Raw genomic sequence first — 57,671 nt, forward strand, 5'->3', positions numbered from 1 at the left:
GATACCACCACGCAACAGAACGCCGCGCTGGTTGAAGAGTCTTCCGCTGCAGCCAGCTCTCTGGAGTCTCAGGCAGATGAACTGGAAAAAACAGTGGCTGTGTTCCGTCTCTCTGCCGTGCAAACCCGGACTCCGGTTCTGACGCCACGTTTAGTACCTGCTGTGCCTGTGGCGGCATCCGCAGACGCCAGCTGGGAGAGTTTTTAACCCGTAGCAACGCGTCAATCTGTTCTGCACGTTAATTCAGCCAGCCTTGTCACAACGAGGCTGGCTGAAATAGTCATTATCTTCAGACAACAAGACAGTCGATAAACAGAAAGCCTACAGCAACGGCCGCCGCAGGCACGACGTGAAGATGTTGAATATGATGGCAGCGATACAATCTGGCTGGACGGCGGGTGCGATGTGTCTCTCGCCTGATTTGTATCAGACTGGCGGTTTGCAGGCAGAAAGGGATCTGGCAGATTGTAGTAGAAAGGGATAATGTCGCGATCACAGGTGCAGTTTTTGAGGGCAGGAGAAGTGTCGTCCCTGACATTATCTCCGGCCGGTATACGCTCTCGCGCAACCGTTGAGGTCGTCCGCTTCGTCGTTTTCCGGCCGGAGCCGGACTACGTCCACTGGCGTCAGTTCTATCGGGGCTAGTTCAGCTCTTCGTTCAGGCCTGCAAGCGTTCGCAGGTACGGCACCTGCTGCTGGGCAACCGCTGGTGACGTAAAACTACTCAGCCAGTTTCTGGCTTTGTCGATTTTCTCCAGTCGATCAGCGTTGCTTTCAGATTTCGCCATCAAACCCAGCTGAGTAAAGAGTGATGCGATACTGATTTCTTTCTCACCCAGGGCAAGGCTTAGTGCCGCTTCGCCAATAATGACGTGGCCTTTCTCGTCGTTTTGAATTAACACAGAAAATCCTCCATTTGGTACGAATTGATGACAACCTCACCAGAGACTGTAGTCGTTAAAGCGAGACTTGCCCGAATAAATCACTAAAAATCGTGCAAGTTGCTGTTCAAATGTACTAAAAGTTTTTTTCCGGATTGTTCTGTTTGTCTCTGTCACCGTTCCTGCCAGACTGACTGCCCTTATCAGCACTGGATGCAGCCATGAAACTTTCTGTTCTTCTCACGTTGTTAGCCGCGACGGTATGCTCAGTATTTGTTGCTCAGGCGGGGTTCGGAACGCATCAGGCCAGCCAGTCGCTCGCCACACAAAGCGGTGAAACCATTACGGGAGAATAAAGACCCGGTGAAGTCTGCCGTCGTCGTCAGTGACCGGGCAATAGGTTATGATCTCCGGCCATTTGTCTGCCGGTTGCACCATGTCTGCCATTATCGATACGTTTATCGCCCCACCCTGCTTTGATGAGATCACATTTCTCTTTCAGGATGCACATCTGCTGGTGATCAACAAACCCGGCGGATTGCTGAGCCTGTCAGGTAAAAATCCTCAAAATCTTGATTCGGTGCATCACCGGCTGGTCAGCCTTTTCCCTGGCTGCACGCTGGTGCATCGGCTCGACTTCGGCACATCCGGCCTGATGGTTGTTGCACGAAACAAGGCGATTAACGCCGCCCTCTGCCAGCAGTTCAGCCAGCGTAGCGTGAGCAAAACCTACCAGGCCCTGCTGTGCGGCCATCTGTCCGATGATGAGGGAGTCATTGATGTTGCCATCGCGAAAGATCCGGCGTTGTTTCCCCGGATGACGATATGCGCCATCAGGGGCAAACCCGCGCGGTCACGCTACCGGGTCACTGAACGCGGTTATTATCAGGGAAGTGAGGGAGACGCGTTGCCGGTCACGCGGGTTGAGCTGACGCCCGAAACCGGACGCACCCACCAGCTTCGTATTCACTGTCAGCAGCGGGGGCACCCGATTCTGGGCTGTGATCTTTACGGTGGGCTGTTGATGCCGGGCGCCCAACAGGCAGAAAGGCTGATGCTGCACGCCAGTGGGCTGACGTTTGTTCATCCTGTCAGCGGCGAGGTAATGCAACTCTCTGCCGCCAGCCCGTTCTGAATGGGTCAGAATACAATTACCACATCAAATCATCAGGGACTTTGAAATCAGCATAAGGATCATCTTCGTCCTGTGCTTCTTCGCTTAATGCGCTGTTTAACACGATGGCGCTGGCATCACGCTGCGCAATTTTATCCGCTACGCTGGCCGGGATGATAGCGTACTGGCTCTCACCACTGGCGTCGGCAGCCAGGCGGGCAATGGCGAGACGACCATTAATCAGCTGCGTCTGCGTAGGCTTATCCACCATGATCTTTTTAATCAGGTTATTGTCGGTAAAGTTGAAGGTGATGTTGCCTTTTGCCACATCAATTTTGTTCATCTCAATCAACTGCTTGACCTGGGCTTTGTACTCTTTCGACAGCACAGCCAGCTTCTGCTGTTCGTTCAGCTGCTTATCCCGCTCAAGCTGCGCCTTTTTGTTGTCTTCCACCGCGGCTCTGGCTTCGCGCGCCTGAACCCGGGATTTTTTGGCTGTGCGCTGAACCTTGTCCATTTTTTTGCTGGATACCAATCCCGCTTTCAGCATCTGCTCTTGCAAGGTGAGTTTTGTCATTGTGGTCTCTGAGTCGTCTCTGAAGCTGTGAAATTCTATCCGGGATTATACCTGCAATCGTCCGGCGTGTGCCAGGTTGCCGCATCTGCTGCGCCTGCGGTTGCAGGCAGCCACTCAACACTGTGCTAACATTCCCCGGTCAGAATCACTTTATTGAGCACCATGTCAGAACTAACAAAACGTAAAAATGACCCTGAAGGGCTGAAAAAACGCATCATTGCCGGCGCACTTAAGACGTTTGCAGAATTTGGTATGCAGGGTGCGCGGCTGGAGCAGATTGCTGAGCATGCGCAGACCACGAAACGCATGGTGGTCTATCACTTTGGCAGTAAAGAACAGCTTTATATCGACGTGCTGGAACAGGTTTATCAGCAGATACGTCAGCATGAAACGGGCCTTAACCTTGCGGCGATGGAGCCAGAGCTGGCTATGACACGGCTGGTGGAAGCCAGTTTTGATTACCATGTCGAGCATCCCGATTTTATCCGGCTGGTGTGCAGTGAGAACCTGCTGCGTGGTCGCTATATTTCCCAGTCGGCGCAGATAAAAGCACTGAACCGCAGTGCGCTGGATCTGCTGGATGATATCCTGGCACGGGGTCAGCAACAGGGCGTGTTTACATCCGGCGTGCAGACCATTGATGTTCATCGCCTGATCAGTAGCATCTGCGTTCACCACGTTTCGAACCGTTATACTTTCAACGCTCTGTTTAGCCCTGATAATAGCGAAGCGGAGAGTATTCGCCGCAATCGTCAGCTGGCTGTCACCGCAACGTTACGTTACATCCGTAAATAATTACCGGCATTCCTGACTGCAATTGGCAATAGTCTACGCTTAGTGATACTTGTCTTTTAAATGCAATAATAAGGAATACTGTTGTGACCAGAGACGCACGCCTCTATCCGCTTCGTCAGACCCATATTAAACCCGATGATGATGCACTGTGGAACTGGGCGCAGAACGCGCAGATCGGTCGTCGTCAGCAGGTTCAGCGTCCCGCCAGTGAAGCGGAATTACAGACACTTCTTCGGGAGTCACGCGGTCAGATTCGGGTGATTGGCAGCAAGCTGTCGCCAGGCCGCATGCTGCACGTCGCTGATGATGATGTGCTGCTTGATCTCAGCGCACTGAGTGGCCAGCTCGCCAGCGATGAAGAGAGCGTGACCTTTGGTGGCGCGACCCCGCTTGAGCAGGTTTATCGCAGCCTGACCGAAATGAACCGCATGCTGGCATCTTCGCCAGGTGTGATAGCGATTCAGACGCTGGCCGGTGCGATGGCGACCGGCACGCACGGCCAGGGTTTGCAGCAGAGTTCGATTGCCGATGAGGCGCTGGCAATCCGGATGGTGCTGGCCGATGGCAGCGTGCGCGAATTTGTTCGTGGTGAAGCTGACTTCCCGGCCGCGCAGGTTTCTCTCGGGGCGCTGGGCATTGTTACTGCGGTAAAACTTCGTACGCAGCCGTTTCGCATTTTCACCTGCCACAAGAATGCCGTGTCCGCCGATACGCTTGAAGAGGATCTGTTGCGCTGGAACAACGACTATCCGCTGAGCAAAGCGTGGTGGTTTGTTGACGACAACCTGATGCACGTCTGGAACGCCCATGAAGCGAGTGCCGAAGAGCGTGAGCACTATGAAGCACAGGGTCGTCAGGTGGTGGAACATGAGGGTGAGGTTGATGAGAGTCTTAACGACACTATCGACCAGACGCTGGCGCATATGCATCGCGATACTCAGATTGAGGGCAAAGGGGGAAAACAGTTCCGCACCGTTACCCGTTTTCGTGATTTCACCGATGTTACCGGTGACATCTACCAGCTCTTCTGCCGTGGTATTGCAGTCCCCCAGATCAATGTGGAAATCGGCGTACCGCTGGCAAAAACGCCGGCCATTATTCGCCGGATCAAGCAGTGGTATGCCGAAAACCGTCCGCATATGCACTACCCGATTATCCTGCGCTGCACCGGCGCATCGTCAGCCTGGCTCAGCCCGGCAACTGACCAGCCCACCTGCTTTTTCGGCTTTGTCGTCTATTACGCCGATGATGGCTCGCTGTCTCAGGAAGGGCTGCACTTCCTGACTGAAGTGGAAAAATTGCTCGCCGAGGAGGGTGGACGCCCGCACTGGGGCAAGTATTACGACGAAGAACGCTACAACTGGCGTGAGATCTATCCGAAGTGGGACGCCTTCCGCGCCCTGCGCAGCCAGCTCGACCCGCAGGGCCGACTGGGTAACGACTACATCACGCCACTTTTTGACTGATTGAGGAAAGCTATGTTTGCCTGGGTAACGCTGTTAACACAACCCGATTATCTGGTGGGCGTGAAAGCGCTGCACCGTTCGCTGAAAGAGAGCCAGAGCCAGTGGCCGCTGGTGGTGATGACGACATCGGCGATTTCAGACGCTGACTGTCAGATTCTGCAAAATGAAGGCTGTGTGATTAAACCGGTCGATCCGCTCTATCCGCGTGACGATCTTGACCAGCATTACGCCTCGGCGCAGTTTGGTGAGGTCTGGACCAAGCTGCGCGCATGGCAGCTCACTGATTATCAGCGCGTGGTGTTCCTGGATGCGGATATGCTGGTGCTTAAAAACATGGATGAGCTGTTTACGCTGGATCTGGGTGAAAACCCGCTGGCTGCCTGTCACGCCTGCCGCTGTAATCCCAACCAGATTGCCTCTTATCCGCCAGAATGGCAGCCAGAGCAGTGTCATTACACCTGGCAGGCACGCGGTGAGCAGGCGCCGGAGAGCGTCGACTATTATCTCAACGGCGGTTTTCTGGTGCTGAAGCCTGACAACGCAATGTTCGACGCACTGGAAAAACGTATTGCCGCCATTGATGATCTTAGCGCTTATCCTTTCTCTGAACAGGATCTGCTGAATGAAGTGTTCGCGGAACGCTGGAAACCGCTCTCTTATATCTACAATGCGTTAAAAACGCTGCCCTTCCAGCACCGTGGCCTCTGGCAGGATGATGAGGTGAAGAACCTGCACTATATTCTGGCGAAGCCGTGGAAACGCGATCTCAATCAGCCGGAGAGCCAGCGTGATCGGTTCTATGCGCTGGACAAGCTGTGGTGGGAAAAAAGCGGCTTGATCTGATTACGTCAGGGCGGGAAACCCAGGTTCCCGCCCTGCCCGACGGCATTCATTGCCGCAGCGGCAATCTCCTCTCACCTGTGACGCTGCATTACACCGCGATCCAGCGACGCTGCTCTGCGGAGTGCGCAATCGCTTCCAGGACTTTCTGCACCTGCAATCCCTCTGCGAAATCGGGCCACATTCGATCACCCGCCGCGATACCGTTGATCAGATCGCGGATTTCCACCGTTTTTTGATCGTTAAATCCGATGCCGTGCCCGGCTGAAACACAGAAGTTCGCGTAGTCTGGATGTGCCGGCCCGGTGAGGATGGTTTTAAATCCCTGACGCCCGGCGGGATCGTCATGCAGATAAAGCTCAAGCTCCGCCATACGCTCCTGGGTATACCGCAGTGTGCCTTTGGTGCCGGTGACGACGTACGTCAGCCCCATTTTTGCGCCACAGGCGATGCGTGAGGTTTCAATCACGCCATGTGCGCCATTCGAGAAGCGCAGCAGCGCGCTGGCCTGATCCTCGTTTTCAACCGGTAACTGCCGTTCAGGTGCTTTCGGGTCGGGCCGTGAGGTAATTACCGTCATCATGTCGCCGCTGACCTCTGCAATGTCACCGACCAGGTAGTGCGCCATATTGACGATATGCGCCGCCAGATCGCCCAGCGCACCCAGACCGGCCAGCGCTTTCTGACAGTGCCAGTCGAGCGGGGTTTCCGGTCTGGCGAGGTAATCTTCGTTGTGGGTGCCGTAGAAATGCACCACATCACCAATTTCGCCATTGGCAATGATCTCTTTTGCCAGCTGGCTGGTGGGGTTTTTCATATAGTTGAAGCCGACCAGCGTTTTTACCCCTGCGGCTTCAGCCGCCGCGACCATCTCCTGCGCGTCCGCCACGCTCAGCGACAGCGGCTTTTCTGAATAGACATGTTTGCCGTGGCGAATCGCCTCCAGCGCCATCTCTTTGTGCAGGAAGTTAGGCGCGCAGATATCCACCACATCAATCGCCGGATCGCTGACCAGCGCGCGCCAGTCACCGGTTGAACGCGCAAAACCAAAGGTTGCTGCCTGTCGGGCCGCCAGCTCAGGATTCACTTCGGCCAGCATCTCCCGCACGATTTCGCCTTTCAGCGCAAAGACGGTGGGGGCCTGGGCGTAGGCAATTGCGTGGCAGCGCCCGATATAGCCGCTGCCGATCATGCCGATTCTGACTTTGTTCATGTCAACTCCGTATATTCTGTTCAGGATTGAAATGAAATCTACGTTTCGTTTCTGTTGCTGACAAAGCGAGAATAGAGACTTTGTGACGGCCGTAAAAAACTATCCGCTTAAATCATGCGCACAGCAGTCTGACAAGCGCTTTGCACCATCGGAACACCTCATAAACACCTCAGTTTTGCGTGCCTCTTTTTCCGCATGAATGCTCCTTGCAGCGCGTTCTGTCACGGCATAACACGCGATAGTGGCGACTATTTCAGCAGTCGCGCGAATTTATGAAAAAGAGCTTTGACATGCTCCGGCGTGGCCGTTACTATGCGCCCCGTTCAAACGATTCCTCTGTAGTTCAGTCGGTAGAACGGCGGACTGTTAATCCGTATGTCACTGGTTCGAGTCCAGTCAGAGGAGCCAAATTAGAAAAGCCTGCTTAGGAAACTAAGCGGGCTTTTTGCTTTTTGGCGTTTGAGTCTGAATAACCCTTCTCTTCAGGCAACCCTGGCTCTGAAAGGATTTTCACCCTAATAAATATTTGAGAGCGGCAGTTGCTGTTATGTGACGGGCTGATAGCAGCAAAGTCATGACATTGAAGAAAGACGGGTTACAACCGTGGACAGTTTTGCGTCAGTGAAGAGGTTCAGAATATCATGACGCCGTTAACGTCGACGATCCGTCCGGCTTGCTTTGAAGTATGTTAATGATTAAGTCGCGTGGAAAAATTGTCTCATTGGTGTGTATCAGCTCTTCTATTGTCCACCAATGATAATCGCGAATGACTTCCTTTTCATTGCTACTCCATCCTGAGCGATCGAGATCGACGGTATTTGCATTTACCATAAAGAACCGCTCATCAGCAAGTACTGTCTCTCCACTGGGTAACATCATTGTGAAAGTTCGGGACGCTATTTCTGGTCCAGTTAATGTTCCTGTCAAACCCGTCTCTTCAAATAATTCGCGTAGAGCGGCCTGCTCGAAAGATTCATTATTTTCAAGCCCTCCTCCCGGCGTTGCCCAGTATGTTTTTCCCCTCAGAGCATCGTCTTCATGACAGAACCTGAAGAGCAGGACATGATTTTCAGGCGAAAGAATGATCAGCCGTGATGATGGTCGAATACGCACATTCCACCCTCTTAAAAATTCTTAGTTACTGATTCTCAAAATTTATATAAACATAAATTGCAGCCTGAATCGCCCTGAATGTCTGAATTATCTTACCGCTTCAGTCTCACTCACTGTCCGTTTCTCGCGCTCAACAGATCTCTCATTCCTGGAGTTTTTCTGCTGCGCTCCATGAGCAGATGTTGCTTAAGGCAGCTTGAATTGATCCACATGGAGCCGATAAGCGGACTCTGCGGTAAGTGCGTCGTTTCCTGGCATTACTGGCAATTGCCTCATCAGCGACCATATTTAAAGTAAGCACCTTGTTTTTGCCCTCTTTTCACACAACCTGAAAGCGAGCCGCACCCGAACAGGGCAGAACCGCCCCTTTTTCCCTGATTTTCAGCCCATTTTGCACCCTGGCACACTTTATGCCTGATCGTCAGTGTTATTGAACGATTCAATTGCAGCCTGTCCTGTTTGTGAGGTGATGATGATCAAGATTGACCTTTCCGATTCACCCTTTTTTGATGAAATGTTGATGGCTGAAGGTAAACACCGCAGCCATTATCAGGACTACTGGCAGTGGTTGCAGAAAGCCGATCAGCAGGCCGTCCAGCGCAAAAAAGAGGAAGCTGCGCTGTTGTTTCACCGGGTGGGGATTACCTTTAATGTTTATGGTGAAGACGATGGCGCGGAACGGCTGATCCCGTTCGACAGCGTGCCACGTATTATTCCGGCCAGCGAATGGCAGATGCTTGATCGCGGGATTCGTCAGCGGGTTCAGGCACTCAATGCGTTTCTGCATGATATTTATCATGACCAGAAGATCCTCAAGGCAGGGATCGTGCCCGCTGAACAGGTGCTGGCCAACGAGCAGTATCAGCCCTGCATGCAGGGTATCGACCTTCACCGTGATACTTACGCCCACATTGCCGGAACCGACATGGTGCGGGGAGGCGATGGCGAATATTACGTGCTGGAAGATAACCTTCGCACGCCCTCTGGTGTCTCTTACATGCTGGAAAACCGCAAAATGATGATGCGGTTATATCCCGAACTGTTTGCCGGGCAGCGTATCGCGCCGGTTTCCCGCTACCCTTCTCACTTACTGCAAACCCTGCGCGAAAGCACGACCGTCAACGATCCCACCGTTGTGGTACTGACACCTGGCCGCTTTAACAGCGCCTATTTCGAGCACAGCTTCCTCGCTCAACAAATGGGCGTTGAACTGGTTGAAAGTGTCGATCTGTTCGTGAAAGACGGCGCGGTGTTTATGCGCACTACCGCAGGTCCCTGCAGGATTGATGTGATCTATCGACGTATCGACGACGCCTTCCTCGACCCGCTGGCGTTTCGCGCCGATTCCATGCTCGGCGTTCCCGGCCTGCTGTCGGTCTACCGATCCGGTGGTGTGGTGCTGGCGAATGCGATAGGCACCGGCGTGGCAGATGATAAATCGATCTATCCGTATGTTCCGGAGATGATCCGCTACTACCTTGCTGAGGATCCCATTCTCAATAACGTGCCGACGTGGCAATGCCGCAAAGAGAGCGATCTCTCTTTCGTACTGGCAAACCTGGAAAAAATGGTGGTGAAAGAGGTTCATGGTGCAGGTGGTTACGGCATGCTGATTGGACCCAAGGCCAGCAAGGCGGAAATCGAACGGTTCCGCGAATTGCTGCGCGCCCGCCCGGAAAATTATATCGCGCAGGAAACTCTGGCGCTTTCCACCTGCCCGACCTTTGTCGATAACGGGCTCGCACCGCGTCACATCGACCTGCGGCCCTTTGCGCTGACTGGCGCCGAAATTCGTCTGGTACCAGGTGGATTAACCCGTGTAGCACTGGAAGAAGGCTCACTGGTGGTGAATTCCTCTCAGGGCGGCGGAACCAAAGATACCTGGGTACTGGAAGAAAATGCGACGGAGGATGACGCATGCTAAGCAGAACAGCCAGCGAACTGTACTGGATGGCACGTTATCTGGAACGCGCCGAGACAATTGCACGCCTGCTGGACGTGACCAATAAGCTGTCGATGATGTCGATCCGTGATGTCCACGCACGCGATGAAAACAATGATTTACTGGTCCCGCTGACCATGACCGGCACGCGGGATCTGTTCGACGAGCACTATCCGCAGGCGTCGATGGGAAATCTGCTTAATTTCTTCGCGCTGGACAGTTTCAACCACAGCAGCATTTTCAGTTGTCTGCAAATGGCCTGGAACAATGCGCATGCGGTGCGTGGCAGCCTTTCCTCTGAAGTCTGGGAAAGCATCAATGCCACGTGGATAGAGATGAAGCTGATCCGCCGTCAGGGCGTCGGTTCTGCCGGTGCAGATGCGTTCTTTGACTGGGTCAAAGAGCGTTCACATCTGTTCCGTGGGGCGATGTTTGGCACCTTGCTGCGCAGTGATGCACAAAACTTCATCCGCCTCGGTACCCTGCTGGAACGCGCAGACAGCACCGCGCGCCTGCTGGATGCTAAAAATCAGCTGTTGAACGCCGATGAGGATCCGGTGCGTGAATACTACCGGATGGACACGCTATTGCGTGCAGTCAGCGCCCGCGAAGCGTTCCACACGCTTTATAAGCAGCAAATCAGCCAAAGAGGTATTGCCGAGCTGTTGATACTGCGCCGCGAGCTACCGCGTTCTCTGCTTTCCTGCATCGAACTTATGGCCCAGGAGCTGGATGAGATCGGTGGCAGCGCGGGTAATCAGCCCCGTCGTCGCGTTCATACCCTTTACGCTCAGCTGCGCTTCACCGAAATGGACGAAATTGTTGAGATGGGTCTCAGTCCCTGGCTGATGCAGTTTCTGGATCAGACCAATGCCATCGCTGAGTGCATTCATCAAACCTATCTGGAGGCTCAATAATGAAACTGAATGTCACGCATCAGACGCATTACAGCTATGCGCAACAGGTTAAACACAGCACGCAATATCTTCGCCTTACGCCGCAGGATTCCAGTCATCAGAAGATATTGTCGTGGGATCTGACCTTGCCGGAATACGCCACCCGCACGCTGGATGCTTACGGCAATATCCTGCATGTTCTGACACTCGACCAGCCCCATCAGGCCATTACCATTGTCGCCAACGGCGTGGTGGAGATTGAAGATAATACGGAAGACGATAATTGCGGGCATCTCTCACCACTGGTGTTTCTGCGCACCAGCCCGCTGACGCTGGCCGATGGCGCGATCCGCGATTTCGCCAGTCGTTACTACCGGCCGCAGGCACAGCATGAGAGTCTGTGCAATCTGATGGGCGAACTGCTGCTGAAAATGCCCTATAACCCCGGCAGCACCACGGTAAAAGACAGCGCTTCCCAGGCCTTTTCCGCACAAACCGGCGTATGTCAGGACCACACGCATGTTTTCCTGGCCTGCTGCCGAAGCCTGGGTATCCCGGCGCGTTACGTCAGCGGTTATCTATACTCGGAAGACTCCGCACATGTGGCCATGCATGCCTGGGCGGAAGCCTGGCTGGATGACCGGTGGCAGAGCTTTGATGTCACCAATAACACCTGCCAACCGAATCAGCATTTGAAACTGGCTATCGGCATAGATTATCTTGATGCATGCCCGGTCCGCGGTATCCGGTTAGGTGGAGGAAGCGAAGACATGCGCACTGTTGCCGCCGTTGCCATGCTCGACGTTCCGCAATGATCCTGAATACCTGAGGAAGCCATTTTATGACTTACTGTGTGGCCATGCGCTTGTCCTCTGGCCTGGTGTTTGTTTCAGATTCACGCACCAATGCCGGAGTGGACCATATTTCCACCTTCCGTAAACTGCATGTTTTTCATCAAAGCGATGAGCGCGTGCTGGTGATTCAGAGTGCCGGAAATCTGGCGACCACACAGAGCATTATCAGTCTGCTGCATCGTCGCTGCGCAGACGATGAGCGGGAAAACCTGCTGAACGTAACGTCCCTGTATGATGCCGCCAGTTTGCTGGGTGAAACGGTGCGTGAAGTGATCGCCCGGGACAGCGGCGCAAATCAGGGCGGTAATACAGATTTCAGCTGCAACCTGTTGCTCGGCGGACAGATTAAAGGGGAAGGTCTGCGGCTGTTCCACATCTATCCGCAGGGGAACTTCATTGAAGCCACGCACGACACGCCCTATTTCCAGGTAGGTGAGAGTAAGTATGGTAAGCCGATTATTGATCGCGTGCTGAACTACGACACCGCTCTGGATCAGGCGATGCAATGTGCACTGATTTCGATGGACTCCACACTGCGCAGTAATCTTTCCGTGGGCCTGCCGCTGGATGTGATGACCTACCCCAAAGACAGCTTTAGTGCCGCGCAGCAGCATCGAATTACCGAAACGCACCCCTATTTCGACATGATACGCAAGGGCTGGGGCGAAGGGCTGCTGAGCATTTTTGCGCAGTTGCCGCCGCTGAAACTGGACGAGTAATTATCTGCCACACCAGGTCTGAGTAAAAAGGATCGCCTCAGACCTGCCATCAGAAGCATAGCGCGCAAAAAATAACTGCACCCTACTCAGTTGGATTACCAACTTTTGGGGGGCAGTCACTTGTCAGCGTTTTACCGCGTTAACACCAGTCAGATATCAAACCGATCCAGATTCATCACTTTGGTCCAGGCGGCCACAAAGTCTTTGACGAATTTTTCACGGGCATCACTGCTGGCATAGACTTCCGCCGAGGCACGTAACACCGCGTTAGAACCGAATACCAGGTCGGCGCGGGTGGCGGTGAAACGGGTTTCCCCATTAACACGATCACGTCCGGTAAAGTGCTCGTTGCTGCTATCAGTCGCTTTCCATTCGGTACGCATATCCAGCAGATTGACGAAGAAATCTGTGTTCAGCGATCCCACATGGTGCGTGAAGATACCGTGCTGGCTGCCATCAAAGTTAGCACCCAGTGCACGCATCCCGCCCACCAGCACCGTTAACTCCGGCACAGTCAGCGTCAGCTGTTGCGCTTTATCGATCAGCAGACTTTCAGTGGTGGTTTTGCCAAAGCCAGTGCCGTAGTTGCGGAAACCATCAGCACGCGGTTTCAGCAGATCGAACGACTCGATGTCGGTCTGATCCTGACGCGCATCAACGCGGCCCGGCGTGAACGGAACCTCAATCGCGACGCCAGCCGCTTTCGCCGCCTGCTCAACGCCCACAACACCCGCCAGCACGATCACATCCGCCAGTGAAGCCTTGTGTGCTTCGCGCTGGATCGCTTCCAGCGTCGGCAACACGCGTGCCGCGATGGCATTGACCTGCCATTCACGTTGCGGCAGCAGCGCCAGTCGGGCACCGTTGGCACCACCACGCTTGTCGCCACCACGGAAGGTGGATGCCGAGGCCCACGCAACTGACACCAGCTCGCTGACGCTGAGACCGGATGCTGCAATCTTCTCTTTCAGCTGGGCGATATCTGCCACGGTTGGATGATAAACCGGTGCAGGCAGCGGATCCTGCCAGATCAGATCTTCCTGCGGCACTTCCGGACCGATGTAACGCGCTTTTGGCCCCATATCACGGTGCGTCAGCTTAAACCAGGCACGGGCAAAGGCTTCGTTGAACGCCTGCGGATCGTTGTGGAATCGACGCGAAATTTTTTCAAATTCCGGGTCAAAACGCAGCGTCAGGTCAGTGACCAGCATGGTCGGTTTGTGTTTCTTCGTGGAATCAAACGCATCCGGGATGATTTCCGGTGCATCAGCCGCTTCAAACTGAATAGCGCCCGCCGGACTGCGCGTCTGGACCCACTCATATTTGAACAGGTTCTCGAAGAAGTAGTTGCTCCACTGGGTAGGCGTCTGAGACCAGATGACTTCCAGGCCAGAGGTAATCGCATCTGCACCGACACCCGTGCCGTGGCTGTTAACCCAGCCCAGGCCCTGCGCTTCAATGGGCGCGGTTTCGGGATCGACACCGACGTGGCTGGCGGGTGCGGCACCGTGGGTTTTACCCAGCGTATGACCACCTGCAATCAGCGCGACGATCTCTTCGTCGTTCATGCCCATGTTGCCGAAGGTGGCACGAATAGCCGGGGCCGCAGAAGCAGGATCACCGCTGTGTTCCGGACCTTCCGGGTTCACGTAGATCAGACCCATTTCAGTGGCACCCAGTGGTGACTGCGCCAGAGATTCCGGATGACGGTGTTCCAGCCAGGCCGCTTCTTCGCCCCAGTTCACATCCATATCCGGTTCCCAGACATCGTCACGGCCGGCACCAAAACCAAAGGTGCGGAACCCGGAGTTTTCCAGCGCAACGTTACCCGCCAGAATATAGAGGTCGGCCCAGGAGATTTTCTGACCATATTTCTGTTTGATTGGCCACAGTAAACGGCGCGCTTTATCCAGGCTGACGTTATCAGGCCAGGAGTTTAACGGGGCGAAACGTTGCTGACCACGGCCCGAACCACCGCGTCCGTCCACGGAGCGATAGGTTCCGGCGCTGTGCCAGGCCATGCGAATAAACAGACCGATATAGCTGCCCCAGTCAGCGGGCCACCAGGATTGTGATTCGGTGAGCAACCCTTTGATGTCAGCTTTCAGCGCAGAGTAATCTAATTTGGCAAATTCTTTACGGTAATCGAAGGATTCATCAAGCGGGTTCGAACGGGATGAGTGCTGGTTCAGCAGGTCAACCCGGAGTTGATTCGGCCACCAGTCACGGTTGGTTGTTCCGCCACCCGGCGCCTGATTTGACTGAGGTGGTTTGCCCGCGTGAAAAGGACATTTGCCCTCAGGCGCTTCGCGATCGGCTTCGACAATAGGCTTTGCATCTTTTGCATCTTCATCAACGGAATTGCTCATGGTCACACCTCTTTTTTGTATTTTCATCGCTACTCTATAGAGGATTTTCAGGATCGCACACCTGTCTCATCCTATATGTTTGATAGCTTTTACCTTTTTATGCACCTTCTTCAAAAGATTAAGGCAATGAACCGACGGCCGCCGCTGTGCTTAAAAAAAGCAGCGAAGCGGCAACCGCCACCCTGAGACTATTCCGACAGCGCCGGTTTCACAACTGCCGTTTTACTCTGTGGCAGACGAATACGGAACCAGATCGCATACATCGCGGGCAGGAAAACCAGCGTGATTAGGGTACCGCCCAGCGTGCCGCCAATCAGCGTGTAGGCCAGCGTTCCCCAGAACACCGAGTGGGTGAGTGGAATAAACGCCAGCACTGCTGCCATCGCCGTCAGTAACACAGGACGCGCACGCTGTACGGTCGCTTCTACCACCGCAGCAAAAGGTGCCAGCCCCTGCTGTTCGTTATGGTGGATCTGACCTATCAGGATCAGCGTGTTACGCATCAGGATACCCGACAGGGCAATCAGCCCGACCAGCGCATTGATACCAAACGGCTGACCGAACAGCAGCAGCGTCGGCACAACACCTATCAGCCCGAGAGGTGCGGTGAGAAAGACCATCACCATCGCCGACAGAGAACGCACCTGCAAAATGATGATTAAAAGTGTGATCGCAATCATGATTGGGAACAGCGGCGCCATCGCCTGTGTCGCTTTACCGGACTCCTCTATTGCACCGGCCAGTTCAATGCGATAGCCCGCAGGCAGCGTTGCGATGATCGGTTGCAACGCTTTGTTCAGCGCCGTGGAGACATCCGGCGGCTGCAGGGAGTCAGCAATATCTCCGCGAACAGTAATGGTCGGTGTACGGTCGCGCCGCCTCAGCAGGGGATCTTCCATTTTCACCTGCACCTCACCAATCTGCGACAGTGGGATACGTTGCCCCGCCGCACCTGCCAGCGTGAAGTCAGCAATCTTAGCCGGATCGAGCCGGATATCTCCGGCGGCACGGCCCACGACCTGGACCGCGCGGATATCTTCCCGCACGGTGGTGACCGGCACGCCCGTCAACAGAAATTGCAACTGCCGGGCGACTTCACTGGAGGTCAGCCCAACGGCCTGCAGTCGGTTTTGATCCAGCGAGAAATGCAGTGTCGGCACGGGTGCGCCCCAGTCGGTGTTCACCGTCCTCATCATCGGGCTGGCACGCAGTACGGCTTCCACCTGATTAGCGATAACATGCAGGCGTACCGGGTCCGGCCCCATCACGCGCCACGCCACCGGATAAGGTGAATAAGGGCCAAATACCAGTTGCGTCACGCGAACCTGCGCTTCAGGCACCAGGCCGCGAGCGATCGCAGTGCGCAACTGCACTTTTAACGCCTCGCGTGCATCCTGACTGTCGGTCAGTATGACCAGCTTGGCAAAGGCGGGATCGGGCAGTTCGGGCGCCATCGCCAGGTAAAAACGCGGCGGTCCCTGACCAATGTAGGTGGTGACGATTTTTGCCTCACGCTGCTGTTTAAGCCAGGTCTCAATCTTTTCAGCCGCAGCCGCTGTCTGTTCAATGGCGCTGCCGTAGGGAAGCTGAACTTCAACCAGCACTTCAGGCCGATCTGAGGTCGGGAAAAACTGTTTTTTCACCAGCGTCATCCCGAGCACTGCGATAATAAATAGCGCAATGACCACGCCTGCTACCCAGCCTTTACGCGCAATCACGCCGGTCAGTAGCTGGCGAAAGCGATTGTAGTTGCGGGTGTTGTAGATGGCTGCGTGACCGCCTTCCACCGTTTTGATGTCAGGCAGCAGCTTTACCCCAAGGTAAGGCGTAAATACCACGGCCACAATCCAGGAGGCGATCAGGGCGATGCCCACTATCCAGAACATATTGCTGGTGTATTCACCCGCCGTGGACTGCGCAAAACCATTGGGCATAAAGCCCACGGCGGTGACCAGGGTTCCGGCCAGCATCGGTGCCGCCGTATGACTCCAGGCATACGCAGACGCCTTGATGCGGTCGTAGCCCTCCTCCATCTTCACGACCATCATCTCAATGGCAATAATGGCATCATCCACCAGCAGGCCCAGCGCCAGAATCAACGATCCCAGCGTGATGCGGTCAAAGTTTTTGCCGGAGGCTTCCATCACCACAAATACTACCGCCAGGGTGAGCGGAACGGCCGCCGCCACCACTACTCCGACACGCCAGCCCATGCTGACGAAGCAGACCACCATCACCACCAGTAATGCCACGACGAACTTAATCATAAATTCATCGACCGCTGAGCGGATATTCACGGACTGATCGGTGACCTGAGTCAGTGACATCCCTAACGGCATCGCCTGATTAATGCTGACGGTTTCAGCAGCCAGAGCCTTGCCCAACGCCAGACCGTTCCAGCCATCACGCATCACAATACCGAGCAGCAATGCGGGTTCACCCTGATGACGAACCTTAAACGTGGCGGGATCTTCATATCCCCGCGTCACGGTAGCCACGTCTGCCAGCTTGAGGCTTCTCCCCTGCGCCACAATCGGTGTCTCTCGAATTTTTTCCAGCTTATCAAAAGCGCCCTCCAGCCGGATAAACACCTGCGGTCCCTGAGTATCGATCGAGCCCGCAGGCGTCAGGACATTCTGGTCGTTCAGTGCCGCAAAAATTTCCTGTGGGGTAATACCGAGCGTCGCCAGCCGATCGTGTGAAAACGAAACATAGATGCGCTCACTCTGCTCGCCGATGATATTGACCTTTTTCACACCCGGCAGATGCAGCAATTGCTGACGCAGTGATTCCGCCTCACGCACCAGCAGGCGCTGCGGCTCTCCTTTTGCCTTCAGCGCCAGCAGCGCAAAGGTCACGTCAGAGAACTCGTCGTTGATCATCGGCCCGATGACCCCGGCGGGCAGATTTCTGCTCTCATCGCCCAGCTTCTTACGAGCCTGGTAAAACTCCTCCTGAACCTGGGAGGGCGGCGTTTTGTCCTGCAGGGAGAGCATGGTGAACGCCAGGCCAGGCCGCGTATAAGTTTCGCTGCGGTCATACCACCGCAGCTCCTGAAGCCGCTTCTCCAGCGGTTCGGCCACCTGATCCTGCATCTCCTGCGCCGTCGCACCTGGCCACGCGGAGATAATCGTCATCTGTTTAACAGTGAACGGCGGATCTTCTGCCCGTCCCAGTTCGAAAAAGGACAGGATGCCCGCCACGGTAATCAGGATGATCAGAAACAGGGTGATGGCGCGTTCGCGCACGGCCAGTGCTGACAGATTAAAGCGTCCGTGGCTCATGGCTGGCTCCCTGCAACCGCAGCGTCATCGGGTCGCACGCGCTCGCCCTGCTGCAACAGATGTGCCCCGAGAGCCACGATCCGATCGCCTGCATTCAGCTGCCCCGTCACGGTCGCCGCCTCGTCACCGATCGCGATCACCGTGACCGGCCGCCAGGCAACAGTGGCAGGCAGACCCGTAATATCCCAGACGCCTGGCCCTTTACCGGCATCATAGATCGCAGCCAGCGGCACCTTCAGCTGCGTTTGCATGGGTTTATTGGTTAACGAAATTGTGACGGTAGCACCCAGTGGCGCGCTGGCCAGTGCGCCCTCCAGCACATATCTCGCCTCATAGGTGCGCGTCATCGGATCGGCTGCATCCGCCAGTTGCCGAAGCCGGGCTGACACGGGCGCACTGCCCGCACCATAAAGCGTTGCCTGCGCCTCGCTGCCCACTGCGGGACGAAGCGTCTCCGGCAACTGAACGCTCGCCTCACGCTGCCCGGCTCTGGCCAGTCTGACAACCGCCTCACCGGCGCTCACTACCTGGCCAGGCTCCGCCAGTGTTGCCATCACCACACCGTCGTCATCCGCCAGTAACAGCGCATATCCGCTGGCATTAGTCGCCACGCTGGCCTGCGCCTGCGCGGCTTTCAGATCGGCCAGCGCGGTAGCCGCAGCGGCCCGAATCTGGTCATAGGCCGACACGGAAACCGCGCCGGTTGCCATCAGTGTGTGGTAACGCGCTTCATCGGCACGGGTCTGTCTGACGCGTGCCTGCGCAGCGGCAACACTCTGCTGTGCGGCCTGGGCCTGCAGTCGCAGATCGACCGGATCAAGCCGCATCAGCGGCTGACCACGCTTCACACGCTGACCGCTGTCCACCAGCCTTTCGAGGATTTTGCCCGATATCCGAAAGCCGAGGTCGCTCTGAACCCGGGCAACGACGATGCCGCTAAATGCGCGACTGTCATCCGCAGCGCTGAGAACTTTCGTGACCCTGACCAGCGGCGGCTGGGTGCGCGGATCCGCTTTGGACGCGTTGTCCCGGCAGCCCACCAGCGCCAGTGGCAGCAGACAAACAACCAGGGTGGCGGGAATAAACCTGAGCATAGATGACCTTCAACAGTAAGCAGGAGAGTGCCGCCATTTTGTTATCATGTGACCAATATTGTCAATGGTCACTAGTTACGGAAAGGCATTAACCGTTGAGCCGATCTTTAAAGAGCAACGAGCAGCAAAGGCTTAAGCAGAAGATTTGCTGAAACGCTGACTAAGTGGATGTAACTCCCTTCCAGTCGCAGGCGTGACTAAAATAGGGAAAAGTCACCACTCCAGAAATCGCAGGTATTAACTAAGAGTGAGTGAGTGAGCGAGAAATACCCTGTCAGCTCGGGAATGACCTGCCAGCGATAAACGCAGAGGGGAAAAGCTAAAGAATCAGAAAGTGATGACACGCACAGGCTGCAGAGACATTACAACGAACGCGCATCATTTGCGGGCAAGGTAAACCAGATAGCGCCCTGCTTATCCAGGGCGCTGGGTCACTTAACGCCAGCCGAGTTCCGGGGCGACATACTTCAGGATCGCCTCAATAACATGGGCGTTATAGGCGACACCGAGCTGGTTAGGCACGGTGAGCAGCAGCGTATCCGCTTCGGCAATGGCTTCATCCTGTGCCAGCTGCTTAATGAGCACTTCAGGCTCTGCGGCGTAGCTGCGGCCAAAGATGGCTCGGGTTTTCTCATCCAGAAAACCGACCGAATCCTGGTCGTTACCGCTGCGGCCAAAATAGGCGCGGTCCATATCATTCACCAGCGCAAAGATACTGCGGCTGACAGAGACGCGTGGCGCATGCTGATGCCCGGCTGCTTTCCAGGCCTCACGATAGGCGCGAATCTGTTTCGCCTGCTGAATGTGGAACGGCTCACCCGTTTCATCATCTTTCAGGGTTGAGCTTTGCAGGTTCATGCCCATTTTTGCTGCCCACTCTGCGGTGGCATTGGATCCGGAGCCCCACCAGATGCGGTCGCGCAGCCCTTCAGAAAGCGGCTCAGGGCGCAGCAGGCCAGGCGGATTCGGGAACATCGGCTGCGGATTCGGCTTCGCAAACCCTTCGCCGCGCAGCACCTCCAGGAACTCTTCGGTGTGACGACGTCCCATATCCGCATCGCTTTCACCCGCTTTGGGTTCAAAGCCAAAGTAGCGCCAGCCATCAATCACCTGCTCCGGTGAACCGCGGCTCAGACCCAGTTGCAGACGACCATTGGAGATCAGGTCTGCTGAACTGGCGTCTTCCACCATGTAGAGTGGGTTTTCATAGCGCATGTCGATGACGCCGGTGCCAATCTCAATCTTTTTGGTGCGCGCGGCCACGGCAGCCAGCAGCGGAAACGGCGAGCTCAGCTGGCGGGCAAAATGGTGGACCCGGAAGTAAGCGCCATCTGCGCCCAGTTCTTCGGCGGCGACCGCCAGGTCGATCGACTGCAATAAGACATCCTGCGCGGTACGGGTGGCAGACTGAGACGAAGGCGTCCAGTGACCAAAAGATAAGAAGCCAATATTTTTCATCTGTAGTTCTCCTGACAGGCGTTAAACGCCTGTGAGCATAAGGCGATATTCGATAGGGAAAGGTTACGCCCTCCGCGCCGCCACTGATAGTCAATATCTTTCAGCGCTATATTCAGGATTTTCGACATAGCCTGCAGCGTATCCACGTTACTTTTGACCAACCTGGCTTTCACTCTTCGGGTTTCTGCGGGTTTCTGCTGTCAGGCACTGGCGCACCCAATAGATTGCCGGGGCGCCGGTTGCTGCTGAATCTGAACTACCCTTGAGTGCATTACGCGCCACCGGAAAACACAGCGGAGAACACACATGAATACCCTGCTCGCTTTGCCGATGTATGCGATTCATCCGCCTGCTACGCAGGCGCTGATGCAGGCGATGGTTACCCTGCTGGCGCAGCAGGGTATGGCCGCGCAACCGGTCTGGCCTGAGGATTTGCTGACACACTGGCAGAATGATCGGTTGCTGCTGAGCCAGACCTGCGGCTATCCGCTGGTCAGTCAATTGCCTGCAGTACAACTGGTCGGTGCATTTCACTATCGGGCACCGGGCTGCAACGGTTACGCATATCGCAGCTGGCTGGTGGCGCGGGATAAAAAGGCAACGCTCGCCGATTTCAACGGTCAGCGGGCCGTGGCAAACAGCCTGGACTCGCACTCCGGCTATAACACGCTGCGGCGGTTAGCAGCGCTTCAGGGCATAACGTTTTCGCAGCTGTTGCTGAGCGGCGGGCACCGTCAGTCGCTGGCAGCACTGCGTGATTCACAGGCGGATATCGCGGCGATCGACTGCGTCAGCTGGGCGCTGCTGGCGCGCCATGCGCCTGAGGAACTGCGCGGCCTGCATATCATCGGAGAGTCACCAGCCGCACCCGGATTACCGCTGATCACGGCAGCCTCAACGTCAGCGGCCCGGCTGGAGACGTTACGCACAATACTGCTTCAGCTGGTGAGCGACCCTGCGTTTCGCGCCATCTGCGACGATAATCTGATCGGCGGATTCAGCCCGGTGCATCGGGACAATTATCAGGTCGTGCTGGCATGGGAGCAGCAGGCCGCCGCGCTGGGCGTCACCCGGCTGTAACGCACCATGCTGGCTTAATCGTTTAACCGGAACAGAGGGAGACTCTGCGTTGCCGCCTCCCTGCCGACGCTTTCCCGACCTGGCATTTTATGCTCCTCAATGCGCTCTGACCTTGCTAAGACTGGTAAGCCCGGCTGCGGCGTTCTAAGGTAGAGGTTTTCAGAAAGGGAGAGTGGGATGCGTATTCTGATGGCAGGTGCCGGGGCGACCGGTGGGTATTTTGGCGCACGACTGATTCAGGCAGGTCAGGATGTCACGTTTCTGGTACGTGAACGGCGTTATCAGCAGCTTCAGACCCACGGTCTGGTATTACAGACGCCGCAGGGCACTGAAAAGTTTCAGCCGCAGCTAATCCAGGCCAGCACGCTGAAAAGCCACTATGACCTGATTATCGTGACGGTGAAGAGCTTTGCCCTTGATCAGGTCATGGATGACATTACGCCTGCGGTCGGCCCGGCAACCCTGATCATGCCGATTCTCAACGGAATGCGGCACATCGCAACACTACAACAGCGTTTCGGCGAAGATAAGGTGATTGGCGGCCTGTGTAAAATCAATGCCACGCTGGGTGACCAGGGTGAAGTGATCCAGATGACGCCGCTGCATCAGCTCTTATACGGTGCGCTGAACGGTAACAACGACGCGCGGCTGCAGCGGGTTGATGCCGCACTGCGCGACTGTCAGGTTGATACCCTGTTCAGTGACAACATCATGGATGAACTGTGGGAAAAGTGGCTGCTGCTGAGCACGCTGGGCGCGGTCTGCTGCCTGGCACGCGGCAATACTCAGCAAATTCTCACCTCGCGCGGCGGTGAAGCGCTGTTACAGGGGGTTTTCACTGAGATTCTGTCCGTCATCACTGCCGAAGGCTATCAGCCGCGCCCGGCGGTCACCGCCCGCATTTTTGAGCTGCTGAACAATCCGGCGACGCCCATGACCTCCTCTATGTATCGCGATCTCACCCAGGGCTCTGATATCGAAGCGGATCAGGTGATAGGCGATCTGCTGCTGCGGGCGAAACGAAATGGCCTCGCGACGCCGCTGTTGAACGCAGTGGATGTGAATCTGCAGGTCTATCTGCAACAGCGTTAACCAGGGCCGACTGCGCTGACCGGGTGCGGGAATGGCCCCGGCAGTGTGGCGGTGAAAGTGTGGTCAGCAGCAGCAGCGCAGCAGGAAAATTTGCTACACTCATCGCTTCATATTTTGGAGAGTTCAATGACTTCCCGCTCCGTGACCCTCGATGATGTCGCTCAACTGGCTGGCGTCTCATATCAAACCGTTTCACGTGTTTTAAATCGTTCTGAACAGGTGTCAGCCCGCACGCGGCAAAGGGTTGAGGCGGCAATGCAGCAGCTCAATTATGTGCCTAATCGCGTGGCGCAGCAGCTGGCGGGCAAAGCGACGCGCACGCTCGGTCTGGCTACCAGCGATCTGGCGCTGATGGCACCGGCGCAGATCGCCTCGGCGATTCAGCAGCGTGCTGCGAGGGCGGGATATCATCTGGTGATCGCGATGGACAGCGGTAACGATGCGGCCGCCACCGTGAATGAACTGCTGGCACAGCGGGTCGATGGGCTGCTGATCAATCTGCCGCTGGAGGCGGACGAGGCGCAGCAGATCCAGTTGCTGTGTGGCAGTAAACCGGTGCTGTTTCTGGATGTTGAACCCAGGGCCGCGGTGGCGCAGTGTCAGTACCCGAATGAGTCTGGCGCGCGCGCTGCCGTTGAACATCTCGTGGCGCTGGGTCACCGTCAGATTGGCCTGCTAAATGGACCGCTGCGCTCGGTGTCCGCCCGTCAGCGTGAAAACGCATGGCGTCAGGCGCTGGCCGATCATCAGTTAACGCCGCACTGTTCCCTGCGGGGCGACTGGAGCGCACAGTCCGGCTACCAGGCGCTGCTGGCGCAGTTGCCCGACGATCTGCCACAGGCGCTGCTGGTCGCAAACGATCAGATGGCGCTGGGTGCGATGCGGGCGCTGCATCAGTATGGCGTGGCGATTCCCGGTGAGATATCAGTGATTGGTTATGATGATACCGCCGAGAGCGCATGGTATCAGCCGCCGCTGACCACGGTGCGGCAGGATTTACACTTTCTTGGCGCACAGAGCGTCGAGCGGATGCTGGCGCGGCTTCAGGGTGAAGAAGCTTCACACATCGCGCTGGAAACCACGCTGGTGATCCGCGAGACCACCGCCCCGCCCGCAGATAAGCAGGTCGATTTAGTGGCGCTGTCACAGCAGCTACAGGGGATTGCGCGAAGGCTGGCGGGTAAATAAATCTGCGGTTATGCGGGCAATAAAAAACCCGCTCCACCAGAGTGGAAGCGGGTTCGCATGGGAGCTCAGTCGCATTAGCGCTCAGCTATAGGCCCTTACGCTTTCGGGTGTTCGCCCACGCCCATCGCTTTGATCTTTTTAGACAGCTCGCGACGCTCTTTCGACAGGTCGGCGTTTTTGATGATGTACTCATCGACGCGATCTTCATAATCCACACGCATGCTGGCGATGATTTCCTGAATAGCCTCAACGCTCATGCCCGGTTTGATATATTCGCTCAGGTTGTCGAGCAGCAGAACGCGCTTCTGGTTGTCGCGAATTTTCTTCTCGTTGTCGACGATTTCACGCTGCAGTTTGTTTTTGCGGCGGAACATACGCACGAACTCCAGTACGTCCTGAAATGACTGCTTGGCATTTTCCATGATGGCACCTTTCTTTGAGCCTGCTGACGCAGGGAGAGAGTCAAAACGATCAGCTTAGCGGCTAGCCCGCCAGGTAAGCAATTTTCACAGCTAAATTCAGACTGGCTCTTATCTTAGCGCAAAGAAACCCGGTTTCACATTAAGTCATTGTCTGAGGTGATTATTTGCGCAGCGCCATTCGCATCAGATCGGTCATCCGCTCCAGCTGTTTCGCCAGTTCCAGCGTCAGCCAGACGTAGCCGTAGATGGGCGTCTCTTCCAGACCATCGCTGCCCGCGTCGGCGATCAGCCGTCGCAGTTCGCCGCTGATTTCAGTCAGCTCATGGCTGTTGGCAATCACCTCTTCCGTTTCCCCCTCAATCGCCATCACCGACAGCGCCCGCAGCGTGTTCTCGGTCATCTGCTGGGTGCGGCGAAGTGCGGGTGCGTTAAGCATAATCAGATGGCTTTCACGCGATGCCCACCAGGCATTAATCTGCATCTCAATGGTGTTAACCATATTACGGTTAATGGTCTGAATGGCTTCAAGCACCGACTTCGGGATGCGCGTCTCTTTGCTCGACGGCTCCAGCAGCGCTCGCATCTTAATGACGCTGCTCAGCAATTTGCTCAGCGGCTTGTTGAGACGCGGCTTTTCAACCAGGTTGGGCGAAAAACCGGCGTGATAGATCTTCGCCATTTCCGCCAGCGCGTCAGAGAGCTGAATACGCCAGTGGATGTAGGCCCGCTGCGCCCAGATCGCGGTAAACAGCAGCGCCATCAGCGATCCCAGAATCACATCACCGCCCCGCCACAATGCCATGGTGAAATCGCCGGTTGGCGCACCCACCACCACACTCAGCGTAATTCCGATCAACAGCGCCATGTAGGGATGTTTGCCCAGCGTCAGATAGCCGCTGATCACCATGATGACACCGCACCAGGCCAGCATCACCGGCATCGAGATCAGTTCCAGCTTCAGAGCAATCAGACCGGAGATGGAGCCCGCCACCGTGCCGCTGATACGCTGCAGCGCGCGCGGAAAGACATTTCCCCAGGTGGAGATCGGCCCCATCACCACCACCAGCGTAATCAGCGGCCAGGTGCCTTCAGGAATCCCGGTAGCCCGGACAAAGATGAAGCAGAGCAAAAAGGCGATGGCAATGCGCACGCCGTGAACGGAGCGGTAATGGCGATAAAACCAGAACTCCAGTTTTGATATGGGCTTATCAGGACGCAAGGTGGCTTTCCGGTTGCGGGAACATAATGTGGCTATCTTAACTCTGAACGCGGCTCAGACTTAGCGCAGGCGGGATATTTCAAACAGTTTTGACGTTCGCTTACAATTATCAACATCCGTCTCACATACCTGCCCGGAAGTTAAAAACAACTGGCTACGGCTCTGTAACTTTTATCGATACGCAGTCACAGAGCATCAATGTGAAAACGGGCAGCCCGCAGGCTACCCGTTTTAGTGCTGACAATCGGCTAATCAGAACTTCTGCTTCAGATAATCCGTCACGCGGGTAATGACACCGGCCGGTTCAACCGCACTGAGCGCCACCAGCGGATAGTGAGCAATCTGCTGATCTTTATCGATCACCTGAATTTCACCCACCACTTCATTGGCTTTCAGCGGGGCTTCCAGATCTTTGCGATTAATGACGTACTTCGCCTTCACGTTCTGCACTTCACTGCGCGGCAGCGACAGATACACATCATCTGCGGTTCCGACATCGACCTGATGAGGATTACCGTACCAGACATTTTCAGTGCCAATCTTCTTACCGGCGTGGAACAGCTGAACAGTATCAAAGGTGTTCTGGCCCCAGACCAGCAATTTACGCGCCTGCTCTTCACGGCCTTTTGAACTTTTACCCCCCATCACAACGGCGATGAGGCGATGCTTGCCCACCACATTCGAGGCAATAATGTTAAAGCCTGCCGTCTCAGTGTGACCGGTTTTCAGTCCATCAACGTGAAGATTATTGTCCCACAGCAGGCCATTACGGTTGTTCTGAGTGATGCCGTTCCAGGTCAGGGTTTTCTCACTGTACATGGCATAAAAGTCCGGCTCACCATCAATAATAGCGCGTGACAGTTTTGCCATATCAAGCGCACTGGAGAACTGACCGGGTGCATCCAGTCCATGCACTGTTTCAAAATGGGTATTCTGCAGACCCAGTTTTTCGACATAGTGGTTCATCATGCCGACAAAGTTTGCTTCGCTGCCCGCCACGTAATCCGCCAGCGCAACGCAGGCGTCGTTACCGGAATCGATGATGACGCCACGGCTTAAGTCCCGGACGCTCAGTTTATCGCCTGGCTTCAGGAACATCAGCGATGAGCCTTTAAACACCGGATTACCCGCTCCCCAGGCATCTTTACCCACCGTGACCATATCGTCGCGGCTGATTTTTTTCTGGTCGATGGCGCGATCCACCACGTAACCGGTCATCAGCTTGGTCAGGCTGGCGGGATTGCGGCGTTCATCGGGATTACCCGCCGTCAGGAGCTGCCCGGTGGTGGCATCCATCAGCACCCAGGAAGCGGCATCAATTGCCGGAGGCGTCACAGGAAAGGGGATCGCATCAGCCTGTGCCAGCGAGGCCCAAAATAGAGTAGCGGTAACGGTGAACAGCAGACGCCTTTTCAACACTTCATCCTTAATTACACGGGAGAGAAAATTTCTAAAACGAAACGGAAACAGCCGCACGTTTTACGTTAAAAGCGTTGTGAAGGTTTGAATAAATTGAAAAAAAGTATGAACTGATGACGGGGTTTGACCTGCCAGGTGCCGGATTACCGCCAGTGATCCGCGTCATCCCACAGGTAAAGAGCAGATTTCATAGGGCGACCTGCACCGCGAGCGCCGGGCATGACGCAGTAAGAACAGGCGAAACAGCGTCCGGTCTGGGAGCGTGACCAACGACACCAACAGGGTCTTATTCGTCTGACGCTGCGGTTCTTGCTGCGGTGCAGCTAAAAATCAATGTGAAGCGGGTTAAACCCTTAACTTCTGGCGTGCCGGATTATGGTTTACCATACAGGTAAAGCCCCATCGGCTGTATTGGCCCACTATAATGGCACGACACGGCTGGACCACAATCAGCGCACATCAGACACAACGAACATCATTCAGCCTGCTGTGCGCAGACAAATTCAGAGCGAACAGAGAGCCGTTTTCTCGCTTTCTGTTTATAAAGTCAGTGAACGCAATGAACGGATATGAAATTTGAATAACGACCGCGTACAGCCTACTTTCCTCTTCCACGATTATGAAACCTTTGGCACCAGCCCCTCTCGCGACCGGCCCGCCCAGTTTGCCGGCCTGCGCACCGACAGCGAGTTTAATCCGGTTGGTGAGCCCGACGTGTTCTACTGCCGTCCGCCTGATGATTACCTGCCACAGCCCGAAGCCGTGATGATTACCGGCATTACCCCACAGATTGCGATGAGTCGCGGCGTGATCGAAGCAGAGTTTGCCGAACGCATTCATACGCTGTTCACTACCGAACAAACCTGTGTGGTGGGCTACAACAACGTGCGTTTCGATGATGAAGTGACACGCAATATCTTCTATCGCAACTTCTATGACCCTTATGGCTGGGCCTGGCAAAATGGCAACTCACGCTGGGACCTCCTGGACGTGATGCGTGCCTGTTACGCATTGCGCCCTGACGGGATCATCTGGCCGGAGAATGAAGAAGGCTTCCCCAGCTTCCGGCTGGAGCATCTGACCAAAGCCAATGGCGTAGCCCATGAAAATGCCCATGATGCGATGTCTGATGTGTACGCCACGCTGGCGATGGCGAAGCTGGTAAAAGAGAAGCAGCCAAAACTGTTTGAGTTTTTGTTTACTCATCGAAACAAAAACAAGCTGATGAACCTGATCGACATCCCGCAGATGAAGCCGCTGGTCCATGTCTCCGGCATGTTTGGCGCCGCGCGCGGTAACACCAGCTGGATCGTGCCGCTGGCCTGGCATCCCGATAACCGCAATGCACTGATCGTCGTGGATCTGGCGGGTGACATGTCGCCACTGTTGCAGCTGGATGCCGACACACTTCGTGAGCGTCTTTTTACGCCGAAAAACGACCTTGGCGATCTGCCACCGGTGCCGGTAAAACTGGTGCACATTAACAAGTGTCCGGTGCTGGCCCCTGCCAGTACGCTGCGCCCGGAAGATGCGGCCCGTCTGGGCATTGACCGTCAGCACTGTCTGGCGAATCTGGCGCTGCTGCGTCAGCAGCCTGACGTGCGGGAAAAACTGGTCACGCTGTTTGCGGAAGCGGAGCCGTTTACGCCGTCAGACGATGTAGACACGCAACTTTATGATGGCTTCTTCAGTGATGCCGACCGCGCCGGGATGAATATCATTCGTCAGACCGCGCCCGCGAATCTGCCCGCGCTCGATCTGAGCTTTGAAAGTGCACGGGTGGCAAAACTGCTGTTCCGCTACCGGGCGCGTAACTTCCCCGGCACGCTGGATGATGCCGAGCAGCAACGCTGGTTGCAGCATCGCCGTGAAGTGCTGAATGCTGAGCGCGTGTCGGCCTTTATGCAGGAGCTGGAGGGACTGGCCAATCTGCATGAAGCGGATGCAGAAAAGGTTGGGCAGCTGAAAGCGCTCTATCTCTATGCGCAGGAGCTGGTTTCCTGACGTACTGAGACACTCAGACCCGGCATCACCTGCCGGGTCTGAGTGTCTGATATTGCTGAATCAGAGTACGGTCCACGCCAGCCAGGTCAGTGCAAAACCGCTTAATCCCATTATTGTCGTCAGCACGGTCCAGGTGCGTAAACCATCGGCGACGGATAATCCAAGATAACGTGTCACCACCCAGAATCCCGCATCGTTGACATGCGACAGTCCCAGGCCGCCAAAACAGGCTGCGAGGGTGACCAGTACCCGCTGCATATCCGTCACACCAGTTACCGCCTGCGTCAGCAAACCGCTGGTGGTCAGGATGGCCACCGTGGCTGAACCCTGTGATGCACGCAGTGCCAGCGACAGGATAAACGCAGCCGGGACCAGCGGCAGATGCAGCGTTTCAAGCGTGACCGCCAGCGCTTTACCCACGCCCGACTCCACCAGCACTTTACCGAATGCCCCACCCGCACCGGCCACCAGAATCACGCTGGCTGAGGTAGGAATGGCGCGACCGGTCAGATCTTCCAGCTTGTCTTTGCTCCAGCCCCGTCGCACGCCCAGCAGCCACGCCGCCAGACCTAAAGCAATCAGCAGGGCAATCGGCGGCGTGCCAATCACGGTCATCACATTTCGCAGCAGGCTCCCTTCTGTCAGGAGTGTGTGGGACAGCGTTCCCAGCACAATTAACACAATCGGAACCACAATCAGACCGCTGATGGTCAGCGCGCCGGGTGGAGCTGGCTCATTTTTCTTTTCCTGTCCCTCCGGCTTCGCCATCTGCAACTGTTCCAGCACCTCCACCGACAGATGGTAATGGCGACGGTTCATGACCTTCGCCACGTAGTAGCCGATGATGCCGACCGGCACTGAAATCGCAATACCCAGCATCATCAGCCAACCCATATCGGTGTGCAGGATGCCCGCCGCAGCGGCTGCTCCCGGATGGGTCGGCAGCGCCACGTGCACTGTCAGCATCACACCCGCCATCGGCAGACCAAATTTCAAAGGTGAGACGCGTGCCACCTTAGTGAAGCCATAAATCAGCGGGATGACGATAATAAAGCCCACTTCGAAAAACACCGGAATGCCCAGGATAAAGGCCGCCATGGTCAGGGCCGCGACGGTTCGCTTTAGCCCCAGCGTTTTACTGAAGCGTTGCGCCAGCGATTCAGCACCGCCCGAGGCTTCAATAATCGCCCCAAGCATGGCACCCAAAACGATAATGATGGTGATATGACCGAGCAGTCCACCCATCCCGGTGATAATCGTCTCCATGATTTTTTCAGCCGGAATGCCGGTCGCGATAGCCACCAGCAGACTGACAATTAACAGGGCGACAAACGGATGAACTTTGGCTTTGATGACCAGCAGCAGCAGGATCACGATGCTGGCGGTCGCTATGGCTAACAGCAGTGCGGTGGACATAGTAAACCTCAGAAATTGTTATATTTTTTGGGTTATCGGCGTACAGAAATAGCAGGTACAGGGCCAGAAAAAAGGCAAGCCTCTCCCTACCGGTGCCGAAACACCGGTTTTAAAGCACGTTAAATCAGGTTCTTATCTTCCAGGTTTTAAACCAGCCAAGCCCCTCGGTCGTTTTTCCGCGCGGGATATACTCGCAGCCGATCCAGCCGGTATAGCCAACCTCATCCAGCAGCGCGAAGAGGTACGGATAATTAATTTCACCCTCATCCGGCTCATGGCGATCCGGTGCCGACGCAATCTGTACGTGACGATAGCGTCCGGCATAGTGGCGAATCAGATGGCTGAGGTTGCCGTCAACGCGCTGCGCATGGAACAGGTCAAGCTGAGTAAACACATTAGGCCGGTCGATCTGTTCAGCCATCTCCAGCGTCTGATACTGGCTGGCGTAGAGATAGTTGGGTTTGGTTGTCGGGTTAAGTGCTTCTATCAGCAGGGTGATGCCGTGCGGCGCAAAGCACTCAGCCGCATAACGCATGTTGCTGATAAAGGTCTCGACGTAGCGCTGGCGGTCGGCACCAGGCGGCACCGTCGCGGCCATGATATGAACCTGCGGGCAGTTCAGCGCAATCGCATAACTCAGGGCGCGATCGATATCCGCCTTAGCTTCCGCTTCCCGTCCGGGAATGGCAGAGACGCCCCACTCACCCGCCGCAATGTTGCCGGGAGCCGTGTTGAACAGCACCAGCTCCAGATGATTATCATCAAGCCACTGTTTTATCTGCGCGGCGGGATAGTCATAAGGAAACAGAAATTCCACCGCAGTAAAACCGGCTTCAGCTGCTGCCGCGAAGCGTTCAGCAAAGGGGTATTCTGTAAACTGCGTCGAGAGGTTAGCAGCAAACTTCGGCATTATCGTCTCCTTAATTCCGCCACTTCGCCATCATTGAGATAACGAATCGGGCGGTCGCCCAGGGTAAAGATCAGCCGGGCAGTCTCTTCCAGCTCTTCGGTGTTATCTGCCGCTTCCTGTAATGATTTACCTACCACCACCGGACCGTGATTCGCCAGCAGAAAGGCACGGTAGCGCGGTGCCAGCGTTGCCAGATCCTCGGCCAGTCGTTCATCGCCCGGCTTGTAGTAAGGCACGACCGGCACATCACCTACGCGCATCACGACATAAGGCGTAAACGGGCGAATGCAGTTTTTCTTGTCCAGACCCTGTAAACACGACAGCGCTGTGAGGTAGTGGCTATGCAGATGCACCACTGCCCTGCAGTCGGGATTATTCAGGTAGAGCGCGCGATGAAACGCGATTTCCTTGGAGGGTTTATCACCGGAGAGCCATTCCCCCTCAGGCGTGACTTTTGACAGCCGATCGCCCTGTAATTCCCCGAGGCAGGAACCGGTGGGTGTCGCCAGCAGATTGCCATCGGTCAGCAACATGGAGAGGTTACCCGCCGAGCCGGTGGCATAGCCACGCTGAAAGAACGACGCGCCAAGACGCACCATTTCGTCACGCGCCTGCTGCTCCGCGAAAGAGAAAGATTCAGACATAAGTAAACTCCGTTTGCGCGCGGCGGAAAAAGTCTTCATCGCCAAAATTGCCTGATTTCAGGGCCAGTGAGAGCGGCTGATGGATATCGCGAACCCAGGGTACGCCAGGTGAAATGGTCGGGCCGATGTGAAAGGCCGTTACGCCCAGGCTCTGCGCAACCACACCAGAGGTTTCACCGCCCGCCACGATAAAGCGCTGCCAGCCGCGCTGTTTCAGCTCACGGGTGACGGCGGTGAACAGCTGCTCAACGGCTTCACTGCTGCGCTGCGCACCATAGCGCTGCTGAATGACCTGCAACTGTTGCGCGTCCGCAGTGGCAAACAGCAGCGGTGCCAGCGCCTGATGGCGATGTGCTTCTACCCAGTCGCACAGCTGTCGGGCATACCCTTCGGCATCTTCCAGGCAGTGTTCAATCTCAACTTCGCAGGCCGGTGCCAGCTGGCGATACGCGGCAACCTGCCGGTTGGTCATCTGCGAGCAGGAGCCGGAAAGCACCACGGCGCGATCGCCCTGCGGACGACCTGCCTGCTCCGCCTCAGCGTCGGTCTCAGCCGTCGCCCACTGCCGTGCCAGACCGATAGCCAGCCCCGAACCGCCGGTGACCAGCCGCATATCGCTTAGCGCTGCGCCCAGCGTCACCAGATGATCCTGATGCAGAGCATCGGTCACGACGTAGTTGATCCCCTGTGCCGCCAGCTGGCCCAGCGCCTGACGCACTGACTCTGCGCCCTGCCCGACCTGCGCCGCTGCGATCAGCCCGGCTTTTCCCGACGCCTGCGATGTCATCAGACGCAGCAGGTTGCTGTCGTGCATCGGTGTGACCGGATGATGACGCATCCCGGAATCTGACAGCAGCTGATCACCGACAAACAGATAGCCCTGATAGACGGTACGGCCATTGACAGGCAGCGCCGGACAGATGACCGTCTGCGTTTCACCCAGTGCGTTCAGCAGCGCATCGGTCACCGGACCGATATTGCCCTGCGCTGTGCTGTCGAAAGTAGAGCAATATTTGAAGTAGAAGCGCTCGCAGCCCTGTTGCTGCAGCCAGGCCAGCGCCGCCAGCGACTGGGCAACCGCCTGCTCTGCCGGACAAGAGCGGCTTTTCAGGCTGACCACTATCGCCTGCGCCCCGGTGATTTCTTCGCTGGCGGGAATGCCGTTGAACTGAATAGTGCTCAGGCCGTTCTGCACCAGAAAACTGGCGATGTCCGTTGCACCGGTGAAATCGTCCGCTATGACCCCAAGACGCATCAGTTTTTCTCCCCGGCCTGTGGCAGCGTGATGCCGCTGAAGATTTTAATTACCGCGCTGTCATCTTCGCGGCCATATCCCGCGTTGCTGGCTTCGGTGAACATGTTGAGGGCGGTTGAGGCCAGCGGCAGCGGGAAGTGCAGCGATTTGGCAGTATCGGCGACCAGGTTAAGATCTTTCACAAAGATATCGACGGCTGATTTCGGGCTGTAATCCCCGTCTACTACATGCTTCATACGGTTCTCGAACATCCACGAATTGCCCGCCGCATTGGTGACGACTTCATACATGGTGTCCAGCGGGATACCGGCCCGCGCCGCCAGCGCCATCGCTTCTGCACCCACTGCGATATGAACACCCGCCAGCAGCTGATGGATAATTTTGACGGTAGACCCAAGGCCGATTTCACTGCCCACGCGGTACACTTTGGCCGCGACCGCATCCAGCACCGGCTGCAGGTACGCAAAGGCTGCGTCGCTGCCGGAGGCCATTACAGTCATTTCACCGCTGGCCGCTTTGGCGGCACCGCCGGAAACCGGGGCATCCAGCATCAGCAACTGGTGTTCGGCCAGCCGCTGTTCAATCTGCTGCGCATCGTGCGCGGAAAGCGTGGATGAAACCATGACTGCGGTGCCGGGACGCAGTTTTGCAGCCAGGCCCGCTTCACCGAACAGAATGGCGTTTACCTGCTGCGCGTTCACCACCAGCAGCAATACGGCATCAAGTTGGTCTGCAAAGGCAGAGGCGGATGGCTGCGCATCACGTGCGCCGGCCTGACGTAAGCTCTCCAGCGCAGCGGGGTTTAAATCGACACCCCAGGTGTTTAAACCGGCACGCAGACAGGATTTCGCGGCACCCATGCCCATAGAACCTAACCCGATAACACAGATATTTTCAGCTGGCACGTTACGCCTCCACTGTTAAATTAAGTGATTATTTGTTTGTTACTGTTAATCCTGCCAGCTTACTCCCGGTAAAAATGTGTCGCCCCTCACAAAAAAACATCACACTTGTGAACAGGAACAATTTTTAACATGGCATACTTGTCCGCAATCAGGCCATTAAACGGCGTTTAAGCACGGTATCATGGGGTGCATGCTGTTATTTTTTGTTCTGGATAAGCGGCAGATACTTTATAGTGTGAAAAAATGATAATTATCAGGGAGCAGATATGATTCCGGTTGAACGTCATCAACAGATTCTGGCGCTGGTCGCCGATCGTGGCGTGGTCAGTATTGCAGAACTCACTGAGCGGCTGGGTGTGTCACACATGACCATACGTCGTGATGTGCAGAAACTGGAGGAACAAGGTGCGGTGCTGTCCGTTTCTGGCGGCGTGCGATCGGCCGATCGGCTGGCGGCTGAACCCTCACATCTGACGAAAAGCGCCCTCTACAACGATGAAAAGTGCGCTATCGGCCGCACCGCGGCCCGGCACATTCCGCGTAACAGCTGCATCTATCTGGATGCCGGCACCACGACACTAGCGCTGGCTCGAGAGCTGGTGGATCGGGATGATGTGCTGGTGGTGACCAATGATTTTATGGTGGCGAATCTGCTGATGGAAGCGAGTCAGTGCCGGGTTATTCATACCGGCGGCACCGTATGCCGGGAGAACCGCTCCTGTGTCGGCGAGTCGGCGGCACGAAGCCTGCGTCATCTGGCTATCGATATTGCCTTTATTTCCGCCTCCTGCTGGGGGCCGCGCGGCTTGTTTACGCCGGATGAAGATAAAGTGATGGTGAAACAGGCGGTGAGTGAGGTGAGCAGTAAGCGGGTGCTGCTGAGTGACAGTTCAAAGTACAACAGGATTGCGACGTTTCTGGCGTTACCGCTGGAGAGGTTTGATGTGGTTATAACCGATAAAAAACTGAGTGATGCAGGGCGGGAGTTGTTAAGTACGGGTAACTGGGAGCTGGTGCTGGCCAGTTAAACCGTTGCCGCCTTCCCACAAGATCGGAAAGGCGGCAACGTTAGCGCGATTAGACTTCTTCGCTGAACTGCGGCACCGGATTACGGAAGCTGCGGGTCACAAAGGCCAGGTAGATAATCCCGATGGCGGCCCAGATCAGGCCCAGCTCCATAGAACTCTCTTCCAGGTTTACCCACAGCGCACCCACCGTCAGTGCACCCAGCAGCGGCAGCAGCAGATACTGAACGTGATCTTTCAGCGTGCGGTTACGCTTCTCACGGACCCAGAACTGCGCGATCACCGACAGGTTAACGAAGGTAAACGCCACCAGCGCACCAAAGTTAATCAGCGCGGTAGCCGTAACCAGATCAAAGTTAATCGCCATCAGCGCAATCGCACCGACCAGCAGCACGTTGAGCGATGGGGTACGCCATTTTGGATGGATGTAACCGAAGAAACGCTCCGGGAACACGCCATCGCGGCCCATCACATACATCAGACGCGATACGCCAGCGTGCGCTGCCATACCGGATGCCAGCACCGTGACCACCGAGAAGATCAGGATGCCAACCTGCAACGCTTTACCGGCGACAAACAGCATGATTTCAGGCTGTGAGGAGTCCGGGTGCTGGAAGCGGGTGATGTCCGGGAAGTAAAGCTGCAGGAAGTAAGACGCAGCGATAAAGATCACACCACCAATCAGCGCAGTCAGGAAAATAGCGCGAGGAATCGTGCGTTCTGCATCTTTGGTCTCTTCCGACAGCGAACTGATGCCATCAAAGCCGAGGAACGAGAAGCAGAGTATGGTCGCACCGGTAATCATCGGCACCACATGGGCATTCTCAGACCAAAACGGACGGCTGCTTACCAGCGTACCGGAACCGACGCCGCTGGCCACACCGTAGATCACCATCGCAGTGATCCCGACCATGACAACCACCTGCAGCACCACAATCACACTGTTGAAGTTCGCAACAGTTTTGATGCCCTTGAGGTTAGAGAGCGTCATAAACCCAACCAGCAGCACAACAAAAATCCACGACGGAATGCCCGGCACCAGCGATTCGAAATAGTTTTTAGCCAGCAGGATGTTGATCATCGGCATGAACAGGTAGTCCAGCAGAGATGACCAGCCGACCATAAAGCCGACGTGCGGACTGATTGCCTTCTGAGCATAGGTATAAGCGGAGCCCGCAGAGGGGAAGCGGCGTACCAGCTTACCGTAACTCACAGCAGTAAACAGAATCGCAACCAGCGCGAAAGCATAAGCGGTGGCGACGTGACCGTCGGTCAGCCCGGAAACGATGCCAAAGGTATCGAACAGGGTCATAGGCTGCATGTAGGCTAAGCCCATCATGACGACCGGAAGTAACGTGAGTGTTTTTTTGAGTTGCGCACGCTGCGGTGCGGCGGAGGTATTAAGCGACATGCTTCAGTCCCCCATGTGCAACAACCTGGCTGGGCTGGGTCACAGGGCAACTGCGCATTAAGCGACAGGGAGAAAGGTTAGCGGTTGACGCGGCGCCGTAGTCATCACGAAAACGCGTACCAGCGTTAGCTGGCAGAGTGTAAAACATCCCCATCTTTGTAATCCTCAATCTCACGCTTACGCGTGTTTTCAGTGTTTATCTATCCGGGTGCGTGCCCGGCCTCGGTTAAGTCAGCAAAAACGCTCTATTAAAACCTGATGCAAAAAAAATAACCGGCGCGTTAAGCGTCGGTTATCATCTGATTTTGCAGGCCGCGTATTCTGCCCCAACCCGTGGCAGAAATACAAGCCATCGGGGCATCATATGCGAAAATAACGCACGGAATTGCTGGTAAACCGGCGTTTCAGGCGTTTTTCAGCATCCAGTCAATTTCCGTAGAGGTAATCAGCCGTTCAAACTGCATCAGTTCATAATTTTTGCAGCTGTGCCAGACACTGGCAAAACGTTCGCCCAGTAACTTCTGCAACGGATAACTGTTGTCAAATTCATACAGCGCATCGCTCTGACGAATCGGCAGTGCCAGCCCCTCGGCATGATGACCGTTGCCAGTGACCGGATGCGGCAACGGCAACTGAGTATCGAGTCCATGGAGCATCCCGGCCAGGATAGCCGACACCACCAGATAAGGGTTAGCATCGGCACCGGCCACGCGATACTCGATACGATGGTTATCAATATCGCCACAGGGAACGCGCAGCGCAACCGTCCGGTTGTTATGGCCCCATGAGGCCTGTAACGGCACATAGGCATCCGGAACAAAGCGGCGATAGGCATTCACGTTAGGTGCCAGCAGCGCCATTGACGCGGGCATCAGGTCGATCATGCCGGCCAGCGCGCGTTTCATCAGTGGCGAATCACTGCCGTCATCGCAGGCGAAGGCGTTGTGATCGGCCGCATCCAGCATGCTGATATGCACATGCATGCCGCTGCCCGCATATTCCTCATACGGCTTGGCCATAAATGTTGCGGTCATACCGTGATTTTCCGCCACCTGACGAATCAGACGCTTGAGCTGCACCGCATGGTCGCAGGCGCGCAGCACGTCGCGCGTGTGGTGAAGGTTAATTTCAAACTGTCCGGGCGAGGCCTCCGCCAGTGCGCCGTCGGCCGGTATACCCTGCTGACGCGCCAGATCGTCAATGTCTCGAAGCACATCGGCGAAGTGATCGAGGTTATCTACCGAGTAGACCTGGCTCTGCATATTGCGTTCATCACTACCAGGCGAACACGGCGGCTGGATAAAGCCTTCTGCATCACGCTTTTTGTCCACCAGATAGAACTCCAGCTCTACCGCTACCACCGGAAACAGCCCTCGGTTACGCAGCTGTTGCCACAGCCGGTTAAGGACATTTCGGGGTTCAACGTCAAAGGGAGTGCCATCTTGGTTGCACATGGTTAACAACAGCTGCGCAATGTGTTGAGGGTCAGACGCGGAGGGAACTAACGTACCGGTGACGGGCAGACAGAGGTTATCAGGTTCGCCCAGTGACTGGCCGAGTCCCGCTTCTTCCACCGTGTTGCCGAGGATATCCATGGCAAACACCGAGGCGGGGAAATAACACCCTTTTTCCAGTTTAGACAGCGCAGAGACCGGAATGCGCTTGCCGCGGAACACACCATTTAGATCATTTAACAGGATGTCGACATACTGCGTTTCAGGATGGCGCTCCAGCCAGGTTTTCACCTCAAGCTGGAACGCGCTGGTTCGTTTCTCTTCACTGTGAAGCATGAAGTCTTCCACTTCTACCAGGTTAGTCATGATCTCACCCGCCCCTATTAGGTTTGCGTAATGCTCAAAATAACAGCCACACCACTAACATAGCGCCAACATAAAAAGTGTGCAAATGTAACAATTCTGTTTGAAGAACAAACAGCAGGTTGTTAGATTGAAAAAATATTGCACACTTAGTCACCAGACGTGCCTTTTCGGTAGATATTTCGAACAGCGATGCGAGGACGGGAGATGGGCATTATTTTTGACAAGCCGTTGATTGGCGTAGTGATGTGTCAGAAAGATTTGGGCGGCCATCTGACCCAGACGGTTCACAACAAATATATCGACGCGATTGTTCTTGCGGGCGGTGTGCCGCTGGCACTTCCCCACAGTCTGATGAATGCCCCTCATCTATTAGAAAACGCTATGGCTGTTCTGGATGGCCTGCTGCTAACCGGCAGCCCAAGTAATATCGAACCCTGGCATTATGGCGAGCCGGGCGAAGAGCCCCATGCCGATCCGGGGCGGGACCATCTTGCCTTTCAGCTGATCACCTGGGCCACCAGCCATAAAATGCCGATATTCGGCATCTGCCGTGGCATGCAGGAGCTGGTGGTGGCGAATGGCGGCGCGCTGTGGAGAGAAGTCAGCGGGCAGCCGCCGTTTCAGCGTCATCATGAAGATGAGACGCTGCCACTGGATCAACAGTATGCACCGGCGCATCAGGTCACTATCGAACCGGATGGCGTGCTGGCAACATTACTCGACAGTGATAGCCCACTGAGGGTCAATTCACTGCATCATCAGGGCGTACGCGAACCGGGCCCGCAACTGCGCGTTGAAGCGCGCGCGCCGGATGGCCTGATTGAGGCCGTCAGTCTGCGTCATCATCCCTTCGCCCTGGCGGTACAGTGGCATCCCGAGTGGCAGCCAGAAAGCACGGCGGGATCACAGGCGCTGTTCAGCGGCTTTATTCAGGCCGCCATTCGCTATCACAGGGGAAAAGCAGATGAGTGATGCCACGCTGGCACCAGGACGACGGCTGGCGCAGATTCGCCAGACGCTGGGGCTGTCGCAACGCCGGGTTGCCGAACAGGCCGGGCTGACTCACAGCGCCATCAGTACCATTGAGCAGGATAAAGTCAGCCCGGCAGTCAGCACGCTGCAGAAGCTGCTGAAGGTTTATGGGCTATCGCTGTCAGAATTCTTTTCGGAACCCAAACCGGACGCAGAACCCAAAGTGATTGTCCGTCCCGGCGACCTGGTGGAGATTGGCAGCCAGGGTGTTTCGCTGAAGCTCATCGACAACGGTGGTGCGCAGCGCTCGCTGGGCATGCTGCTGGAAACGTATCAACCCGGCGCCAGTACCGGCGAGAAGCTGCGTCATCCGGGCGAGGAAACCGGCACGCTGCTGGAAGGCGAAATTACGCTGGTGATTAACGGACAAGCGTTTCATCTCTCCGCCGGAGAGAGCTACGTGATTGATACCGGCTTACCGCACAGCTTTACCAACAGTGCAGACTTCCCGTGCCGCATTGTCAGTGCCCACACGCCAGCAAATTTCTAGGCGCATTCCGGAGGTTGTTATGAATTATGTGGAGAGTTATTACGCTGCGACCGCCAATACGCATGCGCCCTGGCCGACGCTGCAGGAGAGCATTCAGTGTGACGTCTGCATTATTGGCGGTGGTTTCACCGGTCTTTCGGCGGCACTGCATCTGACCGAGGTGGGTTACGACGTGGTCGTGCTGGAAGCAGCACGCGTCGGCTTTGGTGCCAGCGGTCGTAATGGCGGTCAGGTGGTGAACTCCTACAGCCGCGACGTGGATGTGATTGAACAGCGCTACGGCAAAGAGAGCGCCCGCATGCTGGGCGGCATGATGTTTGAAGGCGCTGAGATTATCCGCGACCGCATTAAGCGGTATGCAATTGAGTGCGACTACCGTCCTGGCGGCATCTTTGCGGCCCTGAATGCGCGCCAGATGGCGCATCTGCAGAAACAGAAAGCGTTATGGCAGCAGTATGGCAATTACGATCTGGAGCTGCTGGACGAACGCGCCATTCGCCGCGAAGTCGCCACCGAACGCTACGTCGGTGGACTGCTGGATCGGCGTGGCGGTCATCTGCATCCGCTGAACCTGGCACTGGGTGAAGCAGAAGCCATCCGGCGACATGGCGGGCGCATCTATGAACAGTCCGCGGCAACCAATGTGGTTTATGGCACACCTAATCGGGTGAAAACGGCTCAGGGCGAGGTGAGCGCAACGTTTGTGATCTTCGCCGGTAACGCCTATCTGTCACCGCAACTGGAGCCGCGCCTGAGCAGGAAAAGCATGCCGTGTGGATCGCAGATTGTCGCGACCGAGCCGCTGACACCCGACCAGGCGTTATCGCTGATGCCGAACAACTACTGTGTGGAAGATTGTAACTATCTGCTGGATTACTTCCGACTGACCGCAGATAACCGGCTACTTTATGGCGGCGGTGTGGTCTATGGCGCACGTGAACCGGCGGATATCGAAGCGTTAATACGACCCAAACTGGCGCGCACGTTCACGCAGTTGCAGAATGTGAAGCTGGACTTCAGCTGGAGCGGCAATTTCCTGCTGACGCTGTCGCGCATGCCGCAGTTTGGCCGGCTGGAGAACAATGTCTATTTCATGCAGGGCGACAGCGGCCATGGTGTGACCAGCACGCATCTCTCCGGCAAGCTAATCAGCGAAGTGTTACGCGGCGACGCCGAACGGTTCGATGCTTTTGCGCGTCTGCCTCACCTGCCCTTTCCCGGCGGACGGCGGTTTAAAGTGCCGCTGACGGCGATGGGCGCGGTGTGGTACGCGCTGAGGGACCGATTGGGGGTGTAGTCGATTATTTTATTGTGCAGCCCGGCCAGAGGCTCTTTCCGTCAGAAGTTTGGACTTTATCGATTTCTGGCGATCGCCAGGTTGATGAGTTTTAAGGGGTACACTCATCAACCTCTACTGCAACATTCCGATGCTGCTGATGCCCGACTCATGGCTTTCCATCTATTTTAGAGCACCAATGCCACGGGATTTTCATAAGAACAGACAGGGTCACTAATTTTTTTGCTGAGTGCGGACTGATCTTGCACTTCCTGATTCACATCATTAGAAATCGCTGGCCTCTGTATAGGCCTTTTTCATTCAATAGACCACCTTAACGGATTTCCCCGAGTAACTCACTTAACCCCCTTTAACAATTTCTTGATCCTGACGCTGGCAAGTGTCAGGATTTGCCCCTCACTTTTTACAGAATTTTGCCATGCTGAAACTTTTTGCAAGATACATGTCAGTTGGTGTCATTAACACGCTAATTCATTGGACCACCTTCGCTATCTGTGTCACGAGTGGGCTACAGCAATCACTCTCCAACTTTATTGCGTTCTGTGTTGCCGTCACCTTCTCTTTCTTTGCTAACGCAAAATGGACGTTTGGTTCTGAAGCCACTACTACGCGATACATCATGTATGTGGTTTTCATGGGGATGGTGGCCGTCATGATTGGTGCATACGCCGATCGCATGAAGGTGAATCCGATCATCACCCTCGTCGTCTTCTCAGCAATAAGTCTGGTGTGTGGTTTTATCTATTCAAAATATATTATTTTCAGAGATAAGAAATGAAGATATCGCTTGTTGTTCCCGTTTTAAACGAACAGGAAGCACTTCCTGTTTTCTATCAGACCGTAAGAAATTACATGCCGCTTGCAGATGATGAGATTGAGATTGTTTTCGTCAACGATGGTAGCACTGACAACACAGAATCTCTGATTCAGGCGATCATGAAAAATGACGTCTTGGTAAAATATGTCAGCTTTACACGAAATTTTGGTAAAGAACCTGCTCTTTTTGCAGGTCTTGAAGCATCAACTGGAGATGTTGTTATTCCTATAGATGTTGACCTGCAGGACCCAATCGATGTTATTCCTCTTCTGCTTTCGAAATGGAAAGAAGGTGCAGAAGTTGTACTTGCGAAGCGTGTGGACCGTTCATCAGATAGCCGTCTTAAGCGTAAAAGCGCTGAATGGTTCTATAAGTTGCACAACATGATTAGCAAACCGCAGATTGAAGAAAATGTGGGCGATTTCAGGCTAATGTCCCGCCATGTTGTCGATAACATTAAGCTTTTGCCTGAGCGAAATCTGTTCATGAAAGGCATTCTTTCATGGGTGGGTGGTAGAACAGAGGTGGTTGAATACACTCGAGCTGAACGCGTTGCTGGTTCGACAAAATTTAATGGATGGAAACTCTGGAACCTGGCACTAGAGGGTATAACGTCATTCTCTACGTTTCCTTTGCGCATGTGGACTTATATCGGTTTTTTTGTAGCCGGTCTCTCTTTCTTATACGGCGTATGGATGATTGCCGACAAACTAATCTGGGGAAACCCAGTGGCTGGTTATCCGTCAATCCTGGTTTCGATTTTATTCCTTGGAGGCATTCAGCTAATAGGGATAGGCGTGCTGGGTGAGTATATAGGTAGAATTTATATTGAGACCAAACAACGTCCTAAATATATAATCAAAAAAGAGCATCGCTGCATTAGGCAATTAAATGAAGATTAGGATAGATTAGTGCTATGCCCCCCTGAATTTTACCTAACTTGATAAGATTGGTATCAATTCTTTCCAGACCTCAGGGGGAATAATTAATGAGCATCAAAAAGAAAGGGAGATAATAAAAGTCTCGCATTTATTCCAATCTGTAAATTCAAGGTAATATTATATGAACGAAACTTGCACCTTTACTCTAATTTTAGGATTGAGTGACTTTCTCTCAGTTGATTGGTACCGCCTATTTCAATAATGTCTTCATAAGCCACATGAGGCCCCTCAAGAAGAAGCTTTTTTTACAACAAACAGATCAACAGTATTCTCCACGAGGCCTAAGCCGGAGTTTCCGCCAATAAGTCCTACCGTAAGCACGCCATTTTCAACGCCACGTTTTACACCCTACGTAAGAAGGATAGCGGTATAGAGGCATTTCAGGTGGTTCTGGGCCGAAAGTTCTGACGACAGATCAGAAGCGGGAAGCCGTGGAGGTCATGTGTGATGCAATTTTTTTTTCGCAACGCCGTGTCTGCAGTCTGACAGGTCTGCCACTTTCAACCTGCCGTTATTCGACTCAGCTTCCGGCTGCTGACGCGTAGCTGCATTTACCTGGCACTTGAACGCCGCCGCTTTGATTACCGGCGCACCTGGCAATTATTGCACCGGGGAGGCCTTTACATCAACCACAAGCGGGTATACCGACATCTATCAGTTCAACGGCTTGGGAGTAAAGCGCAAGCGGCGCCATAAGAGTCTGGCGACTGAGCGGCTTCCGCTTTTTCGCCCGGATGCGCCGAACCTGACATGGTCGATGGATCTTGTCATGAATGCACTTGCCAGCGGCCGCGGATTAGGTGCCTGACATGTGTGGACGACTTAACGAAGGAGTGTCCAACGTTTACCACTGCATTCGAAATTTCAGATGTTCAGGTCATGCGCATTTTGGAAAGTATTGCACTTTTTTGGGGCTATCCAGCGACGATGAAAACTGACAAGAGGCCGGGATTCGCATGCCGCGCACTGGTTCAATGGTCCTTTGAGCATGGCGTTGAGTTGCGACTTATCCAGCCAGGCAAGCTAACATAGAACGGATTGATTGAGAGTTTTAACGGACGAATTTAGCGATGAATGTCTGAATGAGCACTGGTTCACCGATATCGTTTACAACAGGAGAATTATTAATGACTGGCGGCAGAATTATGACGAGTGTCGTTTACATTTAACACTTAATTATCAGACACAATCAGCGTTTGCAGCACGGTGGCGAAATGGAAAATGTGAAGTTAAACAAACCGACATTGCTAACTGACGGTTGTATCTGATACTGGGACAATTTAGGAATAAAGACTAAATCGCGATTTCTGCAAAATCTTAGTTAAAAAGCAGAAGTAAGTTATGATTTAATTAAAATTAACTGAGTAGGATTTATAAATAATTACATTGAGCCTAAGTCCGATGACATACCGCCTGGTTGTTTATCGATTGAAAATCTGGACATACATGTTACACCCTAAAAAAGTGGAATTAGACTTCAAATTATTAGGCTACAAAAAATAATGCAGCCCAATCTGTTGATATATAAAAATACTATACTAATAATAAATTAAACATATAGTGCCTCGTAAATTTATTAATACTAACCTTTCAAAATGCAACTATAAAAATAATTTGGCTTGTTAGTCATATTAAACATAAACCAATCATCTCTATTGTTTATATACCTGTATCCCGCATCTGTATTCAGGTGTGACACCTTCACTCCAGTTTCACACTCCTTTGTTCCATATGCAGAAAGAATTTTAGCTTCACGCTCATTCGATTTAAAGCTAACTTCAGAATATATATTAAAAGTATACAAACCAAAGAAAAGAGACAAAATAAAGGGTGCTACTAAAATATTTTTTGTCTTAACGGGTTGGATTAATTCACTTATCGCGTAAGCCACAAAAGAAAACATAACACACCACGCGAACAGGAAACCTCTTGGCTCTGTATAAGGTGATGCCATCATAGATCCGACGACCAAAATGGAGGCCGCAATCATTGAGTAATGGTAAGCAGTAAGTTTTCCTTTTTTCTGAAGGTAACAACAGGCGGCAATAGCGATGACCAGCATAACAGACGTTGTTTCAAAAAATTTGGCACACACATCTACAAACCTGGATATGTAATAGGCTGCGAAGTCAGATCCCTTGTTTATCGTTGAGTCATAATATGCCTTCCTAATCTTTGTCGAGGGAGCGAGCATCAATATAGTCCAGCCTGTCATAATGGATATGATCGGAAGGTAGTTGGAGATGCCTTTCCGATTTTCAACCACACAAAGCAGAAGGAGCGCAACGGACAGAGCAAGTGGGACGTTTTCGAAACTTAAACCAGAAAGTAGACAAACAACAAGATATGTGCCGAACGTTAACTTTCTTGATTTCAATCGTTCGAGTCTTTCCTTTTTGGAATATGCAAAAGCAGTAGCCATAACAAGTATCATGGGCTGCAAATACTCTGAATTCGCTGTTTTCCAGAAAAAAACTTCCATACCTGGCCAAAGAACAAAAAGCATTACCATGCAGATAAGTGCTACTAGAATTCGCTGTCCTTTTTCTTGGGCTCCTGATAATAGTGACAAACAATACATAAATGGTATCACTGATAGGGAGTAAAACATCACTGACATCCAGTGCGGGAGACTTAGCTCGAATATAGCTATTTGCTCTCCCAATCTGGCATTCCATCCTGATATCTGCATACTAGATTTCGCAGCGGCAAAACTGAGCCTTTGAATAAGCCCCCCATCTATGAAGTGCTTGGTCAAGCCATAATCTTCGCCCATTCTTGGCGCTATGAAAACAATCGACAAATAGATTGAATATATAACAAGAGAAAATATAGCCATATCTCTTTTCAAGTATGAGCTACATTCAAAATTCTTATCCATACTATACTAACTCTCTCTTTATAATGAATAACAAATTGATGACAAAAAAATCCACACAAATAAACTATTGCTGTAAATACAAAAGCTTCGATGGCATGACTTTTATTGTGCCTGCGGCATTGGGGTCAGTGTCGGACGCCATTCCACCCCTGGAAGAAATGCAGAAAATCGCTAATAATACTGGTTTACGAATTAAGTATCTATATGACATTAGTAAAAAAAGAAAACATCTCGGACAGAAAAAATGCTTCGAAGTAAACGAAAGCTTTCCATTGCTCTTCAACAAGAAAACAGCTAAAACCAGCAACTGAATAACCGTATATATCACGTTAAAAAATATGTAACGTGCTAAGATAAGGAGCATTAAAATTTCCTCATTAACAATGATGGCACGGATCTTGTCATTAGAACACGAACAACGCAAGAATTGTTAAGCATTATTGAGCGTTCAAAAGCCAAGTCATCGGATAATGACTCAAGATCTGCTGTCTGGACAGGCTGCGCAGTGTATAATTTTAGCTTAGTTACTTGCCATATCAAGCATCAATCAAATCCCCCTTCCCGTTGAAGAGCTGAATCGTCACGCATAATCTAAATAGCTGCGTGGAATAGTAGTTCACTTAACGGGAACTTATCCCGGATGGCGCGATCTTATCATTCGCCAACCATCAAAAAAACCAACAATCGTACTGAACGATGCCGATCATAGTATCCATTTCCCGCGGCGAACGACGCGTGTTGCAGAAAGTAGCCCATAAAACGCGTTAAAAAAATCATGCCTGCAGACTAACTAATATGCTCATGCTGTATCGGGACGATCGCGTCAGCGACGTTGGTCGAACGCTCTGCTGCCCCCGTTCATCTTAGGGTAGCTGGATTAACTGTTTTACTTTATCGGGTGTTGAAGGCCTGAAATCCTTACACGCAGGACGCTCCCGATACTAGCCCTTTGAACTTGTCTGCACATTGTTACGTGAGCCGATAAAACTCTCTCCCGGCGTTTTTGGTTTTCAACACTTCTGTTGGATCGCGGAATTAATGTTGAAATGATTAGTAATATAATCGAATTTCAGTTGCATTCGGAACGATACGTTGCTGGTTGCCATCTGCTGAGATTGGTCTGGCTCAGGGCTGCACATTCGTTGTATATCCGCGCCCCGTATAAAGAAGAAAAACTGGCTGCTATCCATAATGCACTAAAAAATGTAGCGCAGCCCATCTGGTCTTTTATGAAGATGAGGTGGGCATTTACCCATTTACCCATTTACCCATTTACCCATTTACCTCAATCCTAAAATCGGTGCAGCTTTGCAGGCAACAAAATTGCGAAGTCACACTGGAACAAAAGGAAAATACTATCTGGCCAGGGCGTTACATTGTGGCAATTGAAAATTCAGCTACATTGATGGCAACAGTAAAAGATTAGTACTGTTTATTAGCCTGCTCAAACTCTTTAAGGCCGCATATTGACGGAAAAAAACCATAATCTTTATGTGTAGATAACTAAATTATCAACAAGCCATTAAACAAAGCGCTAGCTGAAAGCGACCCCAAAACTCAGCGTTATTTCCAACCGATTCAGTCGACCTGATTGAATGACGTTGAGCTGTTATGACAGGCACGTCATGACACGACAACTCGCCACTATTAATACCGTTCAATGCGGCAACTGCTGAAAAAGGTAAGCCACTTTATGAAAAAATCAGGCCATTTCCCGAGGAAAAATATAGTCTGACAAAACCGAAGCGGTATTAGGCGCAGATGTTTAACAATGTAACTATATTTGAAGCCAAACTTGGTCAATAATCAGAAATTTGTATTAATGGCGTGCCTTCAAGAAGAGATCCTATCAGATGCCCGTAAAGCATAAAGCCCTTTAGAGCTCGTGACTCAGAACTTAAACTATCTTACTCAATACAATAATTAACTAAACGAAGCACACGTAATTGTGAGCGGGGTAATAAAATCTATTACCCACTTAAAATATGAATATGTCTTATAATAATTTGCAGACACGCCTTTCCTTGTAAGATATCTATAGGAAAACGATCAAGTGTAGAGGCTGAATTTTTTCATCCCCGACACATGTATGAAGTAAATTTACGAAGCCCTTTTGCCTCAAACATAATCTATTTGGAGACATCTGTTACTCCAGCGGCATCTTCACCGGATCGTCATAGCGATACTCAAAACCGAGTTCGCTACAGATGCGCGATCCATCAATCAGCTTGCCGCTGTCTTTTACGGCCTCTGGCGCGAACTGCGGCGGCTGCAGCCCAAGCTGGCGCGTAACCGCTGGATAGAATGTGTCACGCGACGGATGTTTTGATGCACTCAGATTATACACCCGGCCGCCTTTCGGCGACTGCAGCAGCAGCGCAATCGCCTCGACCACATCATCCAGATGCACCAGATTCACGCCCTGCGAGCCATTTGCCACATCCTGCTTACCCGCCAGGAAGCGACCTGGATGGCGTTTTGGCCCGACCAGACCGGACAGACGCAGAATATCCACGCTGGTCCCAGGCAGATCGTGCAGCCAGCTTTCCAGTTTCACCAGCGTCTTTCCGGCTACCGTTTCTGCAGCCAGCGGACTGTTTTCCCGCTTAACACCTGAACTGCCGCCATAAACTGACGTTGAGCTGGTAAAGATGATGCGCGGCACTTTGTAGACCAGCGCGGTATCGACCACATTCTGCACCGCCTGCAGATAGGCCTCGCCACCTTCTGCGGTGCGGCTGGCGGGCAGCGTAACGATCAGCGCATCAACGTTGAACAGCGGCTCAATATCGGCGGCATCACAGAGCAGTTCCGGCGTCAGTTCCAGCTGGAACGCCTCAATCCCGCAGCGACGTGCGGCTTCAACACCGTCTGGCGTGGTTTTGCTGCCGGTAACCTGCCAGCCTCGCGCGGTTAACGCCGTGGCCAGCGGCATGCCCAACCAGCCCAGTCCCACAATCGCGACCTTCTTCATTTTGACTCCTGACGTAAAACATCAACCCCGACTTCACCGTAGTTTGCCCCCGGATTGCAAACCAGAACAACCTGTTTCAGTGCTTTCCGAATCACCTGTTTAAAAAAGTGTTGCCAAGCGCAGCCATCTTCGTTAGGTTAAACCCCACAAATGAATACTCATTCATCGACGAGATTATTATGACACGCGTTCAGTTCAACCATCATCATCACCATCATCCTGACTAGTCTTTCAGGCGATTGGTGCTGGAAGACTTTCAAGATCTTCCAGTGGTGTGAACGCAAGAGAACCCCCGGAAGATCGTCTTCCGGGGGTTTTTTTATGGGCTGACGTAACCACACATTCAGGACAGGAAAAGGACAGGAACCATGTTAGATAACACCCGTTTACGCATAGCTATGCAGAAATCTGGCCGTTTAAGTGATGATTCACGCGAACTGCTGGCGCGCTGCGGCGTTAAAATCAACCTTCAGCAACAGCGCCTGATTGCGTTTGCGGAGAACATGCCGATCGACATCCTGCGTGTGCGCGATGACGATATCCCTGGCCTGGTGATGGATGGCGTGGTCGATTTAGGCATCATCGGTGAGAACGTGCTGGAAGAAGAACTGCTCTCACGTCGTGCTCAGGGTGAAGATCCGCGCTATTTCACGCTGCGCCGCCTGGATTTCGGCGGCTGCCGCCTGTCACTGGCGATGGCGACTGACGCCGAGTACACCGGTCCGGAATGCCTTGATAAGTCCCGTATCGCCACCTCCTATCCTCACCTGCTCAAACAGTACCTCGACAAAAAAGGCGTCAGCTTCAAAACCTGTTTACTGAACGGTTCCGTGGAAGTGGCGACCCGTGCGGGTCTGGCGGATGCCATCTGCGATCTGGTCTCCACCGGTGCAACCCTGGAAGCCAATGGCCTGCGCGAAGTTGAAGTCATCTATCGTTCCAAAGCCGTATTAATTCAGCGTGACGGCGAGATGCCTGCCGCCAAGCAGGAGTTGATCGACAAAATGATGACCCGTATTCAGGGCGTGATTAAAGCGCGTGAATCGAAGTACATCATGCTGCACGCGCCGAGTGAGCGTCTGGAAGAAGTCATTAGCCTGCTGCCTGGCGCAGAGCGCCCGACCGTTCTGCCACTGGCAGGTGATGTCAGCCGCGTAGCGATGCACATGGTCAGCAGCGAAACCCTGTTCTGGGAAACGATGGAAAAACTGAAAGCACTGGGTGCCAGTTCCATTCTGGTGCTGCCTATTGAGAAGATGATGGAGTAAGCCATGGCCTTTTCTACCCCGATTGAGTGGCAGCAGTGCACCCCCGAACAGCAGCAGGCGCTGCTGTTACGTCCCGCCATCGCCGCCTCTGAAAACGTCACGCTGACGGTGCGCAACGTGCTGGAACAGGTAAAGCTGAACGGCGATGACGCTCTGCGCGAGTTCAGTGCCCGCTTCGACAAAGCGCAGGTGGAAAACCTGCGCGTGACGCCGCAGCAGATAGCAGAAGCCAGCGCCCGTTTAAGTGACGAACTGAAGCAGGCGATGGCCGTCGCGGTGGGGAATATCGAAACCTTCCACAACGCGCAGATTCTGCCACCGGTGGATGTTGAAACACAGCCTGGCGTACGCTGCCAGCAGATCACCCGGCCGGTGAAATCGGTCGGGCTCTATATTCCTGGTGGTTCCGCCCCGCTCTTCTCTACCGTGCTGATGCTGGCGACACCTGCCCGTATCGCCGGTTGTGGCCGCGTAGTGCTCTGTTCGCCGCCGCCGATTGCCGATGAGATTCTTTATGCCGCGCAGTTGTGTGGCGTAGAAGAGGTGTTCCAGGTGGGAGGCGCGCAGGCTATCGCCGCGCTGGCCTTCGGTACGGAAACCGTGCCGCGCGTCGACAAGATTTTTGGTCCGGGCAATGCCTGGGTCACAGAAGCAAAACGTCAGGTGAGTCAGCGTCTTGATGGCGCCGCGATTGATATGCCAGCCGGGCCTTCAGAAGTGCTGGTGATTGCTGATGAAGGTGCCACCCCCGCGTTTGTTGCGTCTGATCTGCTCTCACAGGCCGAACATGGTCCTGACTCGCAGGTGATTCTGCTGACGCCGTCACTTAAGCTGGCCGAAGCGGTCGCGGTCGCCGTTGAGCAGCAGCTGGCGCAGTTGCCGCGTGCGGCCACGGCGCGTCAGGCGCTGGAAAGCAGCCGCCTGATCGTGGCGCGCGACCTTGAGCAATGCGTTGAGATTTCCAATCTTTACGGCCCGGAGCACCTGATTCTGCAGACCCGCCAGCCACGCGATCTGGTGGAGTCCATCACCAGCGCCGGTTCGGTATTTTTAGGCGACTGGTCACCGGAGTCCGCAGGCGATTACGCCTCAGGCACCAATCACGTGTTACCGACCTACGGTTATACTTCGACCTGTTCCAGCCTGGGTCTGGCTGATTTTCAGAAACGCATGACGGTGCAGGAGCTGACGCCACAGGGCTTCCTGAATCTGGCCGCGACCATTGAAACCCTGGCCGCCGCCGAGCAGCTGGATGCCCACAAAAATGCCGTCACCCTGCGCGTTGCCGCACTAAAGGAGCAAGCATGAGTCAGGATATTGAGCAGCTGGCGCGCGCCAATGTACGCGCTCTCACGCCTTATATGTCGGCGCGTCGTCTGGGTGGCAATGGCGATGTCTGGCTTAACGCCAACGAGTTTCCGTTGCCGGTGCCGTTTGAACTGTCACAGCAGACACTGAACCGCTATCCGGAGTGTCAGCCGAAAATCGTGATTGAGCGCTATGCGGCCTACGCGGGTTTAACGCCGGAGCAGGTGCTGGTGAGCCGTGGGGCGGATGAAGCGATTGAACTGATCATGCGCGCTTTTTGTGAGCCGGGGCAGGATGCGATTCTGTTCTGTCCACCGACTTATGGCATGTACAGCGTCAGCGCCGAAACCATCGGCATTGAATACCGTACCGTCCCGGCGCTCAGCGACTGGCAGCTGAATCTGCCTGCTATCGCGGAACAGCTGGACGGCGTGAAAGTCGTTTATCTTTGCAGCCCGAACAACCCGACCGGCAACCTGATTAATCAGGAGGATATCCGTCAATTGCTGACGATGACTGCCGGTAAAGCGCTGGTGGTGGCCGATGAAGCCTATATTGAATTTTGTCCTCAGGCGACGCTGACTGGCTGGCTGAAGGATTATCCGCACCTGGTGGTCCTGCGTACCCTCTCGAAAGCCTTTGCGCTGGCGGGCCTGCGTTGCGGCTTTGCGCTGGCCAATAAGCCCGTTATCGACCTGCTGATGAAAGTGATTGCGCCCTACCCGCTGGCGACCCCGGTGGCCGATGTGGCCGGTCAGGCATTAAGTGAACAGGGTATTGCGCTGATGCGTGAACATGTTGCGGAGCTGAATGCAAACCGCAGCTGGCTTCTGGCCGAACTGCCTCAGCTGGCCTGCGTTGAGCAGGTTTTCCCCAGCGAAACTAACTATGTTCTGGCGCGCTTTACCGATTCACCAAAAGTCTTCAAAACCTTATGGGATCAGGGCATTATCCTGCGTGATCAGAACAAAAATCCGGGCCTGTCGGGATGTCTGCGCATCTCCATCGGCACGCGTGAAGAGTGCGCACGAGTGATCGCCGCGCTGCAAGCCTTTTCTGTGGAGCAAGCATGAGCCAGAAGACCCTTTTTATTGACCGCGACGGTACATTAATCTCTGAGCCGCCTGAAGATTATCAGGTGGACCGACTGGATAAGCTGGCGTTTGAGCCAGACGTTATCCCGGCGCTGCTGGCGCTGCAGGCCGCCGGTTATCGCCTGGTGATGATCACCAATCAGGATGGTCTGGGCACCGCCCGTTTTCCGCAAGCCGATTTCGATGGTCCGCACAATCTGATGATGCAGGTTCTGACCTCGCAGGGCATTGCGTTTGACGATGTACTGATCTGTCCGCACATGCCGGACGACCACTGCGACTGCCGCAAGCCCAAAACTAAAATGGTGGAAGCCTGGCTGACAGAGGGCGCGCTGGATACCGCCAACAGTTACGTGATTGGCGATCGCCTGACCGATGTTCAGCTGGCGGAGAACATGGGTATTCAGCCTATCCGTTACGGCGCTGACGGCGAGAACTGGCAGACCATCCAGCAGCGTCTGACCCAGCGAGATCGCCATGCGCTGGTGCAGCGCAACACCAAAGAGACGCAGGTGCGGGTTGAACTGTGGCTGGACCGCGAAGGCGGCAGCAAAATTAATACTGGCGTGGGTTTCTTTGACCATATGCTGGATCAGATTGCGGTGCACGGCGGATTCCGCATGCATATTGAAGTGAAAGGCGATCTCTACATCGACGATCACCACACAGTGGAAGATACCGGTCTGGCCCTCGGTGAAGCACTGCTGAAAGCGCTGGGCGATAAACGCGGCATTGGTCGTTTTGGCTTTGTGCTGCCGATGGATGAATGTCTGGCGCGCTGTGCGCTGGATATCTCCGGCCGACCGCACATCGAGTTCAAAGCAGAGTTCAACTATCAGCGCGTGGGCGATCTCAGCACCGAGATGGTCGAGCATTTCTTCAGCTCACTCTCCTACGCCATGATGAGCACCCTGCATCTGAAAACCAAAGGCAAGAACGACCATCACCGCGTCGAGAGCCTGTTTAAAGCCTTTGGTCGCACGTTGCGCCAGGCGATCCGCGTTGAGGGCAATACGCTGCCAAGCTCGAAGGGAGTGCTGTGATGAACGTGGTGATCATGGATACCGGTTGCGCCAACCTCTCGTCGGTAAAGTGGGCGATTGAACGTCTGGGTTACACCCCGGACGTCAGCCGCGATCCCGATGTGGTGCTGCGCGCCGACAAACTCTTTCTGCCCGGCGTCGGCACCGCACAGGCTGCAATGAATCAGCTGCAGGAGCGTGACCTGATCGATCTGGTGAAAGCCTGTACCCAGCCGGTGCTGGGGATCTGTCTGGGTATGCAGCTGCTGGGACGCGGCAGCGATGAAAATGGCGGCGTGCCGACCCTGGGTATTATCGATGAGCCAGTGTCTTTGATGGACACCCACGGCCTGCCGTTACCGCACATGGGCTGGAACCAGATTACCGCGCAGGCGGGCAATCATCTGTTCCGTGGCATCGACGAAGGATGCTACTTCTACTTCGTCCACAGCTACGCCATGCCCGTTAACGCCAGCACCATCGCCCAGTGTCACTACGGTGAAGCCTTCACTGCCGCGGTGCAGAAAGATAACTTCTTCGGCGTCCAGTTCCATCCGGAACGCTCGGGCAAAGCGGGCGCGCAGCTGCTGAAAAACTTCCTGGAGATGTAATGATTATCCCCGCGTTAGATTTAATTGACGGAAAAGTGGTTCGTCTGCATCAGGGCGATTATGGTCAGCAGCGCGATTACGGCAGCGATCCGCTGCCCCGTCTGCAGGATTACGTAAGCCAGGGCGCGACCGTGCTGCATCTGGTGGACTTAACCGGCGCGAAAGATCCGGCGAAACGCCAGATTGCGCTGCTGAAAACTCTGCTCAACGGTGTTGATGTCACGGTGCAGGTCGGTGGCGGCATTCGCAGCCGGGACGATGTTCACGCGCTGCTGGAAGCCGGAGCCAGTCGTGTGGTGGTCGGTTCCACCGCGGTGAAACAGCCTGAAGAGGTAAAGCGCTGGTTTGCGGAGTTTGGCGCAGAGGCGATTGTGCTCGCGTTAGACGTGCGCATTGATGCCAGTAACCGCAAAGAAGTCGCAATCAGTGGCTGGCAGGAAGCGGCAGGCGTGACGCTGGAGGAGGTCATTACCGATTTTCAGCAGGTGGGTCTGAAGCACGTGCTGTGCACCGACATTTCGCGCGACGGCACCCTCAGCGGCTCCAACGTTGCGCTCTATCAGGAAGTCACGGCGCGCTTCCCGACGATTGCTTTCCAGTCTTCGGGTGGCATTGGCGACCTCAATGATATCGCCGCCCTGCGCGGTAGCGGTGTTCAGGGCGTAATTGTCGGACGTGCGCTGCTGGAAGATAAATTCACTGTTTCGGAGGCGATTGCATGCTGGCAAAACGGATAATTCCCTGCCTGGACGTACGTGACGGCCAGGTGGTCAAAGGCGTACAGTTTCGCAATCACGAGATCATCGGTGACATCGTGCCGCTGGCGCAGCGCTACGCCGCTGAAGGTGCCGATGAACTGGTGTTCTATGACATCACCGCCTCATCTGATGGCCGCGTCGTCGACAAAAGCTGGGTGTCGCGCGTGGCTGAGGTGATTGATATTCCGTTCTGCGTAGCAGGCGGGATTAAAACCCCGGAAGACGCGGCGCGCATTCTGGAGTTTGGTGCGGATAAGATTTCGATTAACTCACCAGCGCTGGCTGATCCTTCGCTGATCACCCGCCTCGCTGACCGTTTCGGTGTTCAGTGTATTGTGGTCGGCATTGATACCTGGTTTGATGAAGCCAGCGGTAAGTATCAGGTGAATCAGTACACCGGTGACGAGGCGCGTACCCGCGTGACACAGTGGGAAACGCTGGAGTGGGTGCAGGAAGTCCAGAAACTGGGCGCAGGCGAAATCGTGCTGAACATGATGAACCAGGATGGCGTGCGAAACGGCTATGACCTGGTGCAGCTGAAGAAAATGCGTCAAGTCTGCCATGTGCCCCTGATCGCCTCTGGCGGTGCCGGCACGATGCAGCACTTCCTCAACGCGTTTACTGAGGCGAATGTGGATGGTGCTTTAGCGGCCTCGGTATTCCATAAGCAGATTATTAATATTGGTGAGCTGAAAAGCTTCCTGATCGACAACGGAGTGGAGATTCGCGCGTGCTAACCGAACAACAACTGTCCCAGCTCGACTGGGACAAAACACAGGGCATGATGCCGGTCATCGTTCAGCATAACGTCTCAGGCGAAGTGCTGATGCACGGCTATATGAACCCAGAGGCGCTGGAAAAAACGCTGGCAGAAGGCAATGTCACCTTTTTCTCCCGCACCAAAAACCGGTTGTGGACCAAAGGCGAGACCTCCGGCAATTTTCTGCAGGTCGTAAGCATTACGCCCGACTGCGACAACGACACGCTGCTGGTGCTGGCAAACCCGATTGGCCCGACCTGCCATCTGGGCACCACCAGCTGCTTCTCGCCGGCTGTGCCTGAGTGGACTTTCCTCTATCAGCTGGAAGAACTGCTGGCGTCTCGCAAAACGGCCGATCCTGAAAGCTCCTACACTGCCCGGCTTTACGCCAGCGGCACCAAGCGCATTGCGCAGAAAGTGGGCGAAGAAGGGGTTGAGACCGCGCTGGCGGCCACCGTCAACGATCGGGATGAGCTGACCAATGAAGCGTCTGACCTGGTCTATCACCTGATGGTGTTGTTACAGGATCAGGATCTGGACTTCAGTGCCGTGATCAACAACCTGCGCACCCGCCATAAATAATTGTGCAATATGCTGCTCAGAATTTTGCTTTTATGGGGATTCTGAGCAGAATCCTTCTCAATCCTCACCCCCATCCCGCACAATAATGGCGACTCAAACCTCGGGGAGAGAGCCGTGACGACCCATGAAAAATTAATCGCCCTGCTCGACCAGCATCAGGCTCGCTATCGTCTGATGGAACATGAAGCAACAGGCAAATGTGAAGCCGTTGCGGCGATACGCGGCACCGAAATCGGCCAGGGCGCGAAAGCGCTGGTCTGTCATGTGAAAGGCAATGGCGTGAAACAGCACGTGCTGGCGGTGTTACCGGCTGATCAGCAGGCCGACCTGAGTAAAGTCGCAGCGGCGGTCGGTGGACGGCGCGCCTCACTCGCCAGCCCGACAGAGACCGAACTGCTGACCGGTTGTGTATTCGGGGCTATCCCGCCGTTCAGCTTTCATCCTGACCTCAGACTGGTCGTTGACCCCACGCTGTTTGATCGTTATCCGGAGATCGCGTTTAACGCCGGTCTGCTGGAGCGCTCAGTGATCCTGAACACCGAAGATTACCGGTCGCTGTGCGCGGCTGACGTGGTGAAGATAACGCAGTAATTGCCATCCCGGCAGCCCGGCGATACTCTGCATAAACATTCATCACGACAGAATAAGAGCAAAATCATGAACATTTTCACTCAACGCCTGCGTCAGACGCTGGCAGTGGCGGTTATGGCTGGTTGTGCGTTTGGCGCGCAGGCGAAAATCGAACAGGTGCGTTTCGCGGTCGACCCGACCTATCCACCGTTTGAATCGAAAACACCACAGGGCAAGCTGGTCGGCTTTGATATTGATCTGGGCAATGCGCTCTGTACCCAGATGCAGGCGAAATGCGTCTGGGTTGAAAGCCAGTTTGACGGCATGATCCCGGCGCTGAAAGCGCGTAAATTCGATGCCATTCTCTCTGACATGGGCATTACCGAAGAGCGCCTTAAACAGATCGATTTCACCATGCCGCTCTATGACACCCACACCCAGCTAATCGCCCGTAAGGGTTCTGGCATATTGCCAACGGTTGAATCCCTGAAAGGGAAAACAGTCGGCGTGGAACAGGGAACGGTACAGGAGCGCTATGCGCTGGCGAAATGGCAGCCGCATGGTGTGACCGTAGTGCCTTATGGCGATCAGGCCCAGGTTGAAAGCGATCTGGTTTCAGGCCGGCTGGATGCGGTATTCACTGATGCGGCACAAGCGGCCATTGGCTTCCTGAAGCATCCGCAGGGTAAAGACTTTGAACTGGCTGGCCCGATTATTCAGGATCCGATTATCGGCCCCGGCACGGCAATTGGCCTGCGCAAAGGCGATACTGAGCTGAAAACGGCGCTGGATAATGCCTTTACCGAAATCAAAAAGAACGGCACGTTTGACCAGATTCAGA

General features: G+C 54.4%; 51 protein-coding genes, 1 tRNA gene, 2 pseudogenes and 1 other annotated feature (2 of these 55 only partly in view). Of the genes and pseudogenes, 34 read left to right on the forward strand and 20 right to left on the reverse strand.

Annotation, left to right across the window (positions count from 1 at the left end):
• Positions 1 to 207, forward strand: the end of a protein-coding gene (locus Q7C21_RS00805; protein WP_004571362.1) for a methyl-accepting chemotaxis protein. The gene continues 1,704 nt to the left of window position 1, outside the view; the window shows 207 of its 1,911 coding nt (coding positions 1,705-1,911); its start codon lies off the left edge, out of view; the stop codon is at positions 205 to 207.
• Positions 208 to 641: 434 nt separating this feature from the next.
• Here the strand turns inward: Q7C21_RS00805 and Q7C21_RS00810 are convergent, their stop codons facing one another.
• Positions 642 to 902 carry a hypothetical protein gene (locus Q7C21_RS00810; protein WP_004571361.1) on the reverse strand — a complete coding sequence of 87 codons (261 nt, stop codon included), beginning with the start codon at positions 900 to 902 and terminating at the stop codon, positions 642 to 644.
• A gap of 200 nt (positions 903 to 1,102) precedes the next feature.
• Here Q7C21_RS00810 and Q7C21_RS00815 point away from each other — a divergent pair, with 200 nt between their 5' ends.
• Both Q7C21_RS00815 and Q7C21_RS00820 read left to right on the forward strand, forming a co-directional pair.
• Positions 1,103 to 1,237, forward strand: a complete 135-nt coding sequence (locus Q7C21_RS00815; RefSeq protein ID WP_255348850.1) for a hypothetical protein — start codon at positions 1,103 to 1,105, stop codon at positions 1,235 to 1,237.
• A gap of 80 nt (positions 1,238 to 1,317) precedes the next feature.
• The gene (locus tag Q7C21_RS00820) at positions 1,318 to 2,016 is read left to right on the forward strand and encodes an RluA family pseudouridine synthase (RefSeq protein ID WP_182629518.1); all 699 of its coding nucleotides are present in this window, start codon (positions 1,318 to 1,320) and stop codon (positions 2,014 to 2,016) included.
• Positions 2,017 to 2,032: 16 nt separating this feature from the next.
• Here the strand turns inward: Q7C21_RS00820 and Q7C21_RS00825 are convergent, their stop codons facing one another.
• Positions 2,033 to 2,572 carry a DUF2058 domain-containing protein gene (locus Q7C21_RS00825; protein ID WP_078804538.1) on the reverse strand — a complete coding sequence of 180 codons (540 nt, stop codon included), beginning with the start codon at positions 2,570 to 2,572 and terminating at the stop codon, positions 2,033 to 2,035.
• Between the two features lie 162 nt (positions 2,573 to 2,734).
• Here Q7C21_RS00825 and Q7C21_RS00830 point away from each other — a divergent pair, with 162 nt between their 5' ends.
• The 3 genes from Q7C21_RS00830 to Q7C21_RS00840 all read left to right on the forward strand — a co-directional run bounded on the left by Q7C21_RS00830 (position 2,735) and on the right by Q7C21_RS00840 (position 5,676).
• The gene (locus Q7C21_RS00830; RefSeq protein WP_008926027.1) at positions 2,735 to 3,367 is read left to right on the forward strand and encodes a TetR family transcriptional regulator; all 633 of its coding nucleotides are present in this window, start codon (positions 2,735 to 2,737) and stop codon (positions 3,365 to 3,367) included.
• 83 nt (positions 3,368 to 3,450) lie between these two features.
• Positions 3,451 to 4,833, forward strand: a complete 1,383-nt coding sequence (locus Q7C21_RS00835) for a D-arabinono-1,4-lactone oxidase (protein WP_004571357.1) — start codon at positions 3,451 to 3,453, stop codon at positions 4,831 to 4,833.
• 12 nt (positions 4,834 to 4,845) lie between these two features.
• Positions 4,846 to 5,676, forward strand: a complete 831-nt coding sequence (locus Q7C21_RS00840; RefSeq protein ID WP_004571356.1) for a glycosyltransferase family 8 protein — start codon at positions 4,846 to 4,848, stop codon at positions 5,674 to 5,676.
• A gap of 88 nt (positions 5,677 to 5,764) precedes the next feature.
• Here Q7C21_RS00840 and Q7C21_RS00845 read toward each other — a convergent pair whose 3' ends face one another.
• Positions 5,765 to 6,886, reverse strand: a complete 1,122-nt coding sequence (locus tag Q7C21_RS00845; protein ID WP_187513315.1) for a Gfo/Idh/MocA family protein — start codon at positions 6,884 to 6,886, stop codon at positions 5,765 to 5,767.
• A 332-nt stretch (positions 6,887 to 7,218) separates the two neighbouring features.
• On the opposite strand from Q7C21_RS00845, the gene Q7C21_RS00850 reads away from it, so the two are divergent.
• Positions 7,219 to 7,294: transfer RNA gene (locus Q7C21_RS00850), tRNA-Asn, on the forward strand.
• Between the two features lie 231 nt (positions 7,295 to 7,525).
• Here the strand turns inward: Q7C21_RS00850 and Q7C21_RS00855 are convergent.
• A complete protein-coding gene (locus tag Q7C21_RS00855) occupies positions 7,526 to 7,999 on the reverse strand; it encodes an NUDIX hydrolase (protein ID WP_033762056.1) in 474 nt (157 codons plus the stop codon).
• Positions 8,000 to 8,471: 472 nt separating this feature from the next.
• On the opposite strand from Q7C21_RS00855, the gene Q7C21_RS00860 reads away from it, so the two are divergent.
• From Q7C21_RS00860 to Q7C21_RS00875, 4 genes are read left to right on the forward strand one after another with little or no spacing between them, the layout of a single operon-like run.
• Entirely contained in the window at positions 8,472 to 9,923 is a 1,452-nt protein-coding gene (locus Q7C21_RS00860) for a circularly permuted type 2 ATP-grasp protein (protein ID WP_004571354.1), read from the forward strand.
• Positions 9,917 to 10,858 carry an alpha-E domain-containing protein gene (locus tag Q7C21_RS00865; protein ID WP_004571353.1) on the forward strand — a complete coding sequence of 314 codons (942 nt, stop codon included), beginning with the start codon at positions 9,917 to 9,919 and terminating at the stop codon, positions 10,856 to 10,858. The genes Q7C21_RS00860 and Q7C21_RS00865 overlap by 7 nt, the downstream gene beginning before the upstream one ends.
• Positions 10,858 to 11,652, forward strand: a complete 795-nt coding sequence (locus tag Q7C21_RS00870) for a transglutaminase family protein (protein WP_004571352.1) — start codon at positions 10,858 to 10,860, stop codon at positions 11,650 to 11,652. Before Q7C21_RS00865 ends, Q7C21_RS00870 begins: the two co-directional genes overlap by 1 nt.
• 26 nt (positions 11,653 to 11,678) lie before the next feature.
• A complete protein-coding gene (locus Q7C21_RS00875; protein WP_105099003.1) occupies positions 11,679 to 12,410 on the forward strand; it encodes a proteasome-type protease in 732 nt (243 codons plus the stop codon).
• 149 nt (positions 12,411 to 12,559) lie between these two features.
• On the opposite strand, the gene katG is transcribed toward Q7C21_RS00875, so the two are convergent.
• From katG to Q7C21_RS00895, 4 genes are all read right to left on the reverse strand, one after another.
• On the reverse strand, positions 12,560 to 14,779 hold the full coding sequence (katG, locus tag Q7C21_RS00880; RefSeq protein WP_004571350.1) for a catalase/peroxidase HPI: 2,220 nt from the start codon (positions 14,777 to 14,779) through the stop codon (positions 12,560 to 12,562).
• A gap of 188 nt (positions 14,780 to 14,967) precedes the next feature.
• Positions 14,968 to 18,063, reverse strand: a complete 3,096-nt coding sequence (locus tag Q7C21_RS00885) for an efflux RND transporter permease subunit (RefSeq protein ID WP_078804542.1) — start codon at positions 18,061 to 18,063, stop codon at positions 14,968 to 14,970.
• Positions 18,060 to 19,157, reverse strand: a complete 1,098-nt coding sequence (locus tag Q7C21_RS00890) for an efflux RND transporter periplasmic adaptor subunit (RefSeq protein ID WP_283543483.1) — start codon at positions 19,155 to 19,157, stop codon at positions 18,060 to 18,062. Before Q7C21_RS00890 ends, Q7C21_RS00885 begins: the two co-directional genes overlap by 4 nt.
• Before the next feature lie 435 nt (positions 19,158 to 19,592).
• Positions 19,593 to 20,615: an LLM class flavin-dependent oxidoreductase gene (locus tag Q7C21_RS00895; protein ID WP_004571347.1), complete on the reverse strand. Its 1,023-nt coding sequence runs from the start codon at positions 20,613 to 20,615 to the stop codon at positions 19,593 to 19,595.
• Positions 20,616 to 20,921: 306 nt separating this feature from the next.
• Between Q7C21_RS00895 and Q7C21_RS00900 the strand changes: the two genes are divergently transcribed.
• The 3 genes from Q7C21_RS00900 to Q7C21_RS00910 all read left to right on the forward strand — a co-directional run bounded on the left by Q7C21_RS00900 (position 20,922) and on the right by Q7C21_RS00910 (position 23,975).
• Positions 20,922 to 21,695, forward strand: a complete 774-nt coding sequence (locus Q7C21_RS00900; protein ID WP_078804544.1) for a phosphate/phosphite/phosphonate ABC transporter substrate-binding protein — start codon at positions 20,922 to 20,924, stop codon at positions 21,693 to 21,695.
• A gap of 177 nt (positions 21,696 to 21,872) precedes the next feature.
• Entirely contained in the window at positions 21,873 to 22,787 is a 915-nt protein-coding gene (locus Q7C21_RS00905) for a ketopantoate reductase family protein (RefSeq protein WP_078804545.1), read from the forward strand.
• 126 nt (positions 22,788 to 22,913) lie between these two features.
• On the forward strand, positions 22,914 to 23,975 hold the full coding sequence (locus Q7C21_RS00910; RefSeq protein ID WP_078804546.1) for a LacI family DNA-binding transcriptional regulator: 1,062 nt from the start codon (positions 22,914 to 22,916) through the stop codon (positions 23,973 to 23,975).
• A gap of 95 nt (positions 23,976 to 24,070) precedes the next feature.
• Here the strand turns inward: Q7C21_RS00910 and tmaR are convergent, their stop codons facing one another.
• The 3 genes from tmaR to dacD all read right to left on the reverse strand — a co-directional run bounded on the left by tmaR (position 24,071) and on the right by dacD (position 27,032).
• The gene (gene tmaR / locus Q7C21_RS00915; RefSeq protein ID WP_004571340.1) at positions 24,071 to 24,397 is read right to left on the reverse strand and encodes a PTS system regulator TmaR; all 327 of its coding nucleotides are present in this window, start codon (positions 24,395 to 24,397) and stop codon (positions 24,071 to 24,073) included.
• Positions 24,398 to 24,557: 160 nt separating this feature from the next.
• Positions 24,558 to 25,616: an FUSC family protein gene (locus tag Q7C21_RS00920; protein ID WP_004571339.1), complete on the reverse strand. Its 1,059-nt coding sequence runs from the start codon at positions 25,614 to 25,616 to the stop codon at positions 24,558 to 24,560.
• Positions 25,617 to 25,868: 252 nt separating this feature from the next.
• A complete protein-coding gene (gene dacD, locus Q7C21_RS00925) occupies positions 25,869 to 27,032 on the reverse strand; it encodes a serine-type D-Ala-D-Ala carboxypeptidase DacD (RefSeq protein ID WP_375150269.1) in 1,164 nt (387 codons plus the stop codon).
• 579 nt (positions 27,033 to 27,611) lie between these two features.
• Here dacD and sbcB point away from each other — a divergent pair.
• Positions 27,612 to 29,039: an exodeoxyribonuclease I gene (gene sbcB / locus Q7C21_RS00930; protein WP_312546420.1), complete on the forward strand. Its 1,428-nt coding sequence runs from the start codon at positions 27,612 to 27,614 to the stop codon at positions 29,037 to 29,039.
• 60 nt (positions 29,040 to 29,099) lie between these two features.
• On the opposite strand, the gene Q7C21_RS00935 is transcribed toward sbcB, so the two are convergent.
• From Q7C21_RS00935 to ltnD, 5 genes are all read right to left on the reverse strand, one after another.
• Positions 29,100 to 30,455 (reverse strand): GntP family transporter, encoded by a 1,356-nt coding sequence (locus Q7C21_RS00935; protein ID WP_004571336.1) that lies wholly within the window; start codon positions 30,453 to 30,455, stop codon positions 29,100 to 29,102.
• Between the two features lie 124 nt (positions 30,456 to 30,579).
• On the reverse strand, positions 30,580 to 31,365 hold the full coding sequence (locus Q7C21_RS00940; RefSeq protein WP_004571335.1) for an HPr family phosphocarrier protein: 786 nt from the start codon (positions 31,363 to 31,365) through the stop codon (positions 30,580 to 30,582).
• On the reverse strand, positions 31,365 to 32,009 hold the full coding sequence (locus Q7C21_RS00945) for an aldolase (RefSeq protein WP_375150270.1): 645 nt from the start codon (positions 32,007 to 32,009) through the stop codon (positions 31,365 to 31,367). The genes Q7C21_RS00940 and Q7C21_RS00945 overlap by 1 nt, the downstream gene beginning before the upstream one ends.
• The gene (gene otnK, locus Q7C21_RS00950; protein ID WP_375150271.1) at positions 32,002 to 33,264 is read right to left on the reverse strand and encodes a 3-oxo-tetronate kinase; all 1,263 of its coding nucleotides are present in this window, start codon (positions 33,262 to 33,264) and stop codon (positions 32,002 to 32,004) included. The genes Q7C21_RS00945 and otnK overlap by 8 nt, the downstream gene beginning before the upstream one ends.
• Complete coding sequence (gene ltnD / locus Q7C21_RS00955; protein WP_039659849.1) at positions 33,264 to 34,169, reverse strand: L-threonate dehydrogenase; 906 nt, start codon at positions 34,167 to 34,169, stop codon at positions 33,264 to 33,266. Before ltnD ends, otnK begins: the two co-directional genes overlap by 1 nt.
• A gap of 266 nt (positions 34,170 to 34,435) precedes the next feature.
• Here ltnD and ygbI point away from each other — a divergent pair, with 266 nt between their 5' ends.
• Positions 34,436 to 35,197, forward strand: a complete 762-nt coding sequence (ygbI, locus tag Q7C21_RS00960; RefSeq protein WP_078804552.1) for a DNA-binding transcriptional repressor YgbI — start codon at positions 34,436 to 34,438, stop codon at positions 35,195 to 35,197.
• Positions 35,198 to 35,246: 49 nt separating this feature from the next.
• On the opposite strand, the gene Q7C21_RS00965 is transcribed toward ygbI, so the two are convergent.
• Positions 35,247 to 36,605 carry an APC family permease gene (locus Q7C21_RS00965; protein ID WP_008926051.1) on the reverse strand — a complete coding sequence of 453 codons (1,359 nt, stop codon included), beginning with the start codon at positions 36,603 to 36,605 and terminating at the stop codon, positions 35,247 to 35,249.
• 404 nt (positions 36,606 to 37,009) lie between these two features.
• Positions 37,010 to 38,425, reverse strand: coding sequence for a glutamine synthetase family protein (locus tag Q7C21_RS00970; protein ID WP_004571329.1), 1,416 nt, complete (start codon positions 38,423 to 38,425; stop codon positions 37,010 to 37,012).
• Between the two features lie 204 nt (positions 38,426 to 38,629).
• Between Q7C21_RS00970 and puuD the strand changes: the two genes are divergently transcribed.
• The 6 genes and pseudogenes from puuD to Q7C21_RS01000 all read left to right on the forward strand — a co-directional run.
• Positions 38,630 to 39,397, forward strand: a complete 768-nt coding sequence (puuD, locus tag Q7C21_RS00975; protein ID WP_004571328.1) for a gamma-glutamyl-gamma-aminobutyrate hydrolase — start codon at positions 38,630 to 38,632, stop codon at positions 39,395 to 39,397.
• Entirely contained in the window at positions 39,390 to 39,947 is a 558-nt protein-coding gene (puuR, locus tag Q7C21_RS00980; protein WP_008926054.1) for an HTH-type transcriptional regulator PuuR, read from the forward strand. The genes puuD and puuR overlap by 8 nt, the downstream gene beginning before the upstream one ends.
• 19 nt (positions 39,948 to 39,966) lie before the next feature.
• Positions 39,967 to 41,244 carry an NAD(P)/FAD-dependent oxidoreductase gene (locus Q7C21_RS00985; protein ID WP_375150272.1) on the forward strand — a complete coding sequence of 426 codons (1,278 nt, stop codon included), beginning with the start codon at positions 39,967 to 39,969 and terminating at the stop codon, positions 41,242 to 41,244.
• A 418-nt stretch (positions 41,245 to 41,662) separates the two neighbouring features.
• Positions 41,663 to 42,022 (forward strand): GtrA family protein, encoded by a 360-nt coding sequence (locus Q7C21_RS00990; RefSeq protein ID WP_110411272.1) that lies wholly within the window; start codon positions 41,663 to 41,665, stop codon positions 42,020 to 42,022.
• Entirely contained in the window at positions 42,019 to 42,963 is a 945-nt protein-coding gene (locus Q7C21_RS00995) for a glycosyltransferase family 2 protein (RefSeq protein WP_375150273.1), read from the forward strand. Before Q7C21_RS00990 ends, Q7C21_RS00995 begins: the two co-directional genes overlap by 4 nt.
• Before the next feature lie 411 nt (positions 42,964 to 43,374).
• A pseudogene (locus Q7C21_RS01000) lies at positions 43,375 to 44,257 on the forward strand (integrase core domain-containing protein); the annotation flags it as partial.
• A 327-nt stretch (positions 44,258 to 44,584) separates the two neighbouring features.
• Here Q7C21_RS01000 and Q7C21_RS01005 read toward each other — a convergent pair.
• Complete coding sequence (locus Q7C21_RS01005) at positions 44,585 to 45,883, reverse strand: DUF6056 family protein (RefSeq protein WP_375150274.1); 1,299 nt, start codon at positions 45,881 to 45,883, stop codon at positions 44,585 to 44,587.
• 696 nt (positions 45,884 to 46,579) lie between these two features.
• Here Q7C21_RS01005 and Q7C21_RS01010 point away from each other — a divergent pair.
• Positions 46,580 to 47,618, forward strand: a pseudogene (locus Q7C21_RS01010) (IS630 family transposase).
• Between the two features lie 411 nt (positions 47,619 to 48,029).
• On the opposite strand, the gene Q7C21_RS01015 reads toward Q7C21_RS01010, so the two are convergent.
• Positions 48,030 to 48,857 (reverse strand): SDR family oxidoreductase, encoded by an 828-nt coding sequence (locus tag Q7C21_RS01015; RefSeq protein WP_039659830.1) that lies wholly within the window; start codon positions 48,855 to 48,857, stop codon positions 48,030 to 48,032.
• A 179-nt stretch (positions 48,858 to 49,036) separates the two neighbouring features.
• Between Q7C21_RS01015 and hisL the strand changes: the two genes are divergently transcribed.
• The 11 genes from hisL to Q7C21_RS01070 form a co-directional block, all read left to right on the forward strand.
• Entirely contained in the window at positions 49,037 to 49,084 is a 48-nt protein-coding gene (gene hisL / locus Q7C21_RS01020) for a his operon leader peptide (protein WP_100396937.1), read from the forward strand.
• Positions 49,060 to 49,180 (forward strand) — a sequence feature (His leader region). (Overlaps the previous gene by 25 nt.)
• Positions 49,181 to 49,225: 45 nt before the next feature.
• Positions 49,226 to 50,125, forward strand: a complete 900-nt coding sequence (hisG, locus tag Q7C21_RS01025) for an ATP phosphoribosyltransferase (protein ID WP_004571317.1) — start codon at positions 49,226 to 49,228, stop codon at positions 50,123 to 50,125.
• Positions 50,126 to 50,128: 3 nt separating this feature from the next.
• Positions 50,129 to 51,433, forward strand: coding sequence for a histidinol dehydrogenase (hisD, locus tag Q7C21_RS01030; protein WP_105098988.1), 1,305 nt, complete (start codon positions 50,129 to 50,131; stop codon positions 51,431 to 51,433).
• Positions 51,430 to 52,506, forward strand: coding sequence for a histidinol-phosphate transaminase (hisC, locus tag Q7C21_RS01035; RefSeq protein ID WP_004571314.1), 1,077 nt, complete (start codon positions 51,430 to 51,432; stop codon positions 52,504 to 52,506). The genes hisD and hisC overlap by 4 nt, the downstream gene beginning before the upstream one ends.
• The gene (gene hisB, locus Q7C21_RS01040) at positions 52,503 to 53,570 is read left to right on the forward strand and encodes a bifunctional histidinol-phosphatase/imidazoleglycerol-phosphate dehydratase HisB (RefSeq protein ID WP_078804558.1); all 1,068 of its coding nucleotides are present in this window, start codon (positions 52,503 to 52,505) and stop codon (positions 53,568 to 53,570) included. Before hisC ends, hisB begins: the two co-directional genes overlap by 4 nt.
• On the forward strand, positions 53,570 to 54,160 hold the full coding sequence (gene hisH, locus Q7C21_RS01045) for an imidazole glycerol phosphate synthase subunit HisH (RefSeq protein WP_004571312.1): 591 nt from the start codon (positions 53,570 to 53,572) through the stop codon (positions 54,158 to 54,160). The genes hisB and hisH overlap by 1 nt, the downstream gene beginning before the upstream one ends.
• Complete coding sequence (hisA, locus tag Q7C21_RS01050) at positions 54,160 to 54,897, forward strand: 1-(5-phosphoribosyl)-5-[(5-phosphoribosylamino)methylideneamino]imidazole-4-carboxamide isomerase (RefSeq protein WP_004571311.1); 738 nt, start codon at positions 54,160 to 54,162, stop codon at positions 54,895 to 54,897. Before hisH ends, hisA begins: the two co-directional genes overlap by 1 nt.
• On the forward strand, positions 54,879 to 55,655 hold the full coding sequence (hisF, locus tag Q7C21_RS01055; RefSeq protein WP_078804559.1) for an imidazole glycerol phosphate synthase subunit HisF: 777 nt from the start codon (positions 54,879 to 54,881) through the stop codon (positions 55,653 to 55,655). Before hisA ends, hisF begins: the two co-directional genes overlap by 19 nt.
• Positions 55,649 to 56,260: a bifunctional phosphoribosyl-AMP cyclohydrolase/phosphoribosyl-ATP diphosphatase HisIE gene (gene hisIE / locus Q7C21_RS01060; protein WP_078804560.1), complete on the forward strand. Its 612-nt coding sequence runs from the start codon at positions 55,649 to 55,651 to the stop codon at positions 56,258 to 56,260. Before hisF ends, hisIE begins: the two co-directional genes overlap by 7 nt.
• Positions 56,261 to 56,374: 114 nt before the next feature.
• Positions 56,375 to 56,851 carry a YbaK/prolyl-tRNA synthetase associated domain-containing protein gene (locus Q7C21_RS01065; protein WP_110411265.1) on the forward strand — a complete coding sequence of 159 codons (477 nt, stop codon included), beginning with the start codon at positions 56,375 to 56,377 and terminating at the stop codon, positions 56,849 to 56,851.
• A gap of 66 nt (positions 56,852 to 56,917) precedes the next feature.
• Positions 56,918 to 57,671, forward strand: partial view of an ABC transporter substrate-binding protein gene (locus tag Q7C21_RS01070; RefSeq protein WP_110411264.1) — the 5' portion only. Its footprint extends 38 nt past the window's final position; only the first 754 of its 792 coding nucleotides appear in the window; its start codon is at positions 56,918 to 56,920; its stop codon lies beyond the right edge, outside the window.

Origin of the sequence: Pantoea sp. ANP04 (assembly GCF_041982285.1) — a bacterium.
Lineage (GTDB): Bacteria > Pseudomonadota > Gammaproteobacteria > Enterobacterales > Enterobacteriaceae > Pantoea > Pantoea eucalypti.

What these genes read in the sequence shown, in the direction of transcription:
- Q7C21_RS00940 (WP_004571335.1), bottom strand. Translation starts at nt 31,365, where the DNA reads ATGCCGAAGTTTGCTGCTAACCTCTCGACGCAGTTTACAGAATACCCC.
- Q7C21_RS00970 (WP_004571329.1), bottom strand. Translation starts at nt 38,425, where the DNA reads ATGACTAACCTGGTAGAAGTGGAAGACTTCATGCTTCACAGTGAAGAG.
- Q7C21_RS00995 (WP_375150273.1), top strand. Translation starts at nt 42,019, where the DNA reads ATGAAGATATCGCTTGTTGTTCCCGTTTTAAACGAACAGGAAGCACTT.
- Q7C21_RS00815 (WP_255348850.1), top strand. Translation starts at nt 1,103, where the DNA reads ATGAAACTTTCTGTTCTTCTCACGTTGTTAGCCGCGACGGTATGCTCA.
- hisG (WP_004571317.1), top strand. Translation starts at nt 49,226, where the DNA reads ATGTTAGATAACACCCGTTTACGCATAGCTATGCAGAAATCTGGCCGT.
- puuR (WP_008926054.1), top strand. Translation starts at nt 39,390, where the DNA reads ATGAGTGATGCCACGCTGGCACCAGGACGACGGCTGGCGCAGATTCGC.
- Q7C21_RS00890 (WP_283543483.1), bottom strand. Translation starts at nt 19,157, where the DNA reads ATGCTCAGGTTTATTCCCGCCACCCTGGTTGTTTGTCTGCTGCCACTG.
- hisB (WP_078804558.1), top strand. Translation starts at nt 52,503, where the DNA reads ATGAGCCAGAAGACCCTTTTTATTGACCGCGACGGTACATTAATCTCT.
- hisH (WP_004571312.1), top strand. Translation starts at nt 53,570, where the DNA reads ATGAACGTGGTGATCATGGATACCGGTTGCGCCAACCTCTCGTCGGTA.
- Q7C21_RS01015 (WP_039659830.1), bottom strand. Translation starts at nt 48,857, where the DNA reads ATGAAGAAGGTCGCGATTGTGGGACTGGGCTGGTTGGGCATGCCGCTG.
- katG (WP_004571350.1), bottom strand. Translation starts at nt 14,779, where the DNA reads ATGAGCAATTCCGTTGATGAAGATGCAAAAGATGCAAAGCCTATTGTC.
- Q7C21_RS00885 (WP_078804542.1), bottom strand. Translation starts at nt 18,063, where the DNA reads ATGAGCCACGGACGCTTTAATCTGTCAGCACTGGCCGTGCGCGAACGC.
- Q7C21_RS00875 (WP_105099003.1), top strand. Translation starts at nt 11,679, where the DNA reads ATGACTTACTGTGTGGCCATGCGCTTGTCCTCTGGCCTGGTGTTTGTT.
- Q7C21_RS00830 (WP_008926027.1), top strand. Translation starts at nt 2,735, where the DNA reads ATGTCAGAACTAACAAAACGTAAAAATGACCCTGAAGGGCTGAAAAAA.
- otnK (WP_375150271.1), bottom strand. Translation starts at nt 33,264, where the DNA reads ATGCGTCTTGGGGTCATAGCGGACGATTTCACCGGTGCAACGGACATC.
- Q7C21_RS00840 (WP_004571356.1), top strand. Translation starts at nt 4,846, where the DNA reads ATGTTTGCCTGGGTAACGCTGTTAACACAACCCGATTATCTGGTGGGC.
- ygbI (WP_078804552.1), top strand. Translation starts at nt 34,436, where the DNA reads ATGATTCCGGTTGAACGTCATCAACAGATTCTGGCGCTGGTCGCCGAT.
- Q7C21_RS00870 (WP_004571352.1), top strand. Translation starts at nt 10,858, where the DNA reads ATGAAACTGAATGTCACGCATCAGACGCATTACAGCTATGCGCAACAG.
- hisF (WP_078804559.1), top strand. Translation starts at nt 54,879, where the DNA reads ATGCTGGCAAAACGGATAATTCCCTGCCTGGACGTACGTGACGGCCAG.
- Q7C21_RS00895 (WP_004571347.1), bottom strand. Translation starts at nt 20,615, where the DNA reads ATGAAAAATATTGGCTTCTTATCTTTTGGTCACTGGACGCCTTCGTCT.
- hisC (WP_004571314.1), top strand. Translation starts at nt 51,430, where the DNA reads ATGAGTCAGGATATTGAGCAGCTGGCGCGCGCCAATGTACGCGCTCTC.
- Q7C21_RS00845 (WP_187513315.1), bottom strand. Translation starts at nt 6,886, where the DNA reads ATGAACAAAGTCAGAATCGGCATGATCGGCAGCGGCTATATCGGGCGC.
- Q7C21_RS00825 (WP_078804538.1), bottom strand. Translation starts at nt 2,572, where the DNA reads ATGACAAAACTCACCTTGCAAGAGCAGATGCTGAAAGCGGGATTGGTA.
- Q7C21_RS00965 (WP_008926051.1), bottom strand. Translation starts at nt 36,605, where the DNA reads ATGTCGCTTAATACCTCCGCCGCACCGCAGCGTGCGCAACTCAAAAAA.
- Q7C21_RS00900 (WP_078804544.1), top strand. Translation starts at nt 20,922, where the DNA reads ATGAATACCCTGCTCGCTTTGCCGATGTATGCGATTCATCCGCCTGCT.
- Q7C21_RS00905 (WP_078804545.1), top strand. Translation starts at nt 21,873, where the DNA reads ATGCGTATTCTGATGGCAGGTGCCGGGGCGACCGGTGGGTATTTTGGC.
- tmaR (WP_004571340.1), bottom strand. Translation starts at nt 24,397, where the DNA reads ATGGAAAATGCCAAGCAGTCATTTCAGGACGTACTGGAGTTCGTGCGT.
- Q7C21_RS01005 (WP_375150274.1), bottom strand. Translation starts at nt 45,883, where the DNA reads ATGGATAAGAATTTTGAATGTAGCTCATACTTGAAAAGAGATATGGCT.
- Q7C21_RS00935 (WP_004571336.1), bottom strand. Translation starts at nt 30,455, where the DNA reads ATGTCCACCGCACTGCTGTTAGCCATAGCGACCGCCAGCATCGTGATC.
- Q7C21_RS00985 (WP_375150272.1), top strand. Translation starts at nt 39,967, where the DNA reads ATGAATTATGTGGAGAGTTATTACGCTGCGACCGCCAATACGCATGCG.
- Q7C21_RS00820 (WP_182629518.1), top strand. Translation starts at nt 1,318, where the DNA reads ATGTCTGCCATTATCGATACGTTTATCGCCCCACCCTGCTTTGATGAG.
- Q7C21_RS00945 (WP_375150270.1), bottom strand. Translation starts at nt 32,009, where the DNA reads ATGTCTGAATCTTTCTCTTTCGCGGAGCAGCAGGCGCGTGACGAAATG.
- Q7C21_RS00865 (WP_004571353.1), top strand. Translation starts at nt 9,917, where the DNA reads ATGCTAAGCAGAACAGCCAGCGAACTGTACTGGATGGCACGTTATCTG.
- Q7C21_RS00990 (WP_110411272.1), top strand. Translation starts at nt 41,663, where the DNA reads ATGCTGAAACTTTTTGCAAGATACATGTCAGTTGGTGTCATTAACACG.
- hisA (WP_004571311.1), top strand. Translation starts at nt 54,160, where the DNA reads ATGATTATCCCCGCGTTAGATTTAATTGACGGAAAAGTGGTTCGTCTG.
- puuD (WP_004571328.1), top strand. Translation starts at nt 38,630, where the DNA reads ATGGGCATTATTTTTGACAAGCCGTTGATTGGCGTAGTGATGTGTCAG.
- Q7C21_RS00860 (WP_004571354.1), top strand. Translation starts at nt 8,472, where the DNA reads ATGATCAAGATTGACCTTTCCGATTCACCCTTTTTTGATGAAATGTTG.
- Q7C21_RS00910 (WP_078804546.1), top strand. Translation starts at nt 22,914, where the DNA reads ATGACTTCCCGCTCCGTGACCCTCGATGATGTCGCTCAACTGGCTGGC.
- hisD (WP_105098988.1), top strand. Translation starts at nt 50,129, where the DNA reads ATGGCCTTTTCTACCCCGATTGAGTGGCAGCAGTGCACCCCCGAACAG.